Here is a 57,671-nt window from a genome sequence, read left to right as displayed (position 1 = left end):
TGTCATTGGATTTAGTACATTTGATAATTTTACCAGTTTTGTGCCGCAACTCTTTATTCGTTTCACAAAAAATGGTAAAAGAGATTCGTTGACCGTAATAACTGGTCAAGATACGTATGCTTCGAAATATACTGGTTCTACTCCCTTTTCTCCGATCATGGTTCGAGCGGGATTTGGAATTCGCTCAAAATTGAATTTCGATCTCAGCGCTCTGAAAGACAAACCCATTGTGAATAATGCAACACTTGAACTCACATTGGATTCAGCTGCAAGCATATTTGGCGGATATTCTCCCGATACTCTCACCGCACTGCTTGGGATGTCGAATACAATAGTTGACCGATCTGATTCAACAGTGTTTGTATACGGTGTCAAAAAAACTTCCATTGCTGGTGTACCACAAATTTATGCATTTCGATTGACCGATATTGCCGACCGTTGGGTTCGCAACGTTCTTCCAAATTATGGTTTAACCATACGGTGGGCAGCTGAATACGGTACTGTGGAAAAAGCAGTATTCTATTCTAATACCAATGCCGATATTACAAAACGCCCAAAATTGAAGATGACCTATGCAAAAAAATAACATAAAAATAGTTTTTGGTTTATTGGTCTTTGTTTCATTTGCATTCGGCGGAAAAGGTTCCATCTATTCCCGTTACGGTGTGGGTGAAGTGAATACATTCTTAAGCGGCAAAAATACAGGAATGGGTAATACCGGAATTGCAATGTTCGGCGAAACACATATTAATCTCTTAAATCCGGCATCAACAGCAAACATCACCAATACGATTTTATCGGCATCATATCAGTACAGCAATTTCACATCCGAAGATGCTTCCGGTTCATCGCTCTTCGGAACCGGCAATATCAATTCATTTGCTTTGGCGTTCCCGGTGTACTCGCCGAAAAAAATGGTGGTAACATTTGGCATTCTTCCATTCTCCACGGTGGGATATGAACAAAAGGTGACCGGTACGACTCTCTCCGGCGATCAATATTCACAATCGTTCGATGGGCGCGGTGGCATCTCTTCCGGTCAATTAGGTTTATCCTATGCCGTTAATACTGATATTATTGTTGGTCTAACCACACATTATCTTTTTGGATCCATTTACAGAGATCAGACGATAACGTTCGCAACAGAAAATTATTTTGGCGGTTCATTCAATCAAACATATTCCCTGAGCGGTTTCGGATTTACCCTTGGAGGTATCTATTCCGGGATCGATCAAGCATTAGGTCTTTCTGAAAACAAGCAGATGAACCTCGGCGTAACACTCTTCAGCGGTTCTTCGCTGGATTATGACGAACAGACACTTCGAAATTTTTCCACCGATCAGGATACCATAAGCGTCAATGATAAAGCGATCGATCTTCCTGTCGGTTTTTCCTTCGGACTTGCATATCTAAAAAATAGAACGATCTATGCCGCCGATGTTCATATCCAAAATTGGGGTAATTTTAAAGTGAACGGAGTTCATCCTTCCGAAATTCAAAACAGTGTGCGCGTTGGTGCCGGAGTGGAGTTTCTCCCCTCGTCGGATTTTATCAGCGATGAATTCTGGAAACGTATATCTTATCGCTTCGGCGGATATTACCGGATGACTAATTTGTCCATGAACAATCAATCGATTAATGAGATGTTCGGATCAGCAGGAATAAGTTTTCCAATGAGTATTGAAACCCGGCTGCACGTTGGATTAGAATATGGTATTAGAGGAACAACGTCCGCTTCACTTATTAAAGATTCTTTGTTACGCCTTACCGTATCAGTTTCCGCATCTGAACTGATGTTCATTCAACCACCAATTGAATAATTGCCATGATAGCCATTGCAAGCGACCATGCCGGATTCCATTATAAAGAGAACGTGAAAGTCCTTTTAAAATCCATGAATCTCGAATTCAAGGATTTTGGAACCCTTACAACAGATTCGGTTGATTACCCCGATTTCGCCCATGCCGCCGCTGAAGCAATTTCCATTGGACAATGTGATCAAGGGATTATCGTTTGCGGCTCCGGTATCGGTGTTTCCATTGTGGCAAACAAACATAAAGGGGTTCGCGCAGCAGCATGCGAATCCGTTACTGCCGCAGAACTCTCCCGCAAACATAACAACGCCAATGTGCTCTGCTTCGGCGAACGACTTGTCGGCTGGGGTGTTGCGGAAGATATGATTAAAGTGTTTCTCAATACGAATTTTGAAGCGGGACGTCATACCCGAAGAGTTGAAAAAATCCACTCATTAACAGGGCGCTAATTATGAACAATATTAAACAATTTGATCCAGAGATCTATTCTGCAATTAAAAACGAGCAACACCGACAAAATACAAAACTTGAATTGATCGCATCAGAAAATTTTGTCTCACAAGCCGTTCTGGAAGCGGCAGGGACCGTGCTGACGAATAAGTACGCTGAAGGATATCCCGGTAAACGATATTATGGCGGATGCGAATATGTGGACGTGGTGGAAAATATTGCACGTGATCGAGTGAAGCAATTGTTTGGAGCTGAATATGCGAACGTTCAACCACATTCCGGCTCACAGGCAAATACCGCTGTCTATTTCACGTTCATTAAACCTGGGGACAAAGTTCTTGGTATGAACTTGTCACACGGAGGCCATTTAACACACGGCGCCGCAGTGAATTTTTCCGGGCAGTTATACAATTTTTCTGCATACGGTGTAAAAAAAGAGACTGGTTTTATCGATTACAACGAAGTGGAAGATGTTGCAAAACGGGAAAAACCAAAACTGATTACTGTTGGTGCAAGTGCATATTCCAGAAACATCGATTATAAAAAATTCCGGGAAATTGCCGACAAAGTGGGTGCCTTCTTATTTGCTGATATTGCACACCCTGCCGGCCTCATCGCCGCAGATCTGCTGAACGATCCGATTCCACATTGCCATGTTGTTACTTCTACTACACACAAGACATTGCGTGGACCACGCGGCGGAATTATACTTGTCGGAAAAGATTATGAAAACCCGTTTGGCATTGTCGCTCCGAAATCCGGCAGAAAAAAAATGATCTCTGAATTGCTCGATTCAATGGTTATCCCCGGCATTCAGGGGGGACCACTTATGCATATTATCGCTGCTAAAGCAATCGCGTTCAAAGAAGCACTGCAGCCGGAATTTAAAGTGTATGCACAGCAGATTATCAACAATGCTCAATCTCTTGCCGCACATTTAATGTCAAAAGGATATATGATTTGTTCCAATGGAACGGATAATCATTTGATGTTGCTGGATCTTCGAAACAAAAATGTCACAGGAAAAGATGCTCAGGAAGCATTGGATGAAGCAGGAATTACCGTTAATAAAAATGGAGTACCGTTTGATGACAAGTCACCGCTCATCACAAGCGGTATCCGCATCGGAACACCGGCATTAACTACACGCGGGATGAAAGAGAATGACATGAAGATCGTCGGAGATCTGATTGATGAAGTGTTGCGCAATGTCGGAAAAGCAGATGTGTATGAATCCGTTAAGAAAAAAGTCGCCGATCTTTGCAGCGGTTTTCCTTTGTATAAAGACTTACAATAATGCCAAACGATCAGCCAAAACCGGACGAACGGGAAATGGGATTCCTTGACCATCTGGAAGAATTACGATGGAGAATTCTCGTAGCCGTTGTTTCCGTGTTGGTTGTTTCGATTATTGCAGCATTTTTTGCCGACGCGTTGGTAAAACAGATGCTGCTTGGCCCCCTTCTCGCAGTCGGATTAAAACCTCAAGTCCTTACACCGTACGGCATCATGCTTACCTATATGCAGGTAGTGATTGTGGTGGGAATCATTGGCGCGATGCCGATCATTCTCTATCAGTTATGGAAATTTGTGGCTCCCGGTTTACTGCCGAATGAGCGAAAATATGCATTCAGGATCGTCTTCTTCACCTCACTTTGTTTTTTATCTGGAATTGCCTTTGCATATTTTATCCTTGTCCCGGCAGCGTTAAAATTTTTTTCCACCTTCGGCACTGATGTATTTGAATTGAATATTGCAATCAATGAATACATCAGTTTTATGTTAAGTTTAATTCTCGGATCAGGATTGGTCTTTGAATTACCAATGATAACCTTTTTCCTGACAAAACTCGGCCTTCTTACTCCGAAATTTATGCGGGCATATCGCAGGCATGCAATTGTAGCCATCTTAATCATTTCGGCAATTGTTACACCAACACCGGACATTCTTACGCAAAGTTTACTGGCGGCACCGATGATTTTGTTATACGAGATCAGCATCTTTATATCCAAATTCGCTCAGAGAAAACCTGAGCAGGAAACAGTTTAACAAGAGAACACCATGGCATTGGCAATATCACATTCGCTTGACGACATTAAGGCACCGGTAGAAAAAGAGATTAAAGAATTTTCGGGGTTCTTCAAAAATGCTATGCGTTCGAACGTTTCCCTGGTTGATACCATCGCGCGATATATCGTTAAACAAAAAGGAAAACGGATTCGTCCGATCATCGTATTCCTTTGCGCAAAAGCATGCGGTACGATCAATCAAAGTACTTTTCGCGGAGCTACATTAGTAGAGATCCTTCACACTGCCACGCTCGTTCATGATGATGTAGTGGATGACGCTGATACTCGGCGTGGACTAGCATCGATTAATGCAGTATGGAAAAACAAAGTAGCTGTACTGATGGGAGATTATCTCCTTTCGACCGGATTAATGATCTCGCTGAATCACAATGATGTTTATTTCCTCAAAGTAACTTCAGATTCCGTCCGCAGAATGAGCGAGGGGGAAATCCTCCAAATTCAAAAAAGCCGTGAATTGGATATTGATGAAGCAACATATTTGAAGATTATTTCCAACAAAACCGCCTCACTTCTTTCCACATGCTCTGAAATCGGCGCGGCAAGTGTTACAGAAGATCCAGTGATGAGACAATTGATGAAGGACTACGGAGAGAATGTCGGTATGGCATTCCAAATCCGCGATGACATCCTCGATTTTACATCGAGAAAAAGCATCCTGGGAAAACCGATCGGCGGTGATATGAAAGAGAAAAAGATTACGCTGCCGCTACTGTATGCCTTGAAACAATCACCCAAACAAGATGCACGCAAAGTGTTGAAGATGATTAAAAGCGGGGCAACGGGAAAAGATGTGGAGTTCATCGTCGATTTCGTCCAACGCAATGGCGGAATTCACTATGCAGAACAGCGCGCGCACGAATTCGGCAATGCTGCTAGAGAGTGCCTACGCACCCTCCAACCATCCGACGCAAAAAAATCACTCGAACTCTTTATTGATTTTGTGATGGAACGAGAGAAATAACAGATGATTAGTATGTGTAATAATAAAAATCCCGGACTACTATCCGGGATTTTTTATTACGCAGGATCAATCTCATCCAATGACCCTGATTTGGTATCATCCTTTTCTTTTTTCTTTTTCTTTTTTGGCCTTCCTCCCTTGCCATCTTCAATTTCTATATCGGGAATATGATGAAATGCAATTCTTGCCGGAGACGATTCTAATGCGGAGTGTGCGGCGCCATAATACAATGCCGTCTTTCCAAACCGAAGATTCAACTCATCGACAGCTGTATTTAGTGCTGACGAACGATCTTCATTTTCAAACATCGACGGAGTATGATCTTCTTCAGGAGTGATATTCAAAAGCGTTACGGATACCTGCAGCGGAGACTCTTGAAAGACCGGTTTCTTATCCAGGACTTTGATCAACGCTTGTGTCAGTACCAGCGTATCAGCAGTTTCTGAAAAAACTATTTCTCCACTCCAACTTTTATTGTCATAATACCGGATGCCGACATACATCTTACGGGCTATGTATTTCATATTTCGCAGCCGCATTGCAGATTTTTGCAGCATGCGATGCAGTACCGCCTCCGCTCCATCGGTATTTCGTTCTTGCGGTGTCAACATGTGCGAATGACCAACTGTTGTATGATGCGATTCCGGTGTGACGGGTTCAATGCCTCGCAATCGGTCATACATCCGATCCCCTTCGATACCGCTCCAGACAGTTCGTAGCTGTTCGCGTTCTGCATTACACAATTGTTCCACAGTATAGATTCCATTACGATAGAGCCGTTTCGTCATGTTCCTGCCGATACCTGTTAGATCTTGTAATTCCAAACGAAAAAGAATAGTGGGAAGGTCTATTTCCTCAATCACAACCAGTCCGTTCGGTTTTTGCATGTCCGATGCTGTTTTTGCAAGAAAAGTATTTGGAGCAATGCCGATAGATGCGCGCATATGTTCACCCACAGTGCGTGATATAGTTTCTTTGATTTTATGCGCAAGTACAACGGCATTTTCTTTCTTTTGTTGGGATCCTGTCAATACGCATGCCATTTCATCAATCGATTTTACTTGGTGCACCGGAATACAGGATTCCACTGCATTGATGAGCTGATGATGGTATTGCACATATAACGGAGGACGGGCAGGCAAGACAATCACATCGGGACAAAGTTTACGAGCTTCTTTTGCAGACGTACCGGTTTTAATACCAAATTTCTTTGCTTCATAACTCGCCGCAATACACGCCGTGTTCTCCGCCATCACCGGAAGAACAACAACTGGCTTACCTCTCAGTTTCGGATTTTCTTGTTGTTCGACGGATGCGAAGAATGCGTTGAAGTCTATGAACAGATATTGAAGCGGCAGTTTTTGCATTATAAAATAATCATAACTACTCAGCGTTTATGATTTTTTGTCACTAAAACACGAAAACACCATATTTCACCAACCCTTTTGGGTAATGGTTCAAATTCTTTTGTGCACTTTCGTGTTTTCGTGCTGCCCGACTCGTTGTTTGGTGGGATTTGGTAGCATGTTTTTAATTTTTTGAAATTCCACTGAGTAGTTACGTTTTTTCTTTATTGTGTTTTTATTTCAGCTACTTGGGGTCTTGAAGCGATTACTCTCCGTGCACGAACAAAACGTCTTAGGTTTGCTTCATCATAAATTGGGGAGGTCGGATCAAAACTGTTGATGCGCACTTTACCAGATGAGTGAATATATTCTCTGTTTCCAAGATAGATTCCCACATGAACAATCCGTTCACTCTTTTCTTCTGTTCGTTTTCTTCCATAGAATAACAGATCGCCCTTTTTCAGATTTTCAAAATCTTTCCCTGGCTCAATCGGATCACCTTGTTCTGCCTGTTGGTTTGCATCCCGGTGTAACATTTGACCGTTCAACAAAAACACTGTTTTTGTAAATCCGGAACAATCCACCCCTTTCGGAGATGTTCCTCCCCAGAGATACGGAACTCCAAGAAGATATTTACTCGTTTGTTCAATTTTTTCTGCAACCGGAGTCAACGTTTTACCCCATAGTTCATAATCGATAACAGATGAGCGTAGAACGTACCCAGACCGACCATCCGCTAAACCAACTCTCATCCAATCTCCCTCTCTTCCAAGATTCGCAAGAAGCGCTCCACCGGTAATATCGCATACAGGAAATGCTTGTGAAGATGGGTTTTGTAACACAAAACCGAAATAATTGGTAACAAAAAGTTTTTTTACGTCATTCCAATCCTTTGCTTTCGTCTCGGGAACTATAATCATTTGATCAGGATCAGCCCACCCCAGATATTTGTCTGGAGACTGAACGTAAATCCAACCCCCTTTGCGTTTCAATATTTTCACAATTGTTCCGAGTAGCACCTGCGAACTCAATTCTGCATCTTCCCCCCGTTCACTGCGCATATTTGCAACACTGACTGTAATAATTCCCCATCGTTTTTCTCCAAGCGTTTCATCGGGAAGAACAACGATACTGTCGATAATTTGTTTCTGCTCCACTGCCAGCGATTCCAACACCTCTTGTTTTGCCTCTTTTTGTTCAACTTCCCCCACAGCAACAATCTTATCACCTTGTTCATATGCTTTCACCGTAAAAACAGCAACTCGTTTGTCTGGCGCATACTTTTTCTGTAGTTGAATTATCGAGCTAAATACTTTTACTTGAGCCGGTTTTTCAGCGCAGCCAAATAGGACAATCGTAATGATAACAAACAGTATAAATTTTTTCATAACGTTAGGAATTTTTACTCATGGCAATAATCATATCCCATTCAGTTTTCGTAACAGGCTGAACTGAGAGTCGTCCGATACGAACTAATGGCATTGTCGCCAATGCTTTTATACTTTTGATTGTTGTAAGAGTAACAGGGTGTTTCAATTTTTCTTGGGCTTGAATGTCCACCACAACCAATTTTTCGTCCTTTTCTTTTGGATCAGGATATGGATTTGAAACAATCTTGGCGATCCCGACAATCTGTTTTTCATCTCCCGTATGATAGACGAATGCGATATCCCCTTTTTCCATAGAACGTATATGTTTTAACGCTGGGGCAGCGGAGACTCCGCTCCAAACAGTCTTCTTATCCTTAACAAGGTCATCAAAAGAATATTCCGTCGGTTCAGTTTTCAGCAAGAAGTATTTCATTTTGTTCTTTTTCCTTTTAAGGAAGGTACCGTAATAGCGGTAAAAATGCAAAGCAACATAATGTTAGATACAGAAAAAAGAAAGCATGTTTCAATAGTGTCAACGCATTTTCACAAGTTTCGAAAGGCCTTCAACCTGTTTATTATCTTGCCTCACTATGATCTTATAAAGATAAACACCATTACCAATACTATCGCCATCTTTGTCCCTGCCATCCCAAGGAATTTTATTAAACCCAATAATTCCTCCTGGTGACAATTCTTGTATTAATCTTCCCGTAACAGTGTATATTTTTATGATGACCTCATCCGGATTTGCTGGACCGGCAAGATTGAACGTAAACGCAGTAGAATTGTTGAAAGGATTTGGGAGATTGAAAATATCCAATATCTTGAAATCCGCAGCGACATTAATATATATCAACAGTGTGTCAGAATAATTACCAGCAATATCTTTTGCATATATTTGAATAACATTTTCTCCGCTTGTCAACATCGGTGTCCATCGAATATCAGCTCTACCAATTGTATTTGTATTTAATAACTCAGCCGTCCCTTTGGTAAACGGTATAGCAACATTATTCAATGTGATCTTAAAATTGGACGTATCCGTCGGAAGTAACTGAGAGGGATTATTATCGGTATAGCGGATCCTTATTTCCGGATGTTGTGCAACATAATCGCCATTCACAATTTGTGAACCGTCAAATGTAATCTGCAGCGTCGGACGAAGTGTATCAGATTGTACCTTATATGGTATGGTCACAGAATTATTGCTTTTTGACTGCTCGGAAAGATTATTGAGCGGATCAATCTCAAATACAAATGCATAATTTCCCTGTTTACCTCTCGACTCATAAGAAAATGAAAAATTTACCGAATCATTAGATGGAATCTGAACAAACTGCTGCTGTTTCAAGATATTATCAATTCCCAATACCGTAGTTTTTAATTGTACTAAGACACTATCAGCCGCTACGTTGCTTACGTTAAATATTTTTCCGGAGAACTGAATAACCTCTCCTTCCATCACAGAATCCCTGTTGATCTTTGATGATTGGTTCGATACTGCAAGTTCTGTAGATGATGTAGCTGCGACTTGCCACCTTTTTAGAACAGGAGAGTTCACAACAGATACAGTTCTTCGATTTTTGAGCGCTGATGGAACAGAAAAATTAAAGACTAATTTACCATTTCGATATTTTTTTGTATTGATCGAACTTAGTGAAACATTATTTTGATTTATTGCGGTGAGTAATGTATCAAATGTATTGACAGATGAAATCCCGACAAATTGGACTTTCAATTGAGATCCGACGGGAACAGATTGATCTAACAATAAACTCGATAAACTCGTGAATGGTCCGATAAGAGGAGTTTCAACGATACCAGACCTTTCTATACGAACGATCGTTGTTTCTGCAATAGCGTTTCCGCTGTTTTGTGCTTTGTAAGCTTCTGGGACAGATCCAATTGCAGCCCCTTTCCTTCCAATAATTGACCAAGAATCTCTGAACAAAACCTGATCAATATAGGCGCTTCCAATTGTCTTAAGAGCATTGCGTGTTGCCGTAGTTAGATTGTTCGCTCCTTCGTCAACCACAACATCAATCACATATCTTCCATTTGGTATTGCTGCAATATATTGTGTAAGCGAATCAGATTCCCCCGGGCTTGCATTGATATTAAAACGTCTTTGCGAAAGAACAGTAAATGAATTTGTATCGACTACAACAACATTGTGACCGCTCCCAAGGATAGGAGTAATAACATTGAAACCGTTGATTGTGATTGATCCATTGTTTCCATCACTAAATCCCGCAGATAATGCTTTGATACCTATTCTTGTATCGACGATTCGTGCACCGCTGTCCAATGAATAAGCTGTTCTGGTGTAAGTATTTTGTTTCCATGATATTGAATCCAATTGTCCAAATGCCGGTACTGCAGAATCTCCGGAATAGAAAGAACCTGTTGTCCAATCACGTGTGCTGTTCACAACTTTCACTCGCCAATAGTATCGTTTCAATTTCTTCAATCCCGGAAGAAAAAACGATGTTGAAAATTGCTGGCTTTGTTTGGAAAAAGTCTGTGCTGTCGAATACGAAGAAAGTGTGTCTAGCTCCAGTGTTATTGTTGAACTGCTTCCCGTGCTGATCGTCGGGTTTAAGAATATCATCTGATTAACTGACGAGATACTGTTCGCTGAAGGATACAAAACTTTGAAATCTGTGGTTGCAACCGTAAAATAATAATTCGCTATGTTATCAGATTCTGACGATTCAACGATCAATCCATTGTAATCAAGTTCAATTGATAATTGATGCTCACCAGCATTCTTGAGTATTGGGATTGCTAATTTAATTGTGTCACGCGATACTGGATATTTTCTGCGTACAATCCGGGTGATTTGAAGATTAGACAAATAGAAATGTTTTATTTGAATTGAAATGCTGTCATTAACAAGCGATCCGGTATTTGAATACACGATAGAGAATTGAGCTGTGTCAATTTCATCCGTTATTTGTGATGGTATTGACGCAATAGCATTCTGAGTAATTGCAAGGTTTGGCAATTGAGGATTCCCAATGCTTTTCTTTATAATAAGAGGAAATGAATAAAAATTATTATCCTTATAGATCTCTCTTATTGTGGTATCGGGATCAATGCTCAATTGAATATTTCTTTTTCCGCTCCCTAACAATGTATTATATCGTGATATAATCTCTTTATAACTCATCGGGGCGATTGAATCAATCGTTTGGGATGTTATTTGTTCAACATAATTATTATCCCAAATTGAAGTTAATAATATAGGAATATTTTTTGCTGTAGATCCCCCTACGTTGTAAATTCTGTAATTAAATTCGATCTTTTCGCCTTGCACAACTGTGTCATTCAATGCTAATTCTTGATTGTTTTCTGTTTTAAATGCATGAAACACTTGGTAGTTTGTACCAAGCTCCGAAGGTTCATGATAATAGAACGCAATATTTTTAATTTGGGGAGTTTTTTTATTTACATTTCCGTGTACCTTTGCCAATAATTTCAATTGAGGATATATAGATGCATCTACTTGATTGAGCAAAACATTTTGCGTTGAACTATTAATGGAGATAGAAGCCATTGTATCTATTTGTGAGTTAGTTTTAACGCCTATCGGATTAAGGCTAATACTTGCTCCCTGCGGTATTGAAGAAACAAATACAAGGCTATCCCATGATTCTGCAATGCCAGCAACGGGAAATATAATTTCGCCTGAATCCGCATTTGCTTCTACTGATATAGAAACATTCGCAATACCATCAGTTTGTCTTTTGTAATTTTCAGGCACTGAACCGATTGGCGCACCTTTTTTACCAATGATGCACCACGACTCTCTATACATCACACTATCTATATAGTAACTTCCTAATTGCTTAATTGCATTTCTTACCGCTGTTGGAGCACTAAAACCCAAAACAGATTGAGCCGCATCAGTGCTGGTAGTTATTGCAAGAAGAGTTCCAGAAGAAAGTGAATTAATATAATTTGTCAAACTATCGGCAGCGGCAGCAAGTTCTTGAGTTGTTCCACTATTTGAAACAAAAAATCGAAAATCAAAAGGGCTTAAGGTAACAGAATCAATTCGTGCAGTCACAATTCCCCAAAAGAATGAATTCGGAGATTTTTCAACCCCATTATATTCTACTGAAGCAAACGAACCAGCGGTTACTCCGGCTGAAAGAATTTTCAAATTATTAACTCCAGAAAGTAATTCCCACTTTCCAGTTTCTGTATTAAACAACGTTTTATTATACTGAAAGTCGTTTGATGTTCGAGGACTTTCAATATACAACTGCGCGTTTCTCTGAACATTAATAAATGACGATGGTATAGACCACTCCAATTCTGGAAGATCAATTTTTGCTTTCCACCAGTATCGTTTTCCTTCTATAAGCGTTGGAAAAGAAACTTTTGTTATTACGGTGTCATATTTTTTTGTAAACTCGATAGGATTGAGAAAGTTTTCCGTTGTATCAATAGAAATTCTCATGTTTTCCGCGCCGCCGATAATTTTTTGAGTCGGGTTCAATAGCGTGATATTTTTTTTCGACGCATTATAATATGAATTTTGTTCTAATGATTTAACCGTTGTTGAATAGACCGAAAATCTGAATAAAACATTATTATCTTTTTTGCTGATTTCATCTATCACGCCGTTGCTGTCCACAAATATTGTCAATTCATGCTCACCTGCACGATTTTTTACAGGAATCGTTACGACTGTAGTATCCCAAAAATTATAAGGAGATAATTTAAATGAGTAATTAAATATGCTCTTACCATTCAATTTATCGTTTATCGTTACAAGGGATGAATCCTGAGGTATTAAACCAAGATTTTTCGTTATAACTTTGATATTCACCGAATCATCCATATCGGTTGGAATATTTCCAAGTAACTGCACCGATTGCTCATCAAGAGCGAAATTGGGCTTACGCGGTAGAGCAATTTTAAGTATGGGATCTCCAAATAACAGATTACAATATTTAAATACTCTGTTTGCCTCGCTTGATGATAACTGAAGTTTTGCTAAGTGATGCGCTTTACTAACAGTCGTTACCGTGTCTTTCAATATTTTCCCATAAAAGAGAGATGGAAACGTTGTCGCAGAGGTCACATATCCCAAACTTGCATTTCCTAAATAAGAAATCGCCTGCCCGTTATTATCTCCAGATACAAATAGTTCGCCAAAGCAATCAATATCCGGCTCTGCAAATTTTCCGGTCGAGCAACCAAAATCCGATATCACCGCGAAACGATTTGAATAGATATTTTTCAAATCATTTACGGAAATGATTCCATTATCCCATGTTTGTGTTCCACTATGTCCAATGTAAGAAATGAACAAAGAACTTTGCTGAATCGCATTTTGAATCTCCTGTTGTGAAAATGGACCATAATTTGATACAGGATTTGTCGTTTTATAGAAATGATGTCCCAAACCGCCAACAGGCGGTGTTAACGCTAATGTGGAGAAAACTTTATTATTCTCATCTCGAATTTGCATCAATTCACTTGATTTAGTCGGATCTCCACCACTAAAAAAGAGAAATGTTTTATTCCATTCATCATATGGTTTGAGAAGATATTTATCATGCTTTTGTAGATAAAATATTACTTCAGCATCACTCTTTGCCGGAATTCGTCCGACATACATTTGCGGCACATCTATAGAAACAGAATCCCATGTTGTGTACCATACATCGCTTACCGGATACCCATACGACGGAACAAGATTTTTTCTCAGTAATACGCCACCGGTTGTTATATTTCTGTAATCATAATTTGCTTCACCCATCAGCATTAAATAACTGGGTGAAGGAGCTTTCCACAATAGATTCGCCTGTATTAAAAATACCTTTATTGCTTCCGGATAATTGTAACCAAAAGAAAATTCATCAAAAATATCGTCTACGTACGCAATTTCAGTTCTAACTCCATAGATAGATGCAATAAAACTACTATACTGTGCTACCGAAGCAGATAAAATTTTGTTTGATACAATAATATAATCAGCCGCACGATTTGTACTGCGAAGGTTTTGGAATGATTTCTTTACAACAAAACGTGGTTTCTTTAGATTCGCTTCTGATATAACAACATAACGGTCTCCACCTGAAACTGTATCCACAAAAAGGCATATTTTTTGACTACTGCCAGATATAGAATATTTAATAATTTTAGTAACCGTTGATGCTACTTTATATATCACAGGATCGGCGACTGTCAATCCTGTAACTTTAACCATTCTGATACCTTTTGTAACAGTATCGGGAATTGTGATAAAGAGAGAATCATTAACTGCTTGTGTGTAACAGTAATAGTCAATATCAACCCAATCAAGAAGAAATTGATTTACATTTGCTGAAGTATTAGTCGGGAATCCCCAAAGTCTTATCGAATTATTTCCTGTATTTAGTTGCGATGAAGGAAATTGGACTTGAAAATTAATTGTCTGTCTATGATTAAAGAATGTGGTATCTGAAACATTTGCAGAATTTAAGCCAATACCTACTTTATGAGCATTCGTTGATGAAAACCGAGTATCCCAACCATTGCTGATAAAACGCGCAATAACATTAACTTTACCTTCCTGCAACACTGAATTTGCTATAAACGGTACTGTAGTATTTGTTCCCGCACCAAAATTTAACCACGTCCACACTTTATGTTCCTGCCAAAATGGAAGCTGAGTGCGGGTTGTAGTAGCATCGTAGTACCAAAGTCTTTGATCGGTTTCTATGTGAAGTCTCATAAAACAACTATTTATTGTATCCGAAGATGAACCGCTTGCGTCCAATACATTTGCACGCAATCCATTTGTTCCTCCCCACGTCAACCAAACCACCGTTGTATCAGAATAACGATTCATAAAATTGATATAGTCTTTTCCAGTTTGAACAATTGTGCGATAATTTTGCTGCTCATAATGTCTTGTTCCATAAAATTCTATGAAGTCGTTTGTATTGAATACCATATCATCTTCTCCACTTACATAGATTTGTTTTTCTTTCCCGCTTTCATAAATTCGGAATGTTCGCGGATTAAGTGAAGAAGGGTTAATCTGATATGTATTGACCAAATCATCATATGTAATACGATAAATACCATCTACCGGAATTGCTAATTTTATATATTGTTTTGTATAATCAATCCAATCGTCAGATGTGTCGAAAGATAATATTGTTCGGAATGAGCGAAAGTCTTGCGCTAGATCATAATTTATAATTACTTTCCTCAAATCTTGCTCGTATTGACTAAGCGGGGTAGAATTTTTCTTGTATTCAGATTGATGATTTTGATATGTGACACGAATATCTGTTCCCTGCAATTCTGATATTTCTTTTCTATCTCCATTGTAAATAAAGGTGTTTATATTTACCGCGGCGCAATAATAATTCCCAAGCCATGTGTACCCAAGAACCTCAACATCAGAAGCCGGATAACGAAAACCGGAAAATAGGGAATAATTAAGTTTTGCATCTTCATAGGAAAATGTTGAATCTGCATTAGATATTACTTTAGGATTTGCAGAAGGTACTACATTAGAATATGTATGTCGCTGAACGTTTGATAATTTCACCGATATTTTTTCATTTGGCGGAATAGCGATATACACGGTTTTCCCCGGCAGTGCAGGTATTCCGGGCTTGCTCTCATCCACCGCCTCCGGAAAATTCATTATGTGTACATTATCACTGCGACGCAGTTCAAATGCAGTATTTTTAAATTCAACTCTTGAAGTAAAACCATTATTGGTTTTAGATAAAAGCGTAGATTGTTGCGCCGTTGAAAACGAGCAGAGAACAAAAAGAAATAAACTTACTGTAAAAAATAAAAATCTAAACACAATACCACACTCTCTTTAGTTCGGTCTTAGCAATTGAATTTTTTGAATCAACACTCTAACAAGAAATAAAGGAATTCCCACAACATAACGCGAAAAATATTTTACCGGATTAAAAAGAAACCGGACAAACCACTCTAAACCAATAAATTGTATGAATTTGGGACCACGTTTTTTCAGCCCAGCAAGTAGGGTTATTGCATCGCCTACCGCCTGAATCACGGAACAGTTCAATTCATGTTTATGCTGATGACTCCACAAATTTTGTTTGGGCGAACCCATAGCAAGCCATAATATATCCGGCTTTGCACTGTTTATTGTTTCAATTAAATTACCTGTTTCAACATCTTCAAAACCATTCTTCATACCGACAATTTTCAGATTTGGAATATCCTTTTGTATCTTTTCTGCGGCCAATTGAAGAATATCTGTAGTCGATCCAAGAATAAATATATTCCATCCCTCAATCGCACATCTCTTTAATAATAGTTTTGCATGATCAGTCCAATTAAACCTTTCTGCGAAACCCTTTGCGTAAAGCAATTTTGATGCAAGCCATACTCCGTTCCCCTCTGGATGAATAATATCAGTTGTTGAAAGAGCCTCTTGTAATAATTTGTCATCCTTTGCAAGGTTCACAATATGTGCTGTGGCGTATGCAATTGTTATCTTTTCACGATTTTGAATTGCTTTAGAAATATGTTTTTCAATTTCCTTATAATTAACATCAGAAATATCAAGTGAAACAATACGATATTTTTTCATAAAGACAATAATTTATGACACACTATGAGTTCAACAGATTCTGATAAATCTCGCCTAATTTATCACAGTACTGCTCACATGTAGGGAGTGATTTAACTTTTTGGTAAAGATTGTTACCTAGAAAATCAGGTGTTATTGGGTTATTCAATAGTTCAACAATGCACTCAATTAGTTTTTTAACATCCCCAGCATTAAAAAGTAAACCGTCTTTTCCATCTTCAATAAATTCGGCAATACCGTCTACCTTAGAACCTACAAAGGCTTTTTTTGCCATTCCAGCTTCTAACATAACATAAGGAAATGGATCCTGTAAAGAAGGTAATACTACAAGGTCTGCCAAATGAAAATATTGATTTCCGTTAATTTGTGGCGGAAGAATTATTTGTTGACAGCCATTTTCCCAGTTACTTGTCTTCTGTGAAAAGCAATGAGGATCTCCAACCATCAGCAGTGTTATATTATTAAAATCGTGTCTTATTCTCTCAAAAGCATCGATGAGATATTTAGTCCCTTTAATAGTATCAAATCTTCCAATATAGAGAATTACCTTATTCTGACTTGGAATGCCTACTGTTTTGCGAAGAGATAAAATATCACTTGTAAAAAAGTCCGGCATTTCCTCAATACAATTATACATTGTTTCAATCTTTGTCTTATCAACACCATAGCGTTGTGTGATTGACTCTCTGACCGTATTACTCACTGCAATAATTTTATCCGATTTGAAACTTAACATTTTTTGACCATGCACGAGACTGTGTGCCGTTGTAATTGTTCGGAGTTGATATTTTTTAGCAATGAGTGAAGAGACAAATTCCGGGTAACGATGATGCGTATGAATAATTTGAATTTTGTGTTCCTTACAATACTTTTTAATAAACTGTAGATTTGATCGCAAATGAAAAATGTTCTGGATTCCTGTTTGCATTGGAATAACAGCAGGGTGAACGCCGATGGACTCCAATTTATCCACAGCGTTTCCACCATTTGTAATAAAATGCAGTTTATATTTTGGTTTTTGCAAAAAATGCCTGAAAAGCATTGAAACGTATGTTGTAATGCCTGAATTTTGATTAAAATTCAACGCAATATGCAGAATATTAGTCATGGTGAATATTTAGGAATGCAAAACACTGTTGTAGATTTCATCAAATCGTTTTGAGAACTCCTTTTCATTGTACTTTTCAGCAATTGCTTTTTTACCATTTTCACCCATCCGCTCTCGCAATAGTTTATTATTCAATAACTCGTTAAGGCAAGTAACTGCTTGTTGAACATTTTGTCGTTCATACACTTTTCCACATTCTTCTTCAACAATAATTTCCCGAATACCTCCTACATCCGTAGCAACAATCGGAACTCCCTTTGCCATCGATTCCCACATAATTAACGGCATCCCCTCCCAATCCGATGTTATAAGTAAAATATCAAATAATCCGATATACTTTTTTACATTTGGCACAAAACCCAACATCGATACCCGCTCTGTCAATTGTTTTGTAATTATTTGCTGACGTATATCTTCTTCAAGTGATCCATCGCCGAGAAAAAAGAAGTGCGCATCACTTCGTTGCAACAGAAGTTTGCGGATAACTTCTATTGCAAGATCAACTCGTTTTTGTGGTTCAAATCTCCCAATTATTCCAATCTTATATTTATTCGCTGCTAGTTGATTTATTTTGCTGTTAATTTGTGCATCTAGTATTGTAACATTTTCATCAAGTATGCAACCATTGTAATAAACTTCTATTGGAGCAAAATAATGCGATTCCTCCAGTAATATTTCTTTGGATTTCTTCGAGGGAACTAATACTATATTGTAACTCCGAATTGCATAGACGATATAATGGAGAATTCTATAAAGAGTTCTTTCAATCACATTGTAATACATAGGAACATTGATAAAACTTCCATTGTAATTAAATATTGCTTTTCTTCTCAAAAAAAGATTTACAATACCGACAAAAATATACGGCTTAATCAAATGGGCTTGAATGATTGATATCTCATTTCTTTTGAGAAATCTGTACAGATCAATAAAAGTGTTAACTGATAATTTCTTTTTCATCGAAGGCAATGAAGAAACAATAACTCCCAAATTTTTTGCCTCTTCTTCAATAATAGAACCTCCTTGAAACACGAGATATTGCTGATATTTATTCTTATCAAGATACTTGAAGAGCATTTTTAGATGTGTATATACTCCGTCACTCTTGCCGGTAATAATATTCACAACATGACAGATTTTAATTTTTTCCATAATTAATAATTAAATTAAACTATCCATTTCCCCTCTATACCCTTTTAGCATCCTTGAAAATGAATTAATAACGACATTTATTGTAGTTTTATTTTGTATTAGGTTTACGCTGTTAACCAAGATAAATTTCAAAACAAATTTCAACAAAATATATTTATTGTATTCTCTGTAAAAATAGAAAAAGTTCCTCAATCCATAATACATTTTAGTTTCTAACTCTTTTCCTGGGTGCAATAAATTTCCCACAGTGTTTTCTTTGGTTTTATGATAAACAACACTGCTGCTGACATAGTAATTATTAAAACACTTAAAACGAGATGTATATTCAACATCATCAAACCAAATAAAAAACCGTTTATCAGGATAACCTACATGTTGAATTGCATCTCTATTGAACAAACAACTGACAAATGAATTTAGATCAATTTTATGAATACCAAAGGAGTATTTATCTTCTCCAATATAATTCCAGATATTCTTATTGTGGAAATACAATGGCAGGTTCATTTTATGAGGAGTGCTATCTGTCCACAATACTTTACTGGCAAGAAATCCTATCTTTTCATTTTTTTTTGCCCAAACAATTTTAATCAGTTCTTCCAAAGCATATTCTGTGGGAATAGTATCATCATCCATACACCAAATCCAATCATAGCTTCTTTCAAATGCTAATTTTATACCAGTGTATTGTCCTCCAGCACTTCCAAAATTTTCCTGTGTTATTACGCTAAGGTACTTTTGTCCCATTAACCATTCAAACGTTCCATCTGTACTTGAATTATTGACGACAATAATGTCATCCGGTTTTCGTGATTGAGACCCTAAGGCACTTATACATTCCTTCAACAAGGTAAGCCTGTTGTATGTAACAACAACCACGGCAATTTTTTCGTTAACTTGTTCTTTCATCATTTCCCCAGTGCTATATCCTCAAACATTTTTAATGCCTGCGCAGTCACTTGATCCATATTATAATATCGATAAGTTGCTAACCGCCCCACAAAATAAACTGTAGATAGTTTCTCAGCTTCTTTGGTATAATTATGATAAATGATTGTATTCTCGTCATTTGGTATCGGATAATATGGATCGCCTTCAGCATGTGAAAATTCTTTGGCAATTGTGGTTTTCGTGTTTTGTTGTCCCGTTATACGTTTGAACTCTGTAATGCGTGTAAATTCAAAATCATTTGGATAATTTATTTGAGCAACTTGTTGATAATACTCTTGATTATAAGTTTCAAATTCAAAACGCAACGAACGATATGGAAGTTTTCCGAACATATATTCGAAATATTCGTCAATGGGACCGGTAAATATCAAACGATCGAATGTTGAGGAAGAGATATCCTTAAACTCCGTATTCGGCACAATGGAAATGTTCTTGTGTAATGTCATTGCCTTAAACATTTCACTGTAACCATGCAAAGGCATCATCTGAAACCGATCGTCAAAATACCGGCTGTCATCATTCGTCCGCACAGGTAGCCGTGCACAAACGGATGGTGCCAATCGGGACGGATCGATCCCCCAATGTTTGGTTGTATATCCCTTATATAATAACTCATACAATTTCCTGCCGACATTCGATATAACAACATCTTCTGAGTTTTGGATGACTTGCGGTGTTTCCTTTTCCCGATCGAAAAAATCTTTTACTTCTTCATCCCTTGTCATTTGAAGCCCAAAGAGTTGATTGACGGTCAGTCGATTGATAGGCATGGGCACCAACATGCCGTTAACAAAAGACATCACGCGGTGTTCATATGGATGCCATTCGGTAAATTGTGAAAGATATCGTACAATACGTTCGTCATTCGTATGAAACAAATGCGGTCCATAATGATGAATTCTGATCCCAACTTCATTTACTGAATCATACGCATTGCCTCCGATATGATTCCGCTTGTCGATAAGCAATATTCTTTTATCGCATTGTGATGCCAACCGCTCAGCCAAAACGCAGCCGGCAAGCCCTGCTCCCACTATGAGAAAGTCGTATTTCACTATACAGAACCTTTCATTGCGAACAGACCGTGCAGGCGATAATGGTAATAGAGCGAAACGATGAGAACAGCAAACTCCGCAAAGACGGTTGCGATTGCAGCTCCCATAATACCGTACGAAGGAATGAGAAGAATATTAGAGAAAATATTGATACCTGCACCAGTCGATACGACAAATAAGTACTTCTTGTGCTGGTCCCACGCAATCAGCAAATGGGCAAATGCAATATTCAAATACACAAGATAGACGTTAATCAGGAGCACTCTAAAAACATCAGATGCAGGAAGGTAATCTTGACCGAGCACTAACAAAACGATCAGATCGGAAAAATAAAAACATCCCGCAGATATCAATGTACCGGAAACTACCAGCAGAGAGATATACTGACGCGTGTGATGTGAGAGAAAGAATCCTGCAGTGATCTTTGCCAAATACGGAACATAGGTAAGATACAATATTCCCGGCAATAACGTCAGCACGGTAATGATTCTGTACGCTCCTGTATAATATCCCAATTCCGTCCCCGGATTTGTAAATCCTAGAAAGATAATATCTGCACTTCGGTAAATCTGGATCATAAACACTGCAAATCCAAGGGGGGCAGCCCGTGTGACAAGGTCAATACAATTTCTAAATGAAGGTAAAGAGATCGCCCATTTGTTCTTCGAATATAAATATCCTGCACCTATAATGAAAACCGCCAACGTAACTACTCCGCTAATCAATGACACAAATGCAAGATCGTTTGTGTTATGAATGAATAATACCGTCAATAGACAGACACCCAATGCTACTCCACCTTTCATGACTGAAAGAAAGGAGATAGATTTTGTTGCAACAAGAAAAAATTGGAGATTAAACGCAAACGCCACGATAGAAAGAGATTGAAAGAGGAACAATAATTGTTCTGATATATTGTTTGCGTAAAAATATCCGCCGACAACAAAGACCACTGAAAAAATCAGGGAGAGTGCTACACGGCTTCCAATGACCGATGTGATTACGACGCTGCTTGCCTGTGCCGTATTGGACGATAATTGTCTTGTAGAATATTGTTCAATCCCAAAATTAGAAAAGAGAACCGCATAGGTCGACAGTGCTCCTACAAATCCGTACAAGCCGAACGCTTCCGCACCCAATATCCGTGCAAGATAAACCATTGTAACAAAACCCAGAGCTTTTGCCATAAGTTCTGATGCTGCCAATTGTGAAAAATTTATGAAAATTTCTTTCATACAATCCTTAATACTTTCGATTCAATCGCGGTAATCACAGATGTCGTACAAGCATCCATGACCAGAATACCATCACGGAAAATATGAAATGAACAACAAATTCTTTCAGCCAATAAAAAACCAAAAGCCTTTGAAGAAATCTCCCCAAAGGCTAAGGTGACAAAATTGGAAAAAATTGTCTTATAATTCATTCAGGAATTATTCTTCACCATGTCGACTCTTTTCATATTCCTGAATAATTTTATCGGCAACTTCCCTCGGGACTTCATCATAGTGAGAGAATTTTTGACGATGGATTCCACGCCCTTGAGTCATAGAGCGGAGTGTTGTGGAATAGTGATACAATTCTTTTAAAGGTACAGACGCTTTAATGACTTGGTGGGACCCATCGGTATCCATTCCGATAATTTTTCCTCGACGGCTTGAAAGATCTCCCATCACGTCTCCCATATGATCATCAGGGACAGTCACTTCAAGCTCATATAATGGCTCAAGCAATACAGGTTTTGCTTCCTTAAATCCTTTCTTAAATGCCTGTGATCCTGCAATCCTAAACGACATATCATCGGAATCAACATCGTGATACGAACCATCGAACAGCGTCACTTTTACATCGATTACCCGATAACCAGCGATAATCCCATGTTCCAATGTTTCTGAAACACCTCTTTCAACGGCAGGAATAAATTTGCCGGGAACAACGCCTCCAACGACAGCATCCTCAAATTCAAATCCTTCACCCCGTCTTCTCGGTTCAATTTTAATATGCACATGTCCATACTGTCCTCTGCCGCCCGATTGTTTTTTGTGTTTAAATTCTACATCGGGTGCAACACCTCTAATCGTTTCTCTAAAGGGAATGCGCGGTTCAATCAATTCGACTTCCACACCAAACTTCTCTTTCAAACGCCGGATAATGATTGCTAAATGGAGTTCTCCCTGTCCGGAAACAACCGTTTGCTTGATCTCGGGATCGACCTTGTACACAAATGTTGGATCTTCTTCATGGAGCGTATGCAATCCGCTGCCGATTTTATCTTCTTCCCCTTTTGTTTTGGGAATGATCGCTTCGGTAATAACCGGCTCCGGAAAGACAATGGGATTGTAAATAACAGGAAACGACTTTGTACTGAGCGTATTATTGGTATGAGTATCTTTCAATTTAACTACTGCACCAAGGTCACCGGCATGCAATTTTGCAATTTCTTTCCTCTCCCGTCCATTCATAACAAATACTTGGCCAAGACGTTCCGGTTTTCCGTTGGATTCATTCACCATGTCCATCCCGGGAAGAATCGCACCGGAATAGACTTTAAAGAACGAAAGTTCGCCGACATGATGTTCGGACACTGTTTTATAGACAAACAACGATGCAGGACTTGCATCGTCGATCTTCACATCAATCTCTTTTTGAGTATTGATGTCGGTTGCTTTCACCGTCTGGATTTCCGCAGGAGTCGGGCAATAATTTGATATGAACTCCAATAAATTTAATGCACCGACATTTGTCGTAGACGAAACGGCAAATGTTGGATAAATTTTTCGATCAACAAGCGCTTGATGTAATCCTTTTCTGATTTCTTCATCGCTCAGTGTACCGTTTGTAAAAAACTTGTCCATCATTGCTTCGTCGGATTCTGCAATTTTTTCAATCAGTTCTTCATGAAGCTGTGAGGTTTTCTCTTTCAAATCGGCAGGGAGATCTTCTTCAGTATATTTTCCAGTCCCATTGGGGATAAAACGAAGCAGTTTCATTTTCACCACATCGATCAATGCATTTGCTCCGGGTCCTACTTTTACCGGATAGGTGATAATAGTGGCATCGCTGCTGCACCGTTCTTTCACCGATGAGAACACACTGTCAAAATTGGAATTGTCGCCGTCAATTTTATTAATAACGAATAAGGACGGCAACTTATATTCCTTCACATATTCCCATACCAATTCCGTTCCCACTTCCACCCCTTCAAACGCACGGACAAATGTAACAGCTGAATCGCACACTCGTAACGATGCTTTCACTTCTCCAGTAAAGTCGGTATATCCGGGAGTGTCGAGGATGTTGATCTTGATGTTATTGACGTCGGTAGTGAGGAGAGATGAGTTGATGGAGATTTTTCGTTCTATTTCGTCAGGGTGATAATCTGAAACCGTGTTTCCATCTTCAATCCTACCCTGACGATTTGTTATTCCGGTGGAGAAAAGCGCGGCTTCGGAAAATGTCGTTTTCCCGGAGCCGCCGTGCCCAATAAGGGCGATGGTCCGGATCTGTTGAGAGGTATATTCTCTCTGATTGTTATTTTGACTCACAGTATACTCCTTTTACTCGTATGCTGGTAATGAAGAGGAGTCATCGCAAGCAGACGATGATAAACAGGGGACGTTTGAAATGATTCTTTAACCGATTAATCTTCGTTACGAGAAGATCTTCCCCCCACGGCACGATTAAAAAATGATGTAAAACCTCTAATAACTCCACCGACAGTATTCATCACTTCCATAATCGGGGATTCGATGGCATCTTGAACGCGGCGTTCAAACGCGGCAATATTATCGGCGACACCTTTTAATGTATCGACCGAGCTTTTCAACATGGCAATCTGTTCATCAAAATTTTCGACGATCACACGGATCTTTCCGGTGATTGCTTGCAAATTTTCCAATGTGGGTAAAGCTCGAGTTGCTACCTGTTTTACGTTCGCATCAATTGTTGTGAGAAGGTCACGCAATCGCATCAACACGATGATCGCATAAATTGCTACACCGGAGAGCAGTAAGAGCACAATAATTTGCGCGATCGTTAAGAATGTTTCCACGGCGAGCTCCCTCGATTAATTTTTATTTTTTTCGGATGTATGTCCTTTGCTTCGTGCGTCCGTCAGGATTTTTTCTGCGTCGCCAAGCAATGACTCTGCCCGTTTTTTTGCTTCTGTAATCAACACCTCGGATTTTTTCTTTCCTTCGTTGATAATATCCACTGCCTTATTTTTGGCGGCACTGACGTATTCTTCAGCGCTATCCATTGCTTCGCCAGCTTTGTTTTTGATATCAGCGCGAAGTTCTTTTCCCGGTTTGGGCGCATATAATAATGCCACAATACCGCCAACGACGGCACCGGCAAGGAAACCAATCAGAAATCCGGTTTTTGAATCTTCTTCATTGTTTGCCATAACTTCCTCACGTGTACAATTCTGTTATTGAGAGTTAAACTACTTCATTCAAAGTGAAAAAAAAATCAAGAAAAAGCAACACGCAGGGAAAGGATTTTCTCCGTTCCCTGCGCATTGGTTCTAACGAATTCTCTTCTTATGACGCATTTTTCGAAGACGTTTCTTGCGTTTGTGGGTCGCCATTTTATGTCGTTTGCGTTTTTTACCGCTTGGCATACCAACCTCCTTTCGTGGTTAATGTTGTTGAAGGATTTGTTGGGCTCGCAGCCCAGCCGTTGATTGTGGATCAAGATCTACACACCGTTTCAGCCATTTTTTTGCTTCTGCAATGTTTTGGTTGCTTAATTGGAAAATACCCATGTTAAACATGGCCATTTGATGCTTTGGCTGCTTGGTAATTACCGATTCAATTTCCTTCACTGCTTGTTCGAAATTTCCCATTTCAAAATAACAGATTCCAAGGTCGACTCTCGCATCGAAATTGTCCGGTTCCAGTTTTAAATAGGATTTGTATGTCTCAATTGCGCGAGGGTAAAATTTTGCATCATGGAGTGCATTTGCTAGTTGCAATGACAAATCAGCACTCGCAGGATTTGCGGTCACTTGCTTCTCTAACTGCGCTATCGTTTCGATCGCTGCAGGATCGGTATGATTATGTGCTTCCTGCTGCTGGTTTTTCTGTACCGAACCTGACGGCAGTTGTTGAATTTCATAGACAATGACAACAAGTGCATAAATGCCAAATGCTATTAGCACCGCCGATAACCATGGCGGAGTTTGCGAACGCTTTGCTTTCGATTGTTTTGTATCAATTGGAGATGCAAGAGGCAATTGCTGTTCTACTAAAAGAGTAATTCCACATGCCAAACAAACCGAGTTCGAAGAAGGATTAACCACGCCGCATGATGAGCAGACGATTGTATAAGAATCTTGTTTTGTCAGAGCTTACCCCAGCGTTTTCATTAAATTTTCATTCACCACAGATTTCAATTCTTTTGAAACTTTGAAGATCGGAACATAATGATCCTGAACAGGCACTTGTTCGCCGGTCCGAGGATTTCTCGCCATTCTCCCTTTTCGTTTCTTCACCTTAAAACTCCCAAACCCGCGGATCTCAATATTCTTTCCATCACGCAGCGAAGCGATGACGGTCTGAATGAATCCATCGACGACTGCCTCAGTTTCAACTTTCGTAAGCCCGGTTCCTGATGCTATTACATCTACGATATCTGCTTTCGTCACGGCGACTCTCCTCTATTGTGGAAGATGGTACCGATATTGAACGATCGGCTGGTTGAGCAATTCGTTTTTCAGTTCTGTTAACTCGGATCGAACTTCACCGAAGATCATATCCGAAAGTTTTTCTCGTTTTCGTTCTTTAATCACTCTCGGTGTCCCGTAGATTTCCGCCATTTGTGCTGCAATTTTAATGGCATCCTGATATGTACCGAGTGTATCGATCAATCGTAATTCATATGCTTTCCGTCCCGTAAACACACGACCGTCGGCATATTTTTTTACGAGCGATTTCTCTAATTTGCGTTCTTTTGCAACAGTGGAAACAAACTGATCATAAATATCATCGATCATTTCCTGAAAATATTTTTTATCCTCTTCATTCGGTGTTCTGAACGGAGAGCCGGCATCTTTTAATTTACCGCTCTTAATAGTTGTGGATGTTACTCCAATTTTTTCCAGCAATGCATTAACATGCATAAATTGAGAGATCACACCAATACTTCCGGTGATGGAACCGGGATTTGCAACGATTCTGCTGGCGCCCACTGCAATGTAATAACCTCCGCTCGCAGCAACTGCTCCCATGGAAACCACAATCGGTTTTCCATATTCTCTTGTCTTTTTGACTTCTTCGTAAATTTCCTGACTTGCAGCAACGCCACCCCCGGGAGAATCGACACGCAACACAATCGCACGAACCGCGGTATTTTCTCTATATCGCTTTAATTGTTGTACAATATGCTGTGAAGAAACAATCTCCTCGTTCAATTCTACTACAGCAATAGTACCTGCCGATCCGGATGAGACATCTTCTGTATCAGAGTCGTTAAACAACATCATAAAGGAAACGACGATGAAAAAAAAGAAAATCGCCAACACTGCAAAGATCCCAATCAGCCATTTAGCGGTTTTACTCATATTTTTTCTAAAAGTAATCTTTGTAACCTATTGAAACTTATGCAATTATACGGAATTGTCATTCAAATGTCAATTGATATGTACCCAACAAAAAAGGGAGTTTTTACGCTCCCTTTTTGAGTATTTTCCCATTTTATGATTAGACTACTTTAACTTTGGGGGGATACAACTTAGAAATGATTACTGAAATGATAAGAATTGCCAAAACTACAAGTAACGACATTTCAACCGGTATCTTGATAAAGTCCACTAACATCATTTTCCCACCAACAAAAACCAAAATAACGGACAATCCATAATGAAGATAATGGAACAAACCCATAATCCCAGCGAGCGCAAAATATAACGCGCGAAGTCCGAGGATGGCAAACACATTGGATGTATAAACGATGAAAGGATTATTCGTAATTGCCAGAATAGCCGGAATTGAATCGACAGCAAAGATTACATCGGTTGTTTCAATCACCAACAATACAATAAACATTGGCGTTGCAACATTCCGTTTATTGATCCTAGCAAAAAACTTGTCTCCGTGATATTCATTCGTTACCGGAAACCATTTTTTAAATAATCGAATCACAGGATTTTTTTCCGGTTGAAGTTTTTTATCTTTTTGTAATGCCATATTGATACCGGTAAAGATCAACAATGCACCAAACAGGTAGATCATCCAGTGGAATGATGTAATTAACGACACTCCGGCAAAGATGAACATCGCTCTCATAAGCAATGCACCGAGGATTCCCCAAAATAATACCTTATGTTGGTATAATCTCGGCACTTGGAAATAGGTAAAGATCATCAAAAAAACGAAAACATTATCAACGCTTAGAGATTTTTCAATGAGATAACCGGTTAAAAATGCCAATGCAGCATCCTTATTAGCATACTCACTTCCCGGAGCCATCCAATCCCAATAATAATAAATCAGTGTATTGAAGATCAATGCACATGCAATCCAGACTGCGCTCCAGGTTAGTGCCTCTTTCATTTTTACTTCGTGCGCCTTTTTATGAAACACACCAAGATCAAGCGTAAGCATTGCAAGCACAAATCCGTTAAAGAGAACCCACATTAAAGTCGATTGTTCCATACACTCCTATCATAAAAATAATAAACCCTGCCAAGGAATATTGAACATTTGAAAAACCTTGACAAGGTTCGATCACTCTGAATAAAATATTTAACTATCGAATTACGTTTCCGTAGACCATTGCCTCTAGTCGCGCAATACGTTCTTCCATCGGCGGGTGTGTGCTGAATAAATTCATGAACGCACCTCCCGTTAACGGATTAACAATAAACATGTGTGCCGTTGCCGGAGTCGCATGCATTGGTATCTGTGCGGCTCCCGCATGCAATTTGCGAAGTGCGTTTGCCAATGGGAGTGGGTTACCCGACATCTGAGCTCCGGTCTCATCTGCAAGAAATTCCCTTGATCGAGAGATGGCCATTTGCACAAGCATTGCAGCAATTGGTGCAAGAATCATCATCAATATTCCCGTTACGGGACTTCCCCCTTCATCATCGTCCGAACTTCTGCCGCCAAAAATCATCGCCCATTGGGCCATGTTTGCCAGATAACTAATTGCTCCGGCAAATGTCGCGGCAACTGTTCCAATAAGGATGTCACGGTTCTTGATATGCGCTAGTTCATGAGAAATAACACCGCGCAATTCATCACGCGAAAGCAATTGTGTAATTCCTTTGGTCACTGCCACCGCTGCATGCTGAGGATCGCGGCCTGTCGCAAATGCATTAGGCTGATCTCCTTCTATCATATACAATTTTGGCATAGGGAGATTAGCTCTCATCGTCAACTCCTGTGTCATACTGAAGAGTTCCGGTGAATCGTTCTGCATCAGTTCCTTTGCACCATACATTTTTAGGACAATCTTATCGCTCCACCAATACGATACAAAGTTCATTGCACCAGCTATGATAAATGCAAATGTCATTCCGCTCTGTCCGCCAAGCGCTCCACCGATCATCACAAAGAGTACGGTGAGAACACCCATTAAAAAGAATGTTTTCATCGTGTTCATATTCATTTTCTCCGATATTTATACATAAATACTAATTGCGTTCACAAATGTTAACGCCGTAACGCTTCTTAAAAGTTCCTTGAATTATCGGTCTAGGAAAAACAGTACCGAAGATTTTTTATTGTAGATATTGAAACCAGATCCAATATCCGAGAGGAAGAGCTGTTCCTGCCAAAACAAACCATTTCCCTCTTCCCCAAAGCCCGGTCTTTCCTTTAAGAATAAAAAGACCTGAAATACCCATAAAAATGAGGCTTAATGCAAAAAAATCGGCAATATACGTCCATATTCCTTTGGGAGCATTCAGATGCAGTTGGTTCATTTCAAAGAGAACCATTCTTCTTCGGGTCTCTTCGATGAGAACAGTGCCTGTTGGAAGATCTATGGAATAAGTTTTTCCGGAATAAAATAATTGAGCCGTTTCCGGGTCAGGACGGAAATAATTTTCGGGAGGTGCGGATAACTGTAATCGTTTGATTGCGAGAGCTACAATCGTATCCTTCTCTTCGGATACGATCGGCTCAATCGATACAATTTCTTTTTGCTGAATATAGTTCGGATTCCAATCAGCGATATGATTTACCGCCAAACCGGAAACTCCATACACAATCACTAATGCAACGCTAAAATAACCTATATCACGGTGGAGAACGATATTCACTCGCCTCCATGAGAATCGCTTCATTTCACCTCGACCTGTGCGCCTTCGCCTTTAATTTGAAGCACAACCTTTGGTTCCTTCACGGTTGAAGGATCAAATGTTGTCCCCTCCTTTTTTGCATGCTCCTCACCGCTTTTAATCAATTCCTCTACAGAATATGTCTTGACGGAAACAATACCTTCAGCCGAGGCGCTCTTCCCTTTGATCTCAAGCGGAAAAAAGATCACACCATCTTCTACTTTGAAACGGATCGATTCGAATTCTTTATCGCTGCCGATCTTAATCCAGCAACCGCGTTCTTTGCATACATCCACAATCGGTCCAGTAATCAACACCCGTTTGCCATCAAATTTTTCCGGATGAGCCACAATTTCGGATATTTTCGTCGACTCTTTTAATGTAATCTCCTTGCCATATTTCTTTTTCACACCGGAAATTGCTGACACCACAAGTAACAATGAAACAACTGAGATAATGAATATTTTTTTCATATCGCACCTTTTTGTCTTATTCAAAATAAAAAAGCCTCTGATGTTTTCAGAGGCAGAGCAATTTCAAAATATTTTCTACGACCATATTATTTTGCTTGTTTATACATCGTCATAATATAGGCGGCGATTGAATCTGCTTCAGCAGGTTTCAAACCTTGATTCGGCATTGGAGGAAACGCCGGATTAATTTTTTGCGGGTTCAAGACAAACGATAATAATTTTGTTCTGTCATTTTCATATTTCGGTAATACCTCTTTATACGCCGGCCCAACCTTTTTTGCACCAAACTCATGACATGCAGAACATTTTGCATTAAAGATATCTTCTCCGGTAACTGACGAAAGGTTGATCCCCAATTTTGCGAGCAGTTCTTCGTGGTAGAGCGTGTATTGATGCGCCAACAACGCAGAATGTTGTTGCGTAGAATTCGAAAGTGATGAGGTCGTTTGCACGATCATAAAAACGATTGCAAACACGAAGACATAGAATGCATTTCCTGCGTGACCGATTTTAAAATCCTTCATCATACCATAAACAAAATGGCTGGTAAGGAACACAAAAAATATCACAAGAAATGCCGAGAGAAAAACCAACCCACCAAGAGCGGACACCGGAGTTAACACCACCGTAAGCACAACAAACACCGGCTGTGCAAGAAGCGAGAGCAAACCAAGCGGCAACGTGATTTTTTTTACGTGTTCCGCATAGTCAGCAGAAAGATGTTTCTTCCCTCCCTGCCAAGAAAATGTAAAAAATAAAGTGCCGAGCGATGTAATGGTCAACGATAGAAGAATAAATTGAACAATCTTCACAAGCACATCTAGTGAGAACATCAGTTCAATCATATTCGAAACAGACTGCCAGTGATTAGGATTTGCCGCAAGCGAAATCCCAGCGAATAAGAAATACACTGCCGCGGAGAGGAAGATTAACGCATATTTTCCGGAAGTTTTTCGTGTTTCAACCATGTGAGATTGAAACGATTCAATTTCTTCATTCTTCTGTGATACAGCATCGAGCATTCCGCCCAATTTCAACGCCGAATGATAAGAAGATGCAAACGCTGCTGCCGCAGCAAATAACAACATTCCCCACGTTAATATGCTCACACTAATTGCCGAAGAACCCTGCAGTAACTGTGCGTATGCAAACGTCAACGACATAAACGGTACAATGCCAAACAAGACCAAAATGGTTTTATTGGGAAGGATATGATCTATGACATCTTTTGAGAACTGGATCGAATTCGGATTATTAGCCTTTCCTCCTTTGCGATTGTGGTATAAAGAAAGGACAAGAGCACCGAACAAGTAACTAATGAACGGGAGCAGCAGAATGTAGATAACGTTCATCACAAAATGAAGAACGCCAATCTGTGCTTCCGATTGCGGTAATGCGATCTGTTTCAGAAAATCCATTGTCGTTTAACCAAAGATTAAATTGTTGTTTCGTCTATTGTTTGACCTGAGCGACAAGCGTCGGCTGCAGTCCAGCTTTTACCGATGTATCTTTGTACCATTTGTCGAATGCCGATTGTTCCATAATATAGACAGCGGAATACATTCCGGAATGTTGCAAGCCGCAATATTCTGCGCAAGCAATATCATACCGCCCAAGTTTCTCTGACCGGAACCAGATATCGTTCTTCTTATTTGCATAAACATCTTTTTTAATACGGAATGCAGGAATAAAAAATGCATGGTTCACATCAGTGGAGATTAAATCGATTTTGACCGCTTTGCCGGTTGGCACATACAACGTATCAGTCTTCAAACCGTTCGGATATTCAAAGCTCCATTGCCACATACGAGCTGTTACTTTCATTTTCATGGCATCTTCAGGGATCGCACGCATATCTTTGTACCCAACCCACCCGAAATAGAACATACTCAGGAACAATATCAACGGAATTGTTGTCCAAAGAATTTCCAGTGTTAAATTCTCTTCCACATGAGTCGGAACGGGATTCCGTTTTCTACTGTAACGGAAAACAAAATAGACCATCGCAACCGTAATCCCGACCAGGACGATTAATGACAACGCTGTGATATACAAAAATACCGCATCTACATTATCAGTAAAATTTGACGCCGACGTGAACATTCACTTACCTCACAAAAGAATAATCCCAGAAGGTGAATCCCAGGAAAATAATAAAAGTCAATATTGCCGTAACTATGAAAATCTTAAACACTTTGTCCTCATACTTCATATGCATGAAGTAGTTCAAAACATACCAGGATTTAACACATGCAATAAACAAGGCAATCACAATCGTCCAGTTGCCAAGATTAATTCCGGAAACGGTAACGGTAATACCGGTGAATGCCAGCAATCCCAGCCAGATAAAGATATAATTGCCGTACTCAATAACATGCGATTCTTCGTGTTGATGTTCGCTCATTGCTCAGCCTTTAGTGTATCAAATAGAATAATGGGAAAAGGAAGATCCAAATCAGATCAACCAAGTGCCAGTACAATGCGGAGTTTTCTAATCGCACATACTTTGTCGGTGTAATTTTTTGCTGACCAATCTGCCGCAGAATGAATAGGAAGAAAATCACTCCGACAATAACGTGGAATGTATGCAATCCTGTCATCACGTAATACAGACCGAAATAGAGAATTTCGCCATCCGGTTTACTCAGAAGATCTTTTGAACCGGGATAAATTCCATGATGGATCTTTGCTCCCCATTCGAAATATTTGTTCACCATAAAGACAAAGGCAAAACCGATTGTCACCCAGATCAACGATTTCGAAAAACGGATATTTCCTTTTTGAATCGCCGTGATGGACATTGCGGCTGTCATACTGCTGGTCAATAATGCAATGGTGTTAATCAAACCGATTGTTGTGTTTAATTCTTGCGCAGCAATATGGAATTCCTGCTGATGCATAAACCGATAAACGGCATAGATAATAAAGAGACCACCGAACAGGATCAATTCTGTAAACAGGAAAAGCCACATTCCCATTCGTGATCCGTAATCGTCTCTATGCACGTGATGAACGGCAGCGTGATCTGTAGAACTCACTTCGTTGCCTCCTTTTTTGCCTCATACTTTGAATAATCGTACGGTCCGGCGTAAACGTCCGGAACGTCGTGGAAATTTTCCAGAATGGGCGGCGTCTGGACTTTCCATTCCAATGTTTCTCCACCCCAAGGATTCATCGGCGCTTTTGCTCCCCTGCGCATACCAACCCATAGATTTGTGAACATGATAATGAGACCGATAATCAGAATCCATGAACCGATTGTTGATGCCACGTGATACGGCTGAAATTCAGGCAGGTAATCATAATACCGGCGCGGCATTCCAAGATATCCCATAATGAACATCGGCATATACAATGCATTGTAACCAATTGTCACAATAGCCCAAGCCCAAGTAGCCACTTTAAGATTGTACATCCTGCCGAACATCTTTGGCAGCCAATAATGCATTGCAGCAAAAATTCCAAATCCCGTTCCGCCAAACATCACATAATGGAAATGAGCTACAACGAACGATGTATCCTGCAAATGAATATTCACAGACAATGCGCCAAGCATCAATCCCGTGAAACCACCAATGGAAAATTGAACGATAAACGACATCACATACAGGAATGGAGGATCCGCCTTAATCGATCCTTTATACATTGTTGAAACCCAATTGAATACTTTAATCGCACTTGGAATAGAAAGAACAAACGTGATAAACGAAAATACAAATTGTGCCGTATCGCTCATGCCTGCCGTAAACATATGATGCGCCCACACAAGCGATCCGAAGAATGCAATGGCAAGACTCGAAAATGCAATATACTTATATCCAAAGATAGCGCGACGCGAGAAGACAGGAATAATTTCCGAAACCAAACCCATCGCCGGCAGGATCATGATATATACAGCCGGATGAGAATAGATCCAGAAGAGATGCTGATAAAGTACAGGATCTCCTCCCAGAGCAGGATCGAAGATACCGACACCAAGCAAGCGTTCAATACCAACCAGCGCTAATGTGATACCGATAATGGGTGTTGCTAAAACCTGAATCCATGCTGTTGCATATAACGACCAAACGAACAACGGCATTTTAAACCACGACATATCCGGATGCCGCATCCGATGAATGGTGGTGATAAAATTCAATCCTGTCAATATCGATGAGAATCCAAGAATGAATGCGGCAATTAATGCGGGTAAAACATTGGTATTTGTCCGGACTGAATACGGAACATAAAACATCCAACCGGTATCAGCAGAGCCGCCGGGAAGCAACATTGAAAGAACGGCAAACAATCCGCCGATCACAAACATATACCAAGACATCAAATTTATTCGTGGGAAAATAACATCTTTTGCACCGATCATAATCGGCATAAAAAAGTTGCCGAAAACCGCCGGCAGTCCTGGAATGATGAACAAGAAAATCATGATGATGCCGTGCAGCGTGAACAATTGATTATAGGTCTGCGCATCAACAATTGTTTTTCCCGGAGTTAGCAATTCTAGACGGATCAAGAATCCAAATGTCACGGCAACGATGAAGAATGTCATCATCGAGAAGAAATATAGGAGGCCGATCCGTTTGTGGTCAACGCTCAAGATCCAGGAGAGAATTCCCGTCTTGTACTTGTTCGTTGAAACGTCTAAATAACTTGGTTCTAATTTCTCTACCGGCACTGCCGCTTTAGCCATAATTTAACTCTCTTTTACAATTGAACTTTTTTCTGCGCCGTAGGCGAATCAGCCTTTGGCCGAGGTTTTACTGTTAAATACACTACAAACACCGCTGCAAATAATAAAATCACTCCTCCGGTAACGCGGGTAACATTAAAAACATATGTCCGCCCTTCGGGATTGTAACTGTAACAATACGCTACTAATTTTGCTATTGTCGGACCGGTTTTTCCTGTGCTGGCTTCCGTCAGTGCCATCTTTACATCGAACGGAAGATACTTTATTCCGTTCAAGTATCGCGCAATCTTCCCTTCCGGAGAAACAACCACCAATGCACCGGCATGGATGAAATCATTTCCTTCACGCTTAAAATTAAAACCAGCCGCTTGTGTTACTGCGCTGATTGCAAGACTATCGCCAGTTAAAAACTTCCATGATTCCGGAGGAATCTGTTTCTTCAAGAGTCCGAAATAACTGTCTTTCTTTGCTGCACCAAGTTCAAACTTTTCTCGTTCGTCAAAACTGATCGTGACAATCTGAAAATCTTTGCCGATTTCCATATCGATAAAGTTTACAATCGACGTCAATTCAGTTAAAATAGGACTGCAAATTCCCGGACAACGATAATACACAAAATTGAAAATTGTCGGTTTGGTAATGATATCCTTCAGTGAAACAAGATTCCCCTTCTCATCAAAGAATTCCGTGTTCAACGGAATGGTGTTCCCGATTTTTTCTTCAATGCCAATCTCAATTTTTTTTGTTGTATCGATTGCACTTGCAACGCAAACAAACGATACTAGCAACAGCACAATTTTTTTCATATAGAAACCTCTACGGTAGGTCGGTATTAATGTCGGCCTGCCAAAATATTAACTTTTCTTCTCTCTGCTGATCTTAGAGAGATACGAATAGAGTGCACTCCACTCTTCCCTGCTCAATCGAACAACAGCCGATTTGAAACCAATCGTTACAGGATCAACAGATACTGTTCTGATAAATTCATCCAAGTTTACATTTTTCGCAAACAGTGTAGCAGTAATAACTTTATTGCTATTTGCACTTAAACGTTTTGTTAATACTGCGCCTTGTTCTTCCTGTTTTTTAGTAGCGATCGAAGCACAAACATTTTCTACATATTTCGAATCGCTATCAGCTTCTAATTGCAATCGCTGCATTGCCAGCTTAACGGGAATTTGGGGCGGTAACTGTGTTCCTTTCGAAAGGCTATACACTTTTTCAAGATCTTGTAATTCTGAAAGACTGTCGATCGGAAAATCATTGGCAAATGTTCTGACAAAATGAATGATCGCAAAACGATCTTCTGCCGGAAGATAATTGAATGCCTGCATTCCGTTAATCACAATCCCTTCCTGCAGTGTCTTATACATATTCGAAACTTTGCGGCCGTTCTTCCATCCTTCTGCAGAATGAAAATTTCTCGGTTTCACCGTCATGGCAGCAGCACTTAATCCATCCCCCATTCCATTGGCTCCGTGACAGGACGAGCAATTTGCTTTAAACAGATTCGCCCCTTTATCGATCAATGCTTTCGATGAACGACCGACTTCTGTAACATTTACCGGGGCGATCAACGCACCGCGCTGCATCGGAATATCTTGAACGAATTGGGATGAATCTCTCAAGATCACCGGAGCAATGCCGTTCTTGGAAACATCATTCATATTCCAGATATAATATGTGCCGATAAATCCGGCAACAACCAGAAAATAAATGTACGTCAACCCGAATAACCTGACTGGATTTTGTAACAATTCTTTGAAATCTATTTCGTCTTTAATGCGCATAATTTTTATTTGTTCGTTGTTCATCCTCGTCCGGATTGAACGAGGCAACAATTAAAGATGGAAATCAATACCGCGCTGCAATTTTGGATCGCCAACGGGAACAATATTATATTTTTTCGCCTGAAGCGCGAACACTACAATGATCAAACCGATTGATAAAATCGGAAACGCAAGTTCATAATAACTGAACACCGGTGAAGGACTAAATGTCGGCATCACAAGCCAGTAAAGGTCAAGAAAATGAGCAAAGACCAACATTGCTGCCGATTGTTTCAATGTAGACGGCCTCATTTTAGAAGGACGCGAGACCAACATAAAATATGGAATCCAAAAATGAAACAGGACGATTGCAATGGAGACATATTCCCAGCCATTCTGCCAGCGTGCAATGTACCAGAAATTTTCTTCCGGAAGGTTTGCGTACCAGATAAGCATGAACTGACTGAATGCGATGTATGCCCAGAACGAAAGCAAACCGAACATTAATGCGCCGAAGCTATAATAATGATTCTCATCAACGCCTTTGAAGAAAAATCCTTTTTGACTGAGCATCACCACAAAATATGTTGTAACCGCTAATGCTGTTAGGATTGTTCCGGTAAAATAATAGACGCCGAACATTGTGGAAAACCAATGTGGCTCCAAACTCATCAGCCAGTCGATTGAAAAGAGCGAGATAGAAATGGCGAGAAGCGGAATGAATGCCGCTGCCAACGCGATATTTTTCTTTGTCCGTTTTTGGTCGTTATCAAGATCCTGTTTTAACGAGTTATGTCTGAAAATAAAATAGAACAATCCCCATATACCAATGAAAATGCCAAATCGAATGGTGAAGAATTGTTCGTTCAAATATGGTGCTTTGCTTTGCAGCACGGTATCTTTCGCTACCACATCTGCATGCGTCCAATGGAAAATATCATGCAGATTCATGAAGAGCGGAATGGCCAACAGTGCAACCGGGATTAATAACATCCCTAAAAATTCCAACACGCGGCGGAATGGTGTAGTCCAAATTGCACCGGCGATATATTCCAACGCGATAAAAAATACTGCACCGACAGCAACACTGGCAAGGAATGTAAATCCAACAACGTTGTTGAAGGCCGCGCGATGTGAATCCGTAAGATATGACAACACCACTAATGCAAGACCGACAATCGTCAGTCCCCAGCCGAGTTTAACAACATTGGCTGGGAGTTCTTTTTTAGGAATAATGACTGATTCGTGAGCGCTCATTGTAAGTCTGACTCCTTCGCATTATATGCGCGCTGTAAAGTTCTAATATAATTCACAATTGCCCAACGCTCTTCCCGGGAGATCTGATATTGATACGCCGGCATTACATTTTGTCCGACAGTCATTGTATGGAAAATTGCTCCATCGGGCCAGGTACGAACTTTATCCGAGTGCAGCGTGGGAGGATTGGGGAATTGTCCGTTCATACGACTGTCGCCATTGCCGAAATTACCGTGGCATGGACTGCAGAATGTCAGGTATTTTCTTTTTCCGAGATCCAATGTTGCTTTCGTCGACAACAAAGGATTCATTAAAAATTTTCCGACAGAATCTGCTTTCACTCCTAATGCATATGGATACGGAATAAATCCACGAGCAATTGTTCCGATCACCGGTACTCTCATCGAATGGCCGTCCTCAAAATAATCTGTTGCCGACTGCACATCGAATCTCGGCTGTTCCATCATCCAATCGAACGGCGGTAGATAAAGAACTTTATTCCAATACAAATAGCCACCTGCAGATGTCGCCAGAGAGATACCAACTAGCAGCAAAATAAATTTGGGATCGAACGTGTTCGGTTTGAAATTCAAAAATTCTTCAGTGTAATAGACAGCTTCCACTTCTCCGCCTGTCGATTTTAACAGATCGCGCACTTTCTTTTCGTCGAACTTCTCATCATTTGCTTGAATCGTCACACCAAACTTATCGGAAGAGACTTTTTTCATGTATGGTGTATCGTGCAATGGATGACTGTTGTTCGGAAATTTGAAAAAGAATGCGATCATTGCACCAACAGTGGAAAGTACCGCCAGCAGAACTGCGATTTCGTACGTAACGGGAACAAATGCTGGCCATGACCAATACGGTTTTCCGCCAATCACCTGCGGATAATCAACAACGGCGACCCACGATGCAAACGAGATCATTCCCGCTGCACCAAGAATTCCGGCTGCAAGAGTGACGAATCCAAGTTTCGTCTCTTTCAATCCCATAGCTCCGTCTAATCCGTGAATCGGATACGGAGTATGAACGTCGAACTTTTTATATCCTGTATCGCGAACTGCAGCTGCTGCTCGCACAATGTCGTTAGGAGTATGATAAATTGCGTTGATTGAATATAATTTCTTTTCCATATCAGTGCGACGCTCCGTTTCCATTATGCGATGGATGTGAGGGCTGTGCGCCCGGAACGACCGCTTTAATTTCTGCCATGGAAATAGCCGGCAGGAATTTCACGAACAACAATACGAGTGTAAAGAATAGACCGAAACTTCCGATCAACAGACCAAAATCCCACATAGTCGGCACAAACATTCCCCAACTTGACGGGAGAAAATCTCTATGCAGCGATGTAACGATAATAACAAAACGTTCAAACCACATGCCGATATTTACGAAGATCGCAAGAATGAATGATGCCAGAAGTGACGTACGAATCTTTTTCGACCAGAACAATTGCGGTGTGAACAAGTTGCAGGTCATCATTGTCCAATATGCCCACCAGTACGGACCGAACGCACGGTTAACAAACACGAACAATTCCGTTGCGTTGCCGCTATACCAAGCAATAAAAAATTCCATGATGTATGCATAACCGACCATTGTTCCGGTGACAAGAATAATCTTGTTCATTTTTTCGATGGTGTCGATCGTAATCAGATATTCGAATTTGAATGCTTTTCGAGTAATGATCAACACATTCTGCACCATGGCAAATCCGGAAAAAATAGCGCCGGCAACGAAGTACGGTGGGAAAATTGTAGTGTGCCAACCAGGAATAACAGAAACGGCAAAGTCGAAACTAACGATAGTGTGCACAGAGAGAACAAGCGGCGTTGCAAATCCTGCCATGATCAAATATGCACGTTCGTAATGCTGCCAATGACGATTGGAGAATCTCCAACCCAAACTCAATACTGAATAAATAACTTTCTTAATTGTTGTCGTAGCTCTGTCCCGTAGCGTTGCAAAATCAGGAATAAGTCCGATGTACCAAAAAACTGCTGATACGGTTAAATAGGTATTCACGGCAAACACGTCCCACTCAAGAGGAGAAGTGAAGTTCACCCACACGCCATGCTGATTGGGATACGGGAAGAGCCAAGCCATAGCGAGCCACGGACGTCCGGTATGGAACAATACAAATTGCACAGCACACAAAACAGCAAACAACGTCATCGCTTCAGCGAAACGTGCAATACCTGTACGCCATTTTTGGCGGAGCAGAAAAAGAATTGCCGAGATCAATGTGCCGGCGTGACCGATACCGACCCAGAACACAAAGTTCACAACGTCGAATCCCCACGCAACCGGCTGGTTAATACCCCAGATGCCGACCCCTTTCCATAACAGCCACGCCATACTGATCCCGCCGATTCCCAGCATTGAACCGGTGATGGCAAGACCAATGAACCACGTCCGCTGCGGAAAATCATTGATCGGTTTTACGATCGCTTCGTCAAGAGTGGAAGCACTGGGCAATCCCTCAATGACCGGAATTTCTTTCGAATAATCTAATACTGTCGATGACACTATACGTTCTCCGTTTGAGATTCTACATTTCGAAGTTTTGCAACATAGGTTACGTTCGGTGCAACGTTGATCTCTTCAAGCACATGGTACCCAATTTCGTGATGACGATATTTATAGATATCGGAACTCTTATCGTTCATGTTTCCAAAAATAATCGCTTCTGCAGGACAAGCATCCTGACAAGCAACGGTGACACCGTTTCCATCAAATACTTTTCCCTCTTCAATCGCATGCTGACGGCTTTCCATAATGCGCTGAACGCAGAATGTACATTTTTCCATCACGCCGCGCGATCGAACTGTCACTTCCGGATTGTGCATCATATTCAACGGCTGTTGATACTGGTATCCATCGTTGAACTCATTTCGGAAATCATAGAAGTTAAATCGTCGGACTTTATACGGACAGTTGTTGGAGCAGTACTTCGTTCCAACGCAGCGATTATAGGCCATTTGGTTCAATCCATCCGGACTGTGTGTAGTAGCAATAACCGGGCAGACGTTTTCGCATGGTGCGTTGTCGCAATGTTGGCACAACATCGGCTGATTGCTGACACTCGGCGCTTCGGATGTTCCGGAAAAATATCGGTCGATACGAATCCAAGCCATCTCACGCCCTTTATGCAGCTGCTCTTTGCCGACAACCGGAATATTATTTTCTACGTTACAGGAAAGAGTGCAAACTCCGCATCCTGTACATTTATTCAAATCAATCGCCATTGCCCACTTCACGCCGTCGTATTTCACTTTCGGGACGATGGTCGTAGCATGATGTTCACGTTCGAGGAATTTCGGATCTTCCAAATATTGAACGACCGTTCCTTCTTGAATGATCTCTCGCTTTTTATGAAGATCTTTCAGAAAGGTATCATCTAACTGATGGTGTTCTTGTGTGGATGCGAGAAGATATGTATCACTCGTCTTCGTTACCTTTACTCCGGTATATAACCAGGGAGATAACGAAGCCGATTTGGACATGAACAGATTTGCGTTAAAGCCAACACCTGTTCCGATTGTTCCCGCAACGGTGCGGCCATAACCAAGCATCACCGCAACAAATTTGTCGGCTAGGCCTGGTTGAACGTGCACAGGTAATGTTAATGTGCGTCCATCAACAGCAACTTCAATTATTGCGCCTTCTTCAATTCCCATTTCACGGGAAGTTGCTACGCCAAGAGCAGCATAATTATCCCACGCAATTTTCGATGCGGGATGCGGCATTTCCTGCAACCATCCGTTATTTGCATATCGTCCATCGCCGACAAAATAATTGTCGTGAAGGAATAGAACAAAATCATTTGTTGAAGCAACCGTTGCGATAGAATTTAGTGCATCGGATTTTACAATTGGAATTGTTTGAGCGACTTCGGTGTAAGTTACGACACCATCATGAAGTGCTGAATACCAGAATGTCTTGAAGTCTACGCTGGATTTCATCGCTGGGAACAGTTCCTTTTCCCAACGATTCATCAGATATTCGTGATAACTATTTTCAGCATACGGTCCAGAAATCCATGCGAGCAAGATCGCCTCTTTTTGCCTGCTATTATAGAGGGGTGAAATGACCGGTTGCTGCAAACTAACAATGCCTGTGCGTGTTTTGTGATCGCCCCACGATTCAAAATCATGGTTTATCGGAAGAACGTAATTGCTCAGCGCAGATGATTCGTTCTGCTGTTCTGCGAAAGTAACGACCGCACCCACTTTTTTCAAAGCTTCCGCATAACCAAAATCGGATGCAAGATGATATACGGGGTTCGAGTCAAAATGGAGAACAACACCAACGCTGCCGTTGTTCATCTTGGCAATCAATGCTTCCCACTCTGCTTTGTTTGTCAAAGCAACATGTTCTACGAGCGATTGTTCTCTGTTATAGAGTGCAGAGTTTCCAAGAATTTCATTCAAAACGTTTACAGCAATGTGAACTGATTCCGGTAATCCGTTTCCTGCATGAACAATCGACTTTCCTTTATTCTCGCTTAGATCTTTGACAAGTTGTTTTACATCAGTCGCCGAAAGACCGTTTTTCGCTGCAAAGTCTTTAAGCGAAGTCTTTCCGTTTGGTTTAAATTCGTTGATCAATGCAAGAACAAATTCTAACTGTTGATCCGGTCGAACACGCAGGCGGTAATCGGCATTCATTCCGGTAGAACTCATGGTTCCGTCAGCCGAATATAATCTGCTGATGTTCTTTGCCTTGTCGACATTCTTATTCTCAACATACATTCTTGTCTGTTCGGCAATATTTCCTTCATAACCGAGGAAATCCGATTCCAATGCAAGAATGACCTTCGCTTCATTCCATTTAATCAATGGAAATATTGATCCGCCGGTGGATTTCGTCCAAGCAGATTTGCGGTTCAGATCGTTGAATAATTCATAAGAATAAATTTTTGCGGTTGAATATTTGGCCGTAAAATCATTCAACACTTTTTTTGCAGTAGGAGAAGTGATTGTATGAGTGATGATAGCAATCTCTTTTCCCTCTTTTGCAGCTGAGGTCAAAGAGACACCAATTCGTCCATCAACTTCTTTCCATTTACTTTTCGAAAGGATTCCGGAATCAACAAACATCGGATCTTTCAATCGTTCCGGATCGTACAGGTTAAGAATGCTTGCCTGACCACGCGCGGAAATTTTTCCTTTATTGATAGGATGATCGGGATTGCCATCAACTTTAATCGGACGACCTTCGCGGGTCTTAATTAAAATTCCGTATTCCTGTCCATACTCAACAAATGTTGAAGCGTAAAAATTTGCCTGACCTAACGTAATCTCTTCCGGTTTTTTTGTATAGGGAACGATCTCCCCTTTATCCCGATAATTTGTGCAGCCGGCGGCAGCAAAAGCAGCGGATGCAGAGACCAAAGCCAAAAATTGTTTCCGGCTGATTGGAGACATCGCATCAACATCAAAATCTCCTGTCACTTCCTTTGCAAATTCACGTGCTTTCGCATCTTCCGTGGAAGGATCGTTGTGGTATGCTCGGAGACTTCTCCAGTACTTATCACCCATAGGCTGATCAGCCTTTGGCTGAGATTCGTTATTTTTCCTCGAAGTTCCCATGCTTACTTTCTTTTCTCCCGTTTAACTGCCATCGGATTAATGTTGATGGAGATTGAACCTTGCTGTTCAGGATTCTTCACTTCGTTGTTGGATTGCGAAAACAGTTTGAACGGTAACGCACTGAGAAGTCCTGCGCCAACTGCGCTGATCCCTGCTTTCTTAAAAAATTTTCTACGTTCGGTATTGGTTTTCATAATAATTATCGATGACAAGCAAAACAGTTTTCAGGACCTTTTTTGATCCCGGGAATATTTGCAAGAATAACCGGCGCATTGCGATGGCACGAAATACAATTGTTCATTGTCCACGAACTTGCCTGTTTCACCACATCCAGTTCCTGAATATTTCCATGACATTGCTGGCACGGGATGTTTTTGTTGACATGAACACTGTGATTGAAGTACGCATAATCCGGAAGTTTATGAATTCGTTTCCACGGCATCAACTTCCCTTCATTAAAGTACTGAGTCAATCGAATGATATTCGGCATGTTCTTTCGTGCTATCGTGTGGCAATTCATACAGGTATTCAACGGAGGAATCATTGCATGGCGGGATTTTGAAGCGCCGGTATGACAATACTGACAGTCCATGCCCATTGTTCCAGCATGAAGTTTGTGTGAATACGGAATCGGCTGTTCCGGAGCATAACCAACACCGTCGCGCTCTGCACGTGAAACATAGTATGTGAACGTGAGCGAAGCAAGCGCCACGAAAATAACTATCGGCAGGCGAATCTTGAGAAAATAATCAAGATAGGACTTGTTCATTGTACGGACCTACAATCGGATAAGAGTGGGATAAACAACGTTGAGCAATAGTAAGAAAAGTATATTGGGGAAGCGGTAACAATCTTCATCAATAAATCAGTCTATTGAGTGTAAAAGGAAACGTTGTTTTAGGAATTGAGCAAACTAATTTCGAACCGCAAGAGGTGGTACATTTCTGTTTCTGGTTCGTTTCCCGCCTAAGGGCGGCGGGATTCTGAAAAAATATCAGAGTTAGCAAACAACACTAACTCTGTATTTTTTCGAAGCGGGGCCGAAGGGACTCGAACCCTCGACTTCTTGCGTGACAGGCAAGCGCTCTAACCAAACTGAGCTACGACCCCAAAGAATACAATTAACAATTATCAATGAACAAATTTCAAAAAACAAAAACCAAATTGAGTGCCGTGTTTCTTACGGCACGAAATCCGCCGTCTTTTTTGGCGGACTGAGCTTCGATTCCAAAAAAAATCCAAATATCAAAGACCAAATTCCAAAAAAAGAACAATTGCCTAAATTTCATTGCCAATTATTCATCGTTTCTTTTAGAACGATACAAATATACAAAAAAAAGGGACGGTTTTGCAAGAATAATTTGCGGAAAATTTTGTCTTTATGGACTGTAAAAGTCCGATTTAATTATATGGAGATCTCACCAGAGAGGACACAGAGAATTTTTTTAGATGTCACCAGAAAAGACTCAATGGAGTTATTATAGTTACGCCGATGATGATTTCGATGACCATCATGCTCGGAAATGAATTAGAAACGGTACCAGATTACTTTTTATCTAAAACAGAACAAGAAGAGAGATTAATTTTGATCAATGCCTACTCATCCATTTGCGTGATGTCATACCAATATTTTTAATTTTCGCAACAATTTTTCTGCCTTTTCAACTTCCTGACACGGCACCATAACTTTTATTTCGTTTACAATATGCCCGCCGCTGTCACCAGCAGATCTGAAGAGTGTATACACAAATCGAGGACCGCCTTGGGGCTGTGTACGACAGAAAAGAATTGGATGAAAGCCATCCTGCTCAAGACACGTTTTAGCATGCTGTGCAGGCGTATCATTAAGAGAACCGTAAATACGAACCATCCCTTCATAGATTTCATACTCAGCATGTTTGTCACAAAGAAATCGCTCATTGGAAAATGCGCCACATTTTTTACAATATGGAAGCGAACAAATAATACAAACACCTTCTGCATTCACTTTGGGATGTTGATGACATTGAACATTATCAACTAAAATAGTGCCGCAATGAGGACAAAATTCATCATCATTCTTTACATCATTGTTGCAATGAGCACAAGAGAGGATTTCTTCTTCAATATTTTTCATTTTACCTCCGATTGAAATATTTTATCGTTTTACACCACGTTTTGTTCAACTATCATGATATACCCTATCTGTTTTTGGTTCTCCAATAGTTCTTTTTAAGGAATTAGACTGAAAATGTCTTCCCGAATATTTTCATCTTAGCAAAATCAATTTCTTTGTTTGTGTAAATTCTTTTGTGGTTAGCGTGTAGTAATATATCCCGCTTGATAAGCCTGATGCATAAACATCAATTTTATGTTCTCCCGAAGATTTGAGATCGTGCACCAGGGTTTTAACTTGTCGTCCCAACATATCATATAGAGCAATATTCACATGCGATTCTTTTGGTAAATAGTATCGAATAATCGTATGCGGGTTAAATGGATTGGGATAGTTCTGCGACAAACTAAACTCAAGTGGGAAAACAGAGGTTACATTCTCAATAGAAGTCACATCTGTTAATAATTTTATTTGCTTGAGATCCACCGTACCGGACGAAACAATCTGGACAGGATCTAATCGAATCTGCTTGATCGTTCCTATCCATTGAGAATTCTTTGACAGATCAACAACATATGTCGTAAATCCTGTATCATTAGCTTTAATTGGAATTCCAGGTAAACTCATATTTTGCGTAAATTCAGTATTGACATTCGTTGTCCAAAAGAATCCAGCCAGATTGTCACTAGTGTTATTTTTCATCGTAACGCTGACATGCTTAAATACACCCGCATTTAAGGACAAGCTATCAGGCGAAATAAGATAGGGGTCAATTCCTTTTATCATCAGCGTATAGATCCCATTTTGCATTGTATCTTTGAGATTGTTCGCCAGATTCCATCTTTTGCTATCTGATAAAAAATTCCATTCCCCTGCAGGTGACGATATAAGGATTTCCAAATTAAAATTATTGTCATACACTAATTTTGTATTGTTCTTATTTAAAATTAAGTCATTAAGATCTTCACCGCACATCATTGCTATGATAAATTTTTCTCGTCCGTATTTTTTTAGCGGGAATGGACCGGAACCACTTACGATACTAATATTGGAGTTGACTATTGAAGTATCTTTAAATCCACGTGTCATTACTGACCACATTACCGAATCATTTTTGGGCCAAACACTTGTTGGACCTTTATCACCAAGCATGTTTATGTATGCTGATTGAAGACCTATCTGATCTTTTTCATCGTTATCCGTCCGATCAAAATCCGGTTCACCCGCCGTCGGAAGGCCATCCCCTTCACCAAGATCTGAAGTTCCTGGAATTCCATCAGCTCCAACATCATCCGTTGCCGCACTCCAATCATGATCATTATCAATGCCATCATCCTGCCGTTCATCAACAATACCATCACCGTCATCATCAATCCCGTTTGTTGAATTTCCTGGAGTTTCCAGAAGTGCATGTCCATAATATCCGGTTTTGTATGTACCGTCCCACCCTTTTCCGGATGGTGCCCACGCATAGGTTAAGTCGAGCGAACGATCAAACCGAGCACTATTATTTACTGAACCTATTCCGGGATCAGTAAATACTCCAAACGCAGCAGAATCATACGTCTGATCAGAAATATTGATCACATCGTACATCCATAACACAACATCTTCTAGTGCTTTATGTGTGAACTGAAATCCTCGTACTTCTATTCTCAGCCCCAAACCTCCACGGATTGAATCTGACGGAATCGGATAAAAACCCCACGGTGGATTTGTATATTCCTTGTCTTTGGAATCATCCATCACATAAAACGTCTCATAAATTTTTTCCGAAACACTTTGTCCAAAATAACCATACCATTTTCCATTCCAATCAGAACTTAATCCAAGCGCCGCAGGCCACGAAGCAGGCCAGGAATTTGGATCGTTACTTTTTGCAATAGATGTTTGGTTTGAATTAAAATATCCAGGAATTGGTTCCATGCCCCATATCGTTCTCGTGACAGGATCATAATCCATTTCTTCACGATAATTTGTTTCAATGGAACTGATGGTAACATTTTGCCCCAACATGTTCTTGATCTGTATTTTCGCACCGACCATAAACGTAAGCCCGTCTAAGTGTCTGTGACCTGATCCTTTGGGCCACTCAAAATGGGGTCCACTGACAGCACCAGAGAACCAATCGGAGACTTCACCATCATTGAAGAAAATTGTACGAACTAAATTCCCGTCAAAAATGGATTTTTTTCGGTTTGAGATATCTCCTTTCTCATCTGCTCGATATCGCTGGATTTCATTCGGCACTTGCCCTAGCAACAGAAAAGAATTGAGACAGATAAATCCAATAATTATTTTGAGCTTCATAAAATCTCCTGGGAACTTGAACTAATCCCAATGTGCTTTTGAGTGCCGACTAATTGAAACGGGTTATAAGTTTTCTCTTCTAGACTTTTGGATTTGTCTGCCAAACCAAGAGCCGATACTTGCTATACTTAATACTAAAATAGCCCCGGTTAATAATTCTCTCAAAACAGTAAAATTGTATTCAAGTGTTGCTTGGAATTTGATCTGATTTGACACAAGAAAAAGTATACCAAGACAAACACAGGCAATGATCGTTTCTATAATGATGTTCACTTTCGCCAGAAACGCAGAAATGCCGGCAATAATAAATATTCCGGCAAACGACCAAGCACCAATAATCTTTATTGAAGTAGTCGTCACAATTGTATGAGTGAAAAATCCTCCGGGCACAAGAGAAAGAGGAAGATAATACAATAAAATATACAGCAACAGAGTAATGCCGACCCACTTCCAATGGAAGGGGCTTTTATGTAATTCAATTTCCGACATTGATATTCTCCATATTGAGAAACAGTTACAATTCTAGCTCTCCGTTTTAATTGCAAGCGCAGAAGGTGTTTGACAACCGACGATCGCCGGAACCTCGTGGATGAGTTCATCATCCTCAAGGGAAGTAACCATAAAGAGTGCAAAGTTTATAAGGCGCGTGAGCGACTGTTTAGAGCGCAGCGTATTATGAAATATTATTTTCTTTTATCTATCTATCAGCTGATGCAACACACAACAAAGCAGACATCTTCTATTTAAGAGTGAATGAGGTAATGCTCAGACGCTCTTTTAAGTATCGCCTGCCTGAGTTTGTGCTTGAATAGGAATCCTCTGATATAATCCCAACCCCTGGGCAAAAATAATAATAATCGATCATAGATAATCGATACTCATAACAATGAAAGGTACCCGCTGGGACTGTTATTACAGTATCCGCTGATTGAAGAAACATCGGGTCTCCACCTAAACTCCAATTGTCTCCGGCATTAACAGGGTATTTGAAAAATAGTCCCTGGAATAATCCAGAAGTACTATTCGACATTACCCAAAGGCCTTCCGATCTGTTTGTATAGAACATCGTCCCACCCGATCCAGTGCCGGTGATGTGATACCATGTTTCGCCAGAAACAATAGTGTCCGTTGTAACGACAAATGACCCGAACCCCGACTTGATCACTGTTCCTGTTGTATCATATTCAACAGTACTGAAAGCCCATGTGTTACCCGGTTTAAGTGGCCAGATTTGCTTAACACTCGGCGAGGTATCAACGGGATTGTCTTTTTCACATGAAGGGAGAACGAATACTACAAAACAAAATAGAAATGCATTTGCAAACTTTTTCATTGTATTTCCTTTCTATGATTGGCGTACGGGTTTCCTTTCGTAATACTGTAACACTCTGAGCCATAACAGAATAAATCTCCGCCAAAAATAAGGTGGACAAGCACGCTGTGTGTTAACCTGCCTGAGTGACGTTAGTCAGGAGGGCGTTCCCGTGCCATTTTTGCATCCAGTCATTTTTGGCCGATGTGGTTGATAAATATTTCTTTTTTTTGTTATCTAAACTTAGAGTACATCGCAATTATCAGCCAGTTCTGAGAAAAGTAAAGCATCAGATTGGAGCGCCTGATTAGGTGGTTTCCTTTGTTGTTAAAAAAGTTAGAGAAAACCTTTTTTCGTCATAATTATTCTGTACATTGATATTATTTTTAATTGTACTCTGTTTGAAAATATATTTACATCACTCTCCAATATATTTCGCGCCTCTTTAAAATCGCCTTCATGATATTTTGACACTACTTTGGCTGCATATTTATGAAATTCTTTATGTGTTTCTACCAATTCAATAAATTCCTTCTCTTTTCTGAATTTGTCTTCCGACTGATATATCCATTTCCCCAAAGCACATTGATTATCTTTTTGTATTACTTCGGCATCTAATGCTTCTGTACTTACTCCATTGATTAATCGATCTAATCGGTCTTTCCACGCTAAGTGTGCTATTATTACTTCCTTCATGTTCAGTCCTTCAAACGATTCTTCATGGCTGTCAAATTTTAATTCTCCTGCATCTTTTCCTGCTAATGTATCTTTTAACCAACTTAAAACACTCATTTATCTACCTCTTATATTTTGATTATACTTAACACGTGAATTATTTTCTTTGTGAATTAAAAAACCGCCTAACGGACGGGAGCTAAGCTGCGTTGTGACGTTGTGTCGCGGACGCGAGCCCGATTAATTTGTCGATAACTGTTTGAATCGTATGTTGTTTTTAGATATTTCAACTTTGAATACAAAAATCGCGGACCCGGTCACAACGTCAGCCTTGAGTGATTGGTTAGGCAACGGAAATTTTGAAAACAACGTTACCATACCCACGGAATCAATTTGTAGGGAGTTTTTTTTGAGTATTCTATGTATCCTTCTAATTCTTCCTTCAATGTCTTGTCTTCTAAAGATGTGCGAACACACAAAAGAGCAATAGAAAAGAATGATGGGATTACACTCCACAATGAGCCCAAAACAAATGGGATTCCAATTGTTGAAATTATTATACCAATGTATCCTGGATGCCGAACTACTTTATAGACACCCGATTGACAAACTGTATGCCCACGGTCTTTCTGAATTCTCACAACCGTCGAAAAAAATTTATTTTCGCTTCTTGCAACAAGGAAGACAATTTGACCTGCAATCATCAGGAATACACCTACTGCATTAATCCTCAAAGAAAAATGTGGCGACCATTGATAGCGACCAGTGTCTAATCCTGCAATGACAACAGTAGAAATAAAGATGAGAAAAGAAAACCCTAATAGTAATTTATCCCAAGACTTCGTCCCTTCTCCGGGTTTTGTCCGCTCTCTCATTAATTCGTCGTCGGTTCGAATTGCCAGAACATTCATTAATGTGGCCGTGAAACTAGTTAATAAATATATCCAACCTTCGAAATAATTGATTCTGCCGGCAGAAATGAACAAAACTATTGAAAATAAAAATGATGAGATAAAAGCATTGAGCACAAATTTAGTCTTCAAGGTTATTTCCTCCTGAATTACTCAATTAAATTCATTCAACAATTTTTGTTCCCGTTGCCTAACTAACAATTAGACTGTATAAGAATAAAAATAAATTTTGCGAGTAATGTAGAGTATCCGTTTTCTTGAATCAATACCAAGATGAAGGTATTTTTAGCAGAAATGATACGATTATGTCTGATTTAGGAAGGATGATTTACGAAATGAATTTTTGGTATTTGTCACGATGTATCGTTATCACGTTGCGGTTTTTACCACTTCTAAAATCTTATGCTCTTGATTTTTAATGAGCAAATAAAATTTACACTTTAGACATTCTTCAAATTTATCCAAAAAGGCACTCTGCACTTCTCCGTTACAAAGTGTATCCTCCACCAGCCAACAGAATCGTCCCCCATTAATGCCATTATTGATCTCATGATATTTTTCCTCAGAAGCAGCAGGACAAACTCCAAGCGCATCGACATACTTCCCTCCAATTTCACGTCCGCATTTTTTATATTCCCAGCAGTTGATATGTTTTTTCCCCATAAACTATCTCGCTTTGTGATCAAGTGACATTCGGTTTCTTGGAAGTGTCTTACAATCCCCTTTGAAGACTCTTCTTGAATCATTGATGGAATAAAACATTACAATTATTATACCATTTTGAAATCTTCCAAATTCGGACAAAATGGAAGATTAAAATTTACACTTGTTTCACAATTGAAAATGAAGAGTAGAGATTCTTGATGTTGGAAAGATGTGTGACTTTGTTGGGATAAATCGATTGATTGAGAGTTCTTAAAAACAACTCTGATCAATAAAATAATATTTGTTCGGATTCTTCATCCTGTAAAAAAAATTGGAGAAAGAATAACAGTGTTATAATGTTTATAAATCGTTTCGTACGACGACCATGTGTCTGGTCTCTTGTTTCTGGACCAACAAAAAGAAAGCGCATTTCTGGCAAAGCTCAAACCTATCAATAAACGCTTCGTTGGATATTCTTGAGCAATTAGTCTCCTCAACGAACCAACAGAAACGACCGCCGTTTCTTCCGTTATTAATACCGTTAAATTTATCCTCAACTGTGGCCGGACAAACTCCCAACTGTTCACTATTCTCCCCTCCGGGTTCACGCCCGCATTTCGTAAACTCCCAGCAATTGATGTTGCTTAGTTGAATAGTCATTATTCTATTTTGCCATAATGGATTCTTCCCCTGAAAAATTCCATTACCAGCGACAAATATTTGTATATAGGTACTGAATTATCTCATCACGCGCTATATTCAATCGATTAGAATATTCTAATCCAATGGGGGATATTTTCATGACGCGTTTAAGAGGGTATGGAAAAATTGATACGCCAGCAGACTGTATGATATGCCGGAATAATATAGAAAAACAAATCCGGAGATTATTCCGCGCCAGCCGGATTGAAGATACATTCCGATAAATGTATAGGTTAAGATATTTGCTGTTGGTAAAAAACAGAAGGAGAAGAATTTTCCCGCTTTTTGAAGATCGGTTTGCGCACCGTGTGTTTCAAAATAGGTAGAACCGAGATGAAATCCGATCGAAACGCCAATGCCGATCTCCAGCCAATAATTCTGTTCAATAAAAAGACGAATGACCAACAGGACGGCCGTAATGGTTGGGAAAAAGTACGGGGCAATAGTAATGAGCCAATTGCCCGATCCACCATTGTACACTACATGCCCTCCATCGTGCGCAGTTATATGCATCCCTTTTACTGAATATCCGGTGAGGAGGGCAAAAAGTGCATGTGTGCATTCGTGCTCAAGTGTCGATAAATAGGAGCCGAGCTCCTGTCGTTTGAAAATAAAAAACCATAATACTAAATAACTGAATAATCCAATCAAGATCGGCGGAATGTTATAGATGGAATATTGTTGCGAAGAGATGAATTTCCAAAAGAGCATGAGTGATGCAGGAAAAGACCAAGCCATCAGCAATGCGATGGGCCATTTGAGGGTGGTAATGATTTTGTTGAGCATAACATCTTATGAGAATTCACCACAGAGACACGGAGCCACAGAGAATTTAAAAGAAACAAATTTTGAGACTCCTTGCGATGAAACTTTTATCTATTTGAGATGTCTTCATTTTTTTAAATTTCTTTGTTCCTCTGTGATTACGCCTTATTTTTTAATCTCCTTTTCGATTTTCTTTTTCGCCTCTTGAATATCTTTATTCTCTTCGACAGATTTCTTCGCTTCTTTTGCCGTCTCTGTTCCGGTTTGAATCGTATCATCTATCGCCTCTTGAATATCCCCTCCCGTATAATGAACAAACGCCAAATATGCTATTAGGACTACAATAACAAAGATGATCAACTTGATCACTTTTTTTATAATTGCAAAGACCAGCGCTACAACAATTGCAATCGCAATTATGGTATAGAGTGGATTGGAGAGAATTTGATCGAACAATTGTGTCATTCTGTTTTTCCTTTCAAAAAAAGATATGTCATCCTAAAATATTTAAATATTGTTTCAGAAATTCTCTATCAGCATTTTGTTAATTCTTACGCTCAGATTCCCGGCTTGTCCAAAGGATACCTTCAGCGCGGCAAGCAGGTTCGTTCCGAAAATGATATCGGGACTCAGAATGAGACAGTCTAATGGTATTTTTTAATCTCTCGCTCCTTATTCGTTTTTGTGATTGTTCAACTGCTACCATATTCTCCGTAATGGATGTGCTTCAGTATTAAAGATAGTGACATTCAGATCAATCGTTTCCGGAGGAGCAAACAAGAGATACAAATATTTAAGAGTCTCCGCTAAATAAAAACTCTCCATCATGTCCCGTTGTTTTTTTGTGACAACGTCGTCCAGTTCAGCATAACCATGTTCCGTCCGGCAATATCGTTTCAGCGATTCAAAGAAAGTTTTCCCCATTTGTTGATACAATGTATCACCGGTGATTTTATACAAATAATATGCCGACTCCATAATTTCCGGGCGAAGCGGGTATCCATTATAAATGATCGTATCGTTGGAATAATTAAATGCCTCAGGTTCAATGCCAAAATGAGTCCACATATAATAATTCGATTCCTGTAATTGTTTGGCCCGCTCTACATCTCCTGTATATGCCAACAAACCGGGAAAGAATGCTTCCAATCCTCCCCACCGCTGCAGATATTTTTTTCCGGTATTCATATCCACGCGTGCATACCATAATTTTCCATTCACCGTATCCGGAAGATGTTTGTTCAATACCGAAATACTCTCCAACCACATTGTGCGGCATTCTTCATCACCGAACAACTTCCAGCACTTATACAAATACTCATAATACGAATCGATCAATCCTCCTAAATGACTGCGAGGACTTGTCCATTCACCGGTGTTGACATTAATACTTTGTCCAACCAAACCGATGGATGAACGACGTTGGTAAAGGGCAACCAACGCTTTTTTTGCTTTCTCGTAATAGATAGGTTTGCCGGTAAGTTTAGCCAGTGTTCCAAATTCAATCAATAACGTTCCTGCTTCTGCAGGATTTGTTGTATCACCGCTCACCGCTCCTGTTTTCAAATTGATAAATACGTGAGGAAGTCCCGTGGGAGAATTGAATACGGGAAGAAGTTTTTTGCCAAGATCATCTGCAAGAGTGAGAAATTTTTTATCGCCCGTCGTTTGATAAGCGGAGAGCAGCCCTCCGAGAACTCGGATGGTAATTTCAAAATTCTTGACTGAAATATCTTTATCAAACGAAAGCGTAGAAAGAATCAGATTCTGTGTCTCTTTTGCTTCTTTGTCCAATCCCATCACAAGCATTGTGCTAAAAGCATCGACTGGAGTGAGCAATAATGTTGACTGATGCCAGTTATATGGCGTTTTTGACAGGGGCTGCACACCATCGCTTCCCCACGCATATTTTTTGTATGCATTCCATGAATGAAGAAATTCTTTCTTCACATCGTTTGCTAACTCATCGGCATCTGTAATTCGATCTGTTTGTCCCAGCACACTTTGGAAGGAAACGAGAACAAAAAGAGTGATGAATCGATACTTTTTCATGCGCAAGAACTTTCAATTGTCTGCATCGAAGATAGTTTGATGAGGGGGCAAATGCAATAGGAATTGAGTACAAAGAAGTCGTGAAAAATAAATATCGGAACTTTTTACAAGGAAATTGTTATTGCACGATGGTATGGGATGATGCTGAGGAAAAACGGTGTGGAAGGTTTTGTGTTTTTGTTGTGTATTGTATTTAGATGCTGCCTTAAAAGTGAATGACCGTTGTGAGGAGTCCTTTTAGGCATGATAAAGTCCCGCAGTACGGAATGCCTCACTGAGGCACATTCTCTTCTTAGTTTTTAGGTTGTTTTTTCCGCCTCTGGTCGAAGACTCGACTCGTCGTCCGAACTCGCAATGACTATATTTTTATTCTTAAGTGGCTTCAAGTTTTCTGTTAGACCTGTAAATAGGATTTAATCATTATTACCATTTTCTTTGTAAGCATTACTGCACGTTTTGCATCCGAAAAACCATATTGACGAATCTCCGGATCCGGATCGTAATTTTCTAACTCATTGGTATAATGAAGTATGTCAACCCAAATATCATCCTGCTTTGCATATTTGTGGTCTTTATTTCGCCAATACGTTCTGATATATGTGTCGATGGGAATTGTCGGATCATCTGCATGGGCGAGAATATCTTCCATAAGAGGGAGCAGTATTTTTAATTCTACTTCTCTTCTGGATGAAAGATCAAAGGCGGGGAAATTAATCGTTCCCCAGTATTCCTTAAGATCCCCGAAAAAGGTAGTAATATTGTAAACTCGGCGTGGCATACCTTCTATATAACACTTTACTACATTTTTCGCAATCACGTAAATACGTTATTTTAAAAATAATGTAACTATTCAGCGTTTATGATTTTTTGCCACTAAAACACAAAAACACAAAATTTCACCATCCATTTTTTTTGGTAATGGTTCAAATTCTTTTTGTGTACTTTCGTGTTTTCGTGTTTCGGTGGCATGTTTTTGAATTTTTATGTAATTCTGCTGAGCAGTTACAAAATAATAAAATCATAGACATTTGAGTAATTTATGCCTCTAATGCCAACGCAAAAATATACCTGGAGATTCAAGGTGTTTTTACCAATATACATAATTGTCCGACTCCAATAGGGTCCAACTGGATTTTAAGGGGATTTTTCTCGCGAGAGTTATTTTGAAATAAAAGAGACGATCTTTTGAATAGCAGGATCTGAAATATTGACCATCTGTTCCACTGTTCCCATGTGAGTCCGGTTTGGCAAGATCTCATATTCTACTGACGCATAGAGTTTTTTTGCTTCCGCCATAAACTCCAGAAGGGACTGTTGTTTTGGAGGATCATACAACTCCGCATCAGCAAGGATTAACAGCATTTTCGGCATTGATGCATTCACATGACGGATAGGAAGACTGTTCACAAAGTTTTGTTTTGAACCGAAGATCTTAAAGAACCAATCATTTCGAAACAGTCGTTGTTCTTCATCGGCTGTCAGGGATTGCAGACTTCCGGCATCGCTCATCATAGCTCCAAGTGATACACAACCTTGAATATCTGATAATGATAAACCGAATTCTGCAACATACATGGAATCAGAACAGATGAGAGCGGCAAGTTGTCCTCCGGCACTGTGTCCCACAATATAAATCTTATCAGAATCTCCCCCATAATCAGCTATGTGATCTTTGAGCCATCGAATGGCTTTTGCTGCATCGCGAGGTTGTGCTGGCCAGACGGAATCTTGCAGAAGACGATAACTCATAACGGCACAACCAATTCCCGATTTTTGGAATGCCTCTCCTATCTGTGCATAGGGAAAATCTTTTCGGTCACCGGCAACAAAACTTCCGCCGTGTATAAACAGAATCACCGGAAATTTCTGTTGCTGAGGAATATATAAATCCAACGAATTTTTTTGCGATACAGAATAAGAAATGTCTGTTTCAATGAGTCCGTACGGTGTTGCGGTCAGTTCGGGAAACGTAACACTGCGATTGGTGAAAATGATGAAGAAAAGAATGAAAGTAATTGTCGAGCTTCGCTGTTTCATATAAGAAACAGTTACGAATTCAATGCGGGGGTGTTGCATTACGATTGTAGTGAAAATATTCTGCTACAATTGTAATAACATGACAGACTTGTCCAAAATACATTGATAAAAACAACAAGATTCTTCACTCTCTTCTTTTCTTGACGGAGCAAGAAAAGAAGCAAAAGAACTCCTTGCGAAATTTAACGCGCGCGATGAATCCTCGACG

51 protein-coding genes, 1 tRNA gene and 1 pseudogene (1 of these 53 running past the window's edge) are annotated in these 57,671 nt (G+C 40.0%); 6 read left to right on the top strand and 47 right to left on the bottom strand.

Translation table 11 applies throughout. The features are described from left to right. The 6 genes in view from WDA22_04060 to WDA22_04035 are tightly spaced (at most 12 nt apart) and all read left to right on the top strand, a layout consistent with a single transcriptional unit that may run on beyond the window. On the top strand, positions 1 to 586 hold the final stretch of the coding sequence (locus tag WDA22_04060) for a hypothetical protein (protein MFA5832634.1). The gene continues 587 nt to the left of window position 1, outside the view; only the last 586 of its 1,173 coding nucleotides appear in the window; the start codon falls outside the window, past its left edge; its stop codon occupies positions 584 to 586. Then, the gene (locus tag WDA22_04055) at positions 573 to 1,820 is read left to right on the top strand and encodes a hypothetical protein (protein MFA5832633.1); all 1,248 of its coding nucleotides are present in this window, start codon (positions 573 to 575) and stop codon (positions 1,818 to 1,820) included. The genes WDA22_04060 and WDA22_04055 overlap by 14 nt, the downstream gene beginning before the upstream one ends. Before the next feature lie 5 nt (positions 1,821 to 1,825). Next, on the top strand, positions 1,826 to 2,263 hold the full coding sequence (gene rpiB / locus WDA22_04050; protein ID MFA5832632.1) for a ribose 5-phosphate isomerase B: 438 nt from the start codon (positions 1,826 to 1,828) through the stop codon (positions 2,261 to 2,263). 2 nt (positions 2,264 to 2,265) lie between these two features. Beyond that, entirely contained in the window at positions 2,266 to 3,561 is a 1,296-nt protein-coding gene (gene glyA / locus WDA22_04045) for a serine hydroxymethyltransferase (protein MFA5832631.1), read from the top strand. Next, complete coding sequence (tatC, locus tag WDA22_04040; GenBank protein ID MFA5832630.1) at positions 3,561 to 4,313, top strand: twin-arginine translocase subunit TatC; 753 nt, start codon at positions 3,561 to 3,563, stop codon at positions 4,311 to 4,313. The genes glyA and tatC overlap by 1 nt, the downstream gene beginning before the upstream one ends. A gap of 12 nt (positions 4,314 to 4,325) precedes the next feature. After that, the gene (locus WDA22_04035) at positions 4,326 to 5,315 is read left to right on the top strand and encodes a polyprenyl synthetase family protein (protein ID MFA5832629.1); all 990 of its coding nucleotides are present in this window, start codon (positions 4,326 to 4,328) and stop codon (positions 5,313 to 5,315) included. A gap of 56 nt (positions 5,316 to 5,371) precedes the next feature. Here the strand turns inward: WDA22_04035 and WDA22_04030 are convergent, their stop codons facing one another. The 47 genes and pseudogenes from WDA22_04030 to WDA22_03800 all read right to left on the bottom strand — a co-directional run bounded on the left by WDA22_04030 (position 5,372) and on the right by WDA22_03800 (position 57,463). Further along, positions 5,372 to 6,682, bottom strand: a complete 1,311-nt coding sequence (locus tag WDA22_04030) for a helix-hairpin-helix domain-containing protein (protein MFA5832628.1) — start codon at positions 6,680 to 6,682, stop codon at positions 5,372 to 5,374. A 203-nt stretch (positions 6,683 to 6,885) separates the two neighbouring features. Further along, a complete protein-coding gene (locus WDA22_04025) occupies positions 6,886 to 8,049 on the bottom strand; it encodes a C40 family peptidase (protein ID MFA5832627.1) in 1,164 nt (387 codons plus the stop codon). A 4-nt stretch (positions 8,050 to 8,053) separates the two neighbouring features. Continuing rightward, a complete protein-coding gene (locus WDA22_04020) occupies positions 8,054 to 8,464 on the bottom strand; it encodes an EVE domain-containing protein (protein MFA5832626.1) in 411 nt (136 codons plus the stop codon). Between the two features lie 99 nt (positions 8,465 to 8,563). Continuing rightward, positions 8,564 to 15,691, bottom strand: a complete 7,128-nt coding sequence (locus WDA22_04015; protein MFA5832625.1) for a C25 family cysteine peptidase — start codon at positions 15,689 to 15,691, stop codon at positions 8,564 to 8,566. Positions 15,692 to 15,874: 183 nt separating this feature from the next. Then, complete coding sequence (locus tag WDA22_04010; protein ID MFA5832624.1) at positions 15,875 to 16,621, bottom strand: WecB/TagA/CpsF family glycosyltransferase; 747 nt, start codon at positions 16,619 to 16,621, stop codon at positions 15,875 to 15,877. Between the two features lie 22 nt (positions 16,622 to 16,643). Then, entirely contained in the window at positions 16,644 to 17,729 is a 1,086-nt protein-coding gene (locus WDA22_04005) for a glycosyltransferase family 4 protein (GenBank protein MFA5832623.1), read from the bottom strand. Between the two features lie 9 nt (positions 17,730 to 17,738). Then, positions 17,739 to 18,881, bottom strand: a complete 1,143-nt coding sequence (locus WDA22_04000; GenBank protein MFA5832622.1) for a glycosyltransferase — start codon at positions 18,879 to 18,881, stop codon at positions 17,739 to 17,741. A gap of 9 nt (positions 18,882 to 18,890) precedes the next feature. After that, complete coding sequence (locus WDA22_03995) at positions 18,891 to 19,790, bottom strand: glycosyltransferase family 2 protein (GenBank protein ID MFA5832621.1); 900 nt, start codon at positions 19,788 to 19,790, stop codon at positions 18,891 to 18,893. Beyond that, the gene (gene glf, locus WDA22_03990; protein ID MFA5832620.1) at positions 19,790 to 20,887 is read right to left on the bottom strand and encodes a UDP-galactopyranose mutase; all 1,098 of its coding nucleotides are present in this window, start codon (positions 20,885 to 20,887) and stop codon (positions 19,790 to 19,792) included. Before glf ends, WDA22_03995 begins: the two co-directional genes overlap by 1 nt. After that, a complete protein-coding gene (locus tag WDA22_03985) occupies positions 20,887 to 22,122 on the bottom strand; it encodes a flippase (protein ID MFA5832619.1) in 1,236 nt (411 codons plus the stop codon). Before WDA22_03985 ends, glf begins: the two co-directional genes overlap by 1 nt. A gap of 198 nt (positions 22,123 to 22,320) precedes the next feature. Continuing rightward, positions 22,321 to 24,432, bottom strand: a complete 2,112-nt coding sequence (gene fusA, locus WDA22_03980) for an elongation factor G (protein ID MFA5832618.1) — start codon at positions 24,430 to 24,432, stop codon at positions 22,321 to 22,323. Positions 24,433 to 24,527: 95 nt separating this feature from the next. Further along, positions 24,528 to 24,938 (bottom strand): hypothetical protein, encoded by a 411-nt coding sequence (locus WDA22_03975; protein MFA5832617.1) that lies wholly within the window; start codon positions 24,936 to 24,938, stop codon positions 24,528 to 24,530. Positions 24,939 to 24,953: 15 nt separating this feature from the next. Further along, positions 24,954 to 25,292 (bottom strand): YtxH domain-containing protein, encoded by a 339-nt coding sequence (locus tag WDA22_03970; GenBank protein ID MFA5832616.1) that lies wholly within the window; start codon positions 25,290 to 25,292, stop codon positions 24,954 to 24,956. Positions 25,293 to 25,526: 234 nt separating this feature from the next. Then, on the bottom strand, positions 25,527 to 26,159 hold the full coding sequence (locus WDA22_03965; protein MFA5832615.1) for a tetratricopeptide repeat protein: 633 nt from the start codon (positions 26,157 to 26,159) through the stop codon (positions 25,527 to 25,529). 78 nt (positions 26,160 to 26,237) lie between these two features. Then, entirely contained in the window at positions 26,238 to 26,534 is a 297-nt protein-coding gene (locus WDA22_03960) for an HU family DNA-binding protein (GenBank protein ID MFA5832614.1), read from the bottom strand. A gap of 12 nt (positions 26,535 to 26,546) precedes the next feature. Then, entirely contained in the window at positions 26,547 to 27,449 is a 903-nt protein-coding gene (sppA, locus tag WDA22_03955; protein ID MFA5832613.1) for a signal peptide peptidase SppA, read from the bottom strand. A gap of 139 nt (positions 27,450 to 27,588) precedes the next feature. Next, on the bottom strand, positions 27,589 to 28,542 hold the full coding sequence (locus WDA22_03950; GenBank protein MFA5832612.1) for a TerC family protein: 954 nt from the start codon (positions 28,540 to 28,542) through the stop codon (positions 27,589 to 27,591). A 94-nt stretch (positions 28,543 to 28,636) separates the two neighbouring features. After that, entirely contained in the window at positions 28,637 to 29,494 is an 858-nt protein-coding gene (gene htpX, locus WDA22_03945; protein ID MFA5832611.1) for a zinc metalloprotease HtpX, read from the bottom strand. Between the two features lie 118 nt (positions 29,495 to 29,612). Then, the gene (locus tag WDA22_03940) at positions 29,613 to 30,179 is read right to left on the bottom strand and encodes a PepSY-associated TM helix domain-containing protein (protein ID MFA5832610.1); all 567 of its coding nucleotides are present in this window, start codon (positions 30,177 to 30,179) and stop codon (positions 29,613 to 29,615) included. After that, a complete protein-coding gene (locus WDA22_03935) occupies positions 30,176 to 30,646 on the bottom strand; it encodes a DUF4920 domain-containing protein (protein MFA5832609.1) in 471 nt (156 codons plus the stop codon). The genes WDA22_03940 and WDA22_03935 overlap by 4 nt, the downstream gene beginning before the upstream one ends. 86 nt (positions 30,647 to 30,732) lie before the next feature. Continuing rightward, positions 30,733 to 32,064: a cytochrome c gene (locus tag WDA22_03930; protein ID MFA5832608.1), complete on the bottom strand. Its 1,332-nt coding sequence runs from the start codon at positions 32,062 to 32,064 to the stop codon at positions 30,733 to 30,735. A 34-nt stretch (positions 32,065 to 32,098) separates the two neighbouring features. Further along, a complete protein-coding gene (coxB, locus tag WDA22_03925; GenBank protein ID MFA5832607.1) occupies positions 32,099 to 32,749 on the bottom strand; it encodes a cytochrome c oxidase subunit II in 651 nt (216 codons plus the stop codon). A 4-nt stretch (positions 32,750 to 32,753) separates the two neighbouring features. Further along, the gene (locus WDA22_03920) at positions 32,754 to 33,050 is read right to left on the bottom strand and encodes a cytochrome C oxidase subunit IV family protein (GenBank protein ID MFA5832606.1); all 297 of its coding nucleotides are present in this window, start codon (positions 33,048 to 33,050) and stop codon (positions 32,754 to 32,756) included. A 10-nt stretch (positions 33,051 to 33,060) separates the two neighbouring features. Further along, entirely contained in the window at positions 33,061 to 33,684 is a 624-nt protein-coding gene (locus WDA22_03915) for a cytochrome c oxidase subunit 3 family protein (GenBank protein MFA5832605.1), read from the bottom strand. Next, positions 33,681 to 35,333, bottom strand: a complete 1,653-nt coding sequence (locus tag WDA22_03910) for a cbb3-type cytochrome c oxidase subunit I (protein ID MFA5832604.1) — start codon at positions 35,331 to 35,333, stop codon at positions 33,681 to 33,683. Before WDA22_03910 ends, WDA22_03915 begins: the two co-directional genes overlap by 4 nt. A 14-nt stretch (positions 35,334 to 35,347) precedes the next feature. Further along, positions 35,348 to 36,139 carry an SCO family protein gene (locus tag WDA22_03905; GenBank protein MFA5832603.1) on the bottom strand — a complete coding sequence of 264 codons (792 nt, stop codon included), beginning with the start codon at positions 36,137 to 36,139 and terminating at the stop codon, positions 35,348 to 35,350. 48 nt (positions 36,140 to 36,187) lie between these two features. Beyond that, positions 36,188 to 37,147: a cytochrome c gene (locus tag WDA22_03900; protein MFA5832602.1), complete on the bottom strand. Its 960-nt coding sequence runs from the start codon at positions 37,145 to 37,147 to the stop codon at positions 36,188 to 36,190. A gap of 27 nt (positions 37,148 to 37,174) precedes the next feature. Continuing rightward, entirely contained in the window at positions 37,175 to 38,359 is a 1,185-nt protein-coding gene (locus WDA22_03895; protein MFA5832601.1) for a quinol:cytochrome C oxidoreductase, read from the bottom strand. Next, positions 38,356 to 39,495, bottom strand: a complete 1,140-nt coding sequence (locus tag WDA22_03890; GenBank protein ID MFA5832600.1) for a quinol:electron acceptor oxidoreductase subunit ActD — start codon at positions 39,493 to 39,495, stop codon at positions 38,356 to 38,358. Before WDA22_03890 ends, WDA22_03895 begins: the two co-directional genes overlap by 4 nt. Position 39,496: 1 nt before the next feature. Continuing rightward, the gene (gene nrfD / locus WDA22_03885) at positions 39,497 to 40,894 is read right to left on the bottom strand and encodes an NrfD/PsrC family molybdoenzyme membrane anchor subunit (protein MFA5832599.1); all 1,398 of its coding nucleotides are present in this window, start codon (positions 40,892 to 40,894) and stop codon (positions 39,497 to 39,499) included. Continuing rightward, positions 40,894 to 43,959 carry a TAT-variant-translocated molybdopterin oxidoreductase gene (locus WDA22_03880; protein MFA5832598.1) on the bottom strand — a complete coding sequence of 1,022 codons (3,066 nt, stop codon included), beginning with the start codon at positions 43,957 to 43,959 and terminating at the stop codon, positions 40,894 to 40,896. The genes nrfD and WDA22_03880 overlap by 1 nt, the downstream gene beginning before the upstream one ends. Positions 43,960 to 43,961: 2 nt before the next feature. Next, a complete protein-coding gene (locus WDA22_03875; GenBank protein ID MFA5832597.1) occupies positions 43,962 to 44,153 on the bottom strand; it encodes a hypothetical protein in 192 nt (63 codons plus the stop codon). A gap of 5 nt (positions 44,154 to 44,158) precedes the next feature. Beyond that, positions 44,159 to 44,728 carry a cytochrome c3 family protein gene (locus WDA22_03870; protein ID MFA5832596.1) on the bottom strand — a complete coding sequence of 190 codons (570 nt, stop codon included), beginning with the start codon at positions 44,726 to 44,728 and terminating at the stop codon, positions 44,159 to 44,161. Positions 44,729 to 44,994: 266 nt separating this feature from the next. After that, positions 44,995 to 45,069, bottom strand: a tRNA-Asp gene (locus WDA22_03865). 508 nt (positions 45,070 to 45,577) lie between these two features. After that, positions 45,578 to 46,075: a zinc-ribbon domain-containing protein gene (locus tag WDA22_03860; GenBank protein ID MFA5832595.1), complete on the bottom strand. Its 498-nt coding sequence runs from the start codon at positions 46,073 to 46,075 to the stop codon at positions 45,578 to 45,580. A gap of 132 nt (positions 46,076 to 46,207) precedes the next feature. Then, on the bottom strand, positions 46,208 to 48,364 hold the full coding sequence (locus WDA22_03855) for a T9SS type A sorting domain-containing protein (GenBank protein MFA5832594.1): 2,157 nt from the start codon (positions 48,362 to 48,364) through the stop codon (positions 46,208 to 46,210). Positions 48,365 to 48,427: 63 nt separating this feature from the next. Beyond that, the gene (locus tag WDA22_03850) at positions 48,428 to 48,853 is read right to left on the bottom strand and encodes a hypothetical protein (GenBank protein MFA5832593.1); all 426 of its coding nucleotides are present in this window, start codon (positions 48,851 to 48,853) and stop codon (positions 48,428 to 48,430) included. A 33-nt stretch (positions 48,854 to 48,886) separates the two neighbouring features. Further along, positions 48,887 to 49,018, bottom strand: a pseudogene (locus WDA22_03845) (NAD(P)-dependent oxidoreductase). An 85-nt stretch (positions 49,019 to 49,103) separates the two neighbouring features. Then, positions 49,104 to 49,697 carry a hypothetical protein gene (locus WDA22_03840; GenBank protein MFA5832592.1) on the bottom strand — a complete coding sequence of 198 codons (594 nt, stop codon included), beginning with the start codon at positions 49,695 to 49,697 and terminating at the stop codon, positions 49,104 to 49,106. Between the two features lie 315 nt (positions 49,698 to 50,012). After that, positions 50,013 to 50,468 (bottom strand): CZB domain-containing protein, encoded by a 456-nt coding sequence (locus tag WDA22_03835; protein ID MFA5832591.1) that lies wholly within the window; start codon positions 50,466 to 50,468, stop codon positions 50,013 to 50,015. Positions 50,469 to 50,722: 254 nt separating this feature from the next. Further along, positions 50,723 to 51,394, bottom strand: coding sequence for an isoprenylcysteine carboxylmethyltransferase family protein (locus WDA22_03830; protein ID MFA5832590.1), 672 nt, complete (start codon positions 51,392 to 51,394; stop codon positions 50,723 to 50,725). A gap of 237 nt (positions 51,395 to 51,631) precedes the next feature. Continuing rightward, positions 51,632 to 51,925, bottom strand: a complete 294-nt coding sequence (locus tag WDA22_03825; protein ID MFA5832589.1) for a hypothetical protein — start codon at positions 51,923 to 51,925, stop codon at positions 51,632 to 51,634. Positions 51,926 to 52,705: 780 nt separating this feature from the next. After that, positions 52,706 to 53,395: a M50 family metallopeptidase gene (locus WDA22_03820; GenBank protein ID MFA5832588.1), complete on the bottom strand. Its 690-nt coding sequence runs from the start codon at positions 53,393 to 53,395 to the stop codon at positions 52,706 to 52,708. Positions 53,396 to 53,539: 144 nt separating this feature from the next. Continuing rightward, positions 53,540 to 53,839 carry a hypothetical protein gene (locus tag WDA22_03815; protein MFA5832587.1) on the bottom strand — a complete coding sequence of 100 codons (300 nt, stop codon included), beginning with the start codon at positions 53,837 to 53,839 and terminating at the stop codon, positions 53,540 to 53,542. 234 nt (positions 53,840 to 54,073) lie between these two features. Continuing rightward, positions 54,074 to 55,426, bottom strand: coding sequence for a glycoside hydrolase family 47 protein (locus WDA22_03810; GenBank protein MFA5832586.1), 1,353 nt, complete (start codon positions 55,424 to 55,426; stop codon positions 54,074 to 54,076). Between the two features lie 394 nt (positions 55,427 to 55,820). After that, complete coding sequence (locus WDA22_03805; protein MFA5832585.1) at positions 55,821 to 56,204, bottom strand: hypothetical protein; 384 nt, start codon at positions 56,202 to 56,204, stop codon at positions 55,821 to 55,823. A 380-nt stretch (positions 56,205 to 56,584) separates the two neighbouring features. Then, positions 56,585 to 57,463 (bottom strand): alpha/beta hydrolase, encoded by an 879-nt coding sequence (locus WDA22_03800; GenBank protein ID MFA5832584.1) that lies wholly within the window; start codon positions 57,461 to 57,463, stop codon positions 56,585 to 56,587. Positions 57,464 to 57,671: the final 208 nt, after the last annotated feature.

It is taken from the genome of Bacteroidota bacterium (assembly GCA_041658205.1).
Lineage (GTDB): Bacteria > Bacteroidota > Ignavibacteria > UBA10030 > UBA8401 > UBA8401.
Note: the sequence above shows the minus strand (reverse complement) of the source record. Positions and strands in the feature narration are given on the sequence as shown.

Bases quoted from the DNA above. Each gene is read 5' to 3' on its own strand.
- WDA22_04055 (MFA5832633.1), top strand. From the start codon at position 573: ATGCAAAAAAATAACATAAAAATAGTTTTTGGTTTATTGGTCTTTGTT.
- rpiB (MFA5832632.1), top strand. From the start codon at position 1,826: ATGATAGCCATTGCAAGCGACCATGCCGGATTCCATTATAAAGAGAAC.
- glyA (MFA5832631.1), top strand. From the start codon at position 2,266: ATGAACAATATTAAACAATTTGATCCAGAGATCTATTCTGCAATTAAA.
- tatC (MFA5832630.1), top strand. From the start codon at position 3,561: ATGCCAAACGATCAGCCAAAACCGGACGAACGGGAAATGGGATTCCTT.
- WDA22_04035 (MFA5832629.1), top strand. From the start codon at position 4,326: ATGGCATTGGCAATATCACATTCGCTTGACGACATTAAGGCACCGGTA.
- WDA22_04030 (MFA5832628.1), bottom strand. From the start codon at position 6,682: ATGCAAAAACTGCCGCTTCAATATCTGTTCATAGACTTCAACGCATTC.
- WDA22_04025 (MFA5832627.1), bottom strand. From the start codon at position 8,049: ATGAAAAAATTTATACTGTTTGTTATCATTACGATTGTCCTATTTGGC.
- WDA22_04020 (MFA5832626.1), bottom strand. From the start codon at position 8,464: ATGAAATACTTCTTGCTGAAAACTGAACCGACGGAATATTCTTTTGAT.
- WDA22_04015 (MFA5832625.1), bottom strand. From the start codon at position 15,691: ATGAATTTTCCGGAGGCGGTGGATGAGAGCAAGCCCGGAATACCTGCA.
- WDA22_04010 (MFA5832624.1), bottom strand. From the start codon at position 16,621: ATGAAAAAATATCGTATTGTTTCACTTGATATTTCTGATGTTAATTAT.
- WDA22_04005 (MFA5832623.1), bottom strand. From the start codon at position 17,729: ATGACTAATATTCTGCATATTGCGTTGAATTTTAATCAAAATTCAGGC.
- WDA22_04000 (MFA5832622.1), bottom strand. From the start codon at position 18,881: ATGGAAAAAATTAAAATCTGTCATGTTGTGAATATTATTACCGGCAAG.
- WDA22_03995 (MFA5832621.1), bottom strand. From the start codon at position 19,790: ATGAAAGAACAAGTTAACGAAAAAATTGCCGTGGTTGTTGTTACATAC.
- WDA22_03985 (MFA5832619.1), bottom strand. From the start codon at position 22,122: ATGAAAGAAATTTTCATAAATTTTTCACAATTGGCAGCATCAGAACTT.
- WDA22_03970 (MFA5832616.1), bottom strand. From the start codon at position 25,292: ATGGCAAACAATGAAGAAGATTCAAAAACCGGATTTCTGATTGGTTTC.
- sppA (MFA5832613.1), bottom strand. From the start codon at position 27,449: ATGAGTAAAACCGCTAAATGGCTGATTGGGATCTTTGCAGTGTTGGCG.
- WDA22_03950 (MFA5832612.1), bottom strand. From the start codon at position 28,542: ATGGAACAATCGACTTTAATGTGGGTTCTCTTTAACGGATTTGTGCTT.
- htpX (MFA5832611.1), bottom strand. From the start codon at position 29,494: ATGAACACGATGAAAACATTCTTTTTAATGGGTGTTCTCACCGTACTC.
- WDA22_03940 (MFA5832610.1), bottom strand. From the start codon at position 30,179: ATGAAGCGATTCTCATGGAGGCGAGTGAATATCGTTCTCCACCGTGAT.
- WDA22_03935 (MFA5832609.1), bottom strand. From the start codon at position 30,646: ATGAAAAAAATATTCATTATCTCAGTTGTTTCATTGTTACTTGTGGTG.
- WDA22_03930 (MFA5832608.1), bottom strand. From the start codon at position 32,064: ATGGATTTTCTGAAACAGATCGCATTACCGCAATCGGAAGCACAGATT.
- coxB (MFA5832607.1), bottom strand. From the start codon at position 32,749: ATGTTCACGTCGGCGTCAAATTTTACTGATAATGTAGATGCGGTATTT.
- WDA22_03920 (MFA5832606.1), bottom strand. From the start codon at position 33,050: ATGAGCGAACATCAACACGAAGAATCGCATGTTATTGAGTACGGCAAT.
- WDA22_03910 (MFA5832604.1), bottom strand. From the start codon at position 35,333: ATGGCTAAAGCGGCAGTGCCGGTAGAGAAATTAGAACCAAGTTATTTA.
- WDA22_03905 (MFA5832603.1), bottom strand. From the start codon at position 36,139: ATGAAAAAAATTGTGCTGTTGCTAGTATCGTTTGTTTGCGTTGCAAGT.
- WDA22_03900 (MFA5832602.1), bottom strand. From the start codon at position 37,147: ATGAACAACGAACAAATAAAAATTATGCGCATTAAAGACGAAATAGAT.
- WDA22_03895 (MFA5832601.1), bottom strand. From the start codon at position 38,359: ATGAGCGCTCACGAATCAGTCATTATTCCTAAAAAAGAACTCCCAGCC.
- WDA22_03890 (MFA5832600.1), bottom strand. From the start codon at position 39,495: ATGGAAAAGAAATTATATTCAATCAACGCAATTTATCATACTCCTAAC.
- WDA22_03880 (MFA5832598.1), bottom strand. From the start codon at position 43,959: ATGGGAACTTCGAGGAAAAATAACGAATCTCAGCCAAAGGCTGATCAG.
- WDA22_03875 (MFA5832597.1), bottom strand. From the start codon at position 44,153: ATGAAAACCAATACCGAACGTAGAAAATTTTTTAAGAAAGCAGGGATC.
- WDA22_03870 (MFA5832596.1), bottom strand. From the start codon at position 44,728: ATGAACAAGTCCTATCTTGATTATTTTCTCAAGATTCGCCTGCCGATA.
- WDA22_03860 (MFA5832595.1), bottom strand. From the start codon at position 46,075: ATGAAAAATATTGAAGAAGAAATCCTCTCTTGTGCTCATTGCAACAAT.
- WDA22_03855 (MFA5832594.1), bottom strand. From the start codon at position 48,364: ATGAAGCTCAAAATAATTATTGGATTTATCTGTCTCAATTCTTTTCTG.
- WDA22_03850 (MFA5832593.1), bottom strand. From the start codon at position 48,853: ATGTCGGAAATTGAATTACATAAAAGCCCCTTCCATTGGAAGTGGGTC.
- WDA22_03840 (MFA5832592.1), bottom strand. From the start codon at position 49,697: ATGAAAAAGTTTGCAAATGCATTTCTATTTTGTTTTGTAGTATTCGTT.
- WDA22_03835 (MFA5832591.1), bottom strand. From the start codon at position 50,468: ATGAGTGTTTTAAGTTGGTTAAAAGATACATTAGCAGGAAAAGATGCA.
- WDA22_03825 (MFA5832589.1), bottom strand. From the start codon at position 51,925: ATGGGGAAAAAACATATCAACTGCTGGGAATATAAAAAATGCGGACGT.
- WDA22_03820 (MFA5832588.1), bottom strand. From the start codon at position 53,395: ATGCTCAACAAAATCATTACCACCCTCAAATGGCCCATCGCATTGCTG.
- WDA22_03815 (MFA5832587.1), bottom strand. From the start codon at position 53,839: ATGACACAATTGTTCGATCAAATTCTCTCCAATCCACTCTATACCATA.
- WDA22_03810 (MFA5832586.1), bottom strand. From the start codon at position 55,426: ATGAAAAAGTATCGATTCATCACTCTTTTTGTTCTCGTTTCCTTCCAA.
- WDA22_03805 (MFA5832585.1), bottom strand. From the start codon at position 56,204: ATGCCACGCCGAGTTTACAATATTACTACCTTTTTCGGGGATCTTAAG.
- WDA22_03800 (MFA5832584.1), bottom strand. From the start codon at position 57,463: ATGAAACAGCGAAGCTCGACAATTACTTTCATTCTTTTCTTCATCATT.